Below are 54,357 nucleotides of genomic sequence, written 5' to 3'. Positions count from 1 at the left end.
CAGGTCCCACCCCAACCCGTGCGGACCATCCAGGTTTCTCCAGGCTTCAGTTCACTCAACCAGGGCGTGACCGGCAGCAAGCCCCTGTCCGTGAGCAAGAATACCCAACAGTCCGGGGGGAGCATCGTAAGCACTGGGGCCTGGTGGCAAAACAGCAAGGTTTGGCTGGTCGGCCTGTGCCTGGTGTTCGTGCTTCTCGTGGTGATGTGGTCGCTTCCGAAAGAAGGCGACCGGGGCGCGACGCAGTCGCCCGATCCCGCGACGGTCGCGCGGCAGGCGGACAAGGCCAAGGCGGAGGCCGATGCGGCCGCCAAGGCCAAGGCCGCGATCGAGCAGCAGGCCGCCAAGGCCAAGGCGGAGGCCGATGCGGCCGCCAAGGCCAAAGCGGAAGCCGATGCAGCCGCCAAGGCCAGGGCCGAGGCCGCGAAGGACCCCGGAAAGCCGGACCCAGAGCCCGACACTGTGAACCAGCGTAAGGTACAGGCTTTCCTGGATAAATTCGTGGTCGCCTACAACCGGGCCACCCCGGAGGAGCTGGCCGGCTTCTACGACAGCAGCGTGATTCTTTTCGACAAGGGCGTGCAGACCCGTCAGAACGTTCTGGAGGACCTGCAGCGCTATTTCAAACGCTGGCCCACCCGGCGCAGCAACCTCATCGGAAGGATCGAGGTGTTCGACACGCGGGCCCCCGACGTGAAAAAAGCCGTGTTCTCCATCCGCTACTACCGGGAACGTTCCGGGGATCCCAGCTGCGCCTCGGGCTCGGCGCGCTACACCTGCCTGGTGCGCATCGACGGTTCGACGTGTTACATCCGCGAAATCAGCGAAGACATCGACCGCGACCCCAAGGGGATGTGCGTCAAAATCTGACGCCCCTGTCCGCCACCAACGCGAAACGCCCGCGTCCCCTGGGGGGGCGCGGGCGTTTCTTCATTGCGGCCTGACGGGTCTAGACGACCTTGTTCAGCGAGTATTCGATGATGCCCTCGGCCCCGGCGTCCTTGAGCCTGGGGATGAGGTCTCGCACCACGGCCTCGGAGACCACGATCTCCACGGAGAGCCAGTCCGAGTCCAGCAGGTGGGACACCGTGGGCGAGTTGAGGCTGGGCAGCTGGGAGAGCACGGCGTCCTTGGCGGAGGCCGGCACGTTCATCTTGAGGCCCACCAGCTTCTCGGCCCGCAGCGCGCCCTGGAGCATCATGATGATGTTCTCGATCTTGCGGCGCTTCCAGGGGTCGGCCCAGGCTTCCTTGTTGGCGATGAACTGGGTGTTGGTGACGAGCACCTCGGCGATGATGCGCAGGCCGTGGGCCTTGATGGTGGTGCCCGTCTCCGTGACCTCCACGATGGCGTCGGCCAGGCCTTCCACCACCTTGGCCTCGGTGGCGCCCCAGGAGAACTCCACGTCCACTTTCACGCCGGCCTGCTCGAAGTAGCGCTTGGTGTAGCCCACCAGTTCGGTGGCGATGCGTTTGCCCTGGAGGTCTTCGGGGCGGCGGTAGGGGGCGTCGCCGGCCACGGCCAGCACCCAGCGCGCCGGGCGCGAGCTGACCTTGGAATAGATGAGGTCCGTGACCACCACCACGTCGGACTGGTTCTCCAGAATCCAGTCCTTGCCGGTGAGGCCGCAGTCCATGAGCCCGGATTCCACGTAGCGGCTCATCTCCTGGGCGCGGCACATGGAGCAGGTGATCTCGTCGTCGTCGATCTCGGGGAAGTAGTTGCGGTGATGCTCCTTGATCTTCCAGCCGGACTTTTCGAAAAGCTTGATGGTGGCTTCCTGGAGCGATCCCTTGGGGATGCCCAGTTTCAGTTTGGGTGCGCTCATGGCGGTCTCCTGTCGTGTCCCGGCGTGCCGGATTCTTGGCGTCGAAAGGCGTGGACGGGCTTGGTAGCCCGCTTTGACACGATTGGCAAGCGGCGGTCCGGTGACGGGAACGGGGTCCGTTCAGGCCTCGTGGACGGGCGGGCCGCACACGCGGTTGCGCCCGGCCCGCTTGGCCTCGGAAAGCCTGTGGACGGCCAGTTGGAGCAGGGAGTCCAGGTCGCTCGCGGTCTCGGCGGAACCGGCCACGCCGAAGCTGACGGTGATGCGCAGCGGGGGCGCGCTTCCCGCGTCGAAGGCCGTGCCCTCCACGAGCAGCCTGAGCTTCTCCACGGCCACCAGGGCGCTCTCGGGGGCGGTGTCGGGCAAGAGCGCCACGAAGGCGTCGCCCTCGTAGCGGGCCACGACGTCGGCCTTGCGCAGGTTGGCGGCCAGCAGGGCCGCGAACGCCTGGAGCACGGCGTCTCCCGCGTCGTGGCCCGAGAGCCCGTTGACCTCCATGAAGTTGTCCAGGTCGGCCATCACCAGGGAGAAGTCCCGTCCGGAGCGCCGGGCGCGCTCGACCTCCCGTGCGGCAAGACGCGTGAACTCCCGGCGGTTGGGCAGGCCCGTGAGCCCGTCGGTCACTGCCAGGCGCGCCAGCTCCCCCGCGCGTTCGCCCACGCGTTCCTCCAGCAGGGCGTGGGCCCGGGCCAGTCTGGCCGCCTCCCGGCCGCGCCGGGCCAGGAGCAGGCAGAGGGCGGCGATCAGGGCGGTCTCCAGGGCCACCACGGCAGCGACGATCGCCGTCTCACCGGGGTAGCGCCTGTGGAGGGGCGGTTCATCGAACAGGATGCGCGACCCGGCGGGGAGCGCGCTGGCCGGAATGCCCCAGCGGTCCAGGGCGCGGCGGTCGAAGGTCGGGGGATCGGGCACCGAGGGCAGGGCCGGGGGGGCGCCCCGGGCCGCGGAGAGGGCCTCGTCCACGGCCAGGGAGGCCATCATGCGGGGGCTGACGAGGTAGCCCCCCGCGATGCCCCGGCCCAGGAACGTTTCGCTGAAGGCGAAGACCGGGGCGCTCGATGCCGCCGCCACGCGCTCCAGGGCGTCGCCGGGGCCGTCGGACGGGGGGAGCGCGTAGAGCACGGCCGAATGGGGCGCAAGGCCAGCGACGCGCCCGGCCATCTCCGACTCGGAGAGCCCGGCGGCCACCTCCACCTCCAGGCGCGGCTTGCGGGCCGTCAGGGCCTCTTGGGCCAGGTCGAGCGCCGCGCGTCCCCGGCCCTGGTCGTCCCCCAGGACGAGCACGCGCCCGGTCCGGGGGGCCACGGCCAGGATCAGGCGTGCCGTGGCCTGTATCCAGGGGGCGTCGTCGATGGCGGAGCGGAAGTTGGGCAGGCCGGAGCCCTGCCCCCGGCTGGCGAGGAGCACCACCGGCGCGTCCCCGAAGATGTCCCGGCCGTGCCGCTCCAGGAAACGCAGGGCGTTGTCGGATTCGGCCACGATGGCGTGCGGGGGGGCGGGCGCGTGGCGTGCGGCCAGGAGGTCCCGCAGGGTCTTCTCCTGGGCCGGAGTGGAGAAGCGCGCCGCGTCCAGTGGTTCGATGGAGAGTTCCAGTCCGGCGCCGTGGCGGTTCTGGGCCTCGGCCAGTCCGGCCAGGAGTTCCCGGGACCAGGGGAGCGTCTGTCCGGAGGAAAGGAGCACCGCCACGCGCAGGGTTTCGGCGGCCGGGGCCGGGCCGTGCCCCGCCAGGAGCATGGCCAGGGCCAGCAGCAGCGCCCGCCGCCAAGTGCGCGGCAGCCAGCGCGGCCCGGACGCCTCCCGGTGGGACGGCCCAGGCCGGACAGGGGCCGGCTGGTGCGGCGCGCGGCGGGTCATGGCGGCTCCTTGTCCGGGGTCGGCGGCCCGATCCGTACGCCTAGGATCCCTGCTCCTCGCCCAGTTCGTTCAGGAAGAATTCGTCCTCGGTCCAGCCCTCGCGCACTTTCACGAACAGCTCCAGATGCACGGGGCCGCCCATGAGTTCGATGAGGTCCTGCCTGGCCTTGCTGCCCACGTCCTTGAGCACCTTGCCGCCCTTGCCGATGACCATGCCCTTGTGGCGGTCGCGGGAGACGTAGATCACGGCGTTGACGCGCGCGCCCTTGGGGGTGTCCTGCCAATGTTCTATGGCCACGGCCGTATTGTAGGGCAGTTCCTGGGAGAGGGCCAGGAAAAGCTTTTCGCGGATGATCTCCGAGGCCAGAAAGCGCATGGGGGCGGTGGTCAGCTCGTCTTCGGGGTAGAGGGAGTCGCCCTCCGGGAGGTGCGCGGTCATCACGGACAGGAGCTGGTCGAGCCCCTTTTCCTTGAGCGCGGACACGGGCACGATTTCGGCCCCGGGCCACGCCTCGCCCAGGCGGGCCATCACGGGGAGCATGTTTTTCACGTCGGCAAGGGCGTCTAGCTTGTTGAGGGCCACGATCACGGGCAGGCCGGAGCGCTCCACGGGGCGCGAGAGGAGCTTGATGTCCTTTTCCAGGAGATCGGGTTTCTGCAGGTAGAAGGGGCAGTCCAGCACCAGGACGATGGCCTGGGCCTGGGCCAGGGCCTGCCAGGCGGCCTCCACGATGCGCGAATTGAGGCGCGAACCGCGCGGCACGTGCACGCCGGGGGTGTCGATGAGCACGATCTGGGCGTCTCCCAGCGTGAGAATGCCCGCCAGCTGGTTGCGCGTGGTCTGGGGCTTGGGGCTGACGATGGCCAGCTTCTGGCCCAAAAGGGCGTTGAGCAGGGTGGATTTCCCCGCGTTGGGGGGGCCCAGAAGGGCGATGTGGCCGAAGCGGTGGGGGGAGGTGGACATGCGGTGCGCCTTCAACCGGCCGGAGCCGGAATGGTTGTTTAGGTGACGAGGCCGTAGGTTCTGGCCATGTCTTCGTTGAAAACGAGAAAAAACTGGGATGAAAGTTTGAACGCCTTGTGGATGTGTTTGCAATGCCGTTCCAGCATGGATTTAAGCTGCACCGTCCAATCCGGTTGGTGTCCCTTGACGATGAGAACAAAAACAAATGCGACAGAGGACAGGTCGGCTTCAACAAGAGATTTCGGCAATTCGGTCGCGCTGTTTCCGTGCCTTCCGGCCCGAAGGCTCAGGTAGAACAAGAGAGAATGAACCATCTTCTGGCGGATTTCGTCCAGGAATGAGTGGAAGGCGAGGTCTTTGGGAGAGCTGGACTTGGCTTCAATAAACAACAGGGCCTGCCTGTTGCGTTTGAGTTTTTTGACAAGAAGGAATTCGACGATGCTCGGCGGGTCCTTCAGGCTCTTGTATGCGTGGCCTTTCTCAACCCAATAGACATCATCCTCAGCAAATGGTCCAAAGGTCATCCCGGATTCTTCAATTGTGACGGGACTCATTCAAACGCCATCCCGACTTCTTCTTCGTAGAGCCGCACGGATTCGTCGATAATGGGGTTCTCCGGCATGCCTTCCAGGAGATCGTAGGCATGCCAAGTCCCCTTGCCATCGATGGACTGGACGGGAATGGAGACGCCCCGCTCCCTGGCGATCAGGTGGAGCTTCTTGATGACGAAGTACGAGTGGCTGGCGATGAAGAACTGGATGCCAAGTTTCGCGATCGCTCCGATGATGTCGAGAAATCTGGTAAGGGCTTTGGGGTGGAGAGCGGATTCCGGCTCGTCGATGAAAATGACGGAGTTGACGTCAAGATGCCTGTTGCCCAGCAATGTGTCGAGAATGGCGATCTTTTTGATCCCTTCCGCAGTGGCGTGCATGTTGTATTTGATTCTGCCCTTTGTGAAGAGCCATTCGGTTGAACGCTGGTCGTATTTGACCTTGCCGCCAAGCATTGACTCCAGCCCTTTCCTCGACTTTTCAAACGCGAGGTATTTCCGCCCACGACTTGTCGGAACCTGCAAGGCCTTCACAAGATCGAGGTATGTGTCGTCAAAGCCGAACAGCTTGTCTTGCTCCCTGCTTTTCAGGATGATGCCGAAAAGCGAAAGCACTTCTTTGGCAGGCAAGAAGACAGAATTTGATTCCCTCTGTCCGGATTTGATTTTTGCGGTGAGTTTCGGTTTTCCCTTCTCGCTCGCGAGGGAGAAGGAGAACGGCCTCTCGTCAATGTCCATGGAACACTTCAGAGGGCCGGAGCCATCCCTGGCGACAATGTCTGTGATCTTGTCTGTCTGGAAGGTCCAAAAAAGCTTTTCTTCGATTATTTCATTGATGTCGCGCCTGTCGTCTCCGCGCCTGAAGAGTTCCACGGAGCGCAAGGCGGTATAAAGAGCTTTGAGAAAGAAAGTTTTTCCGCTCCCGTTCTCGCCGATGACGAGATTGATCGGACCAGGGTTCTCCCACTGGAGATTCCGGATCGGGCCGTAGTTGGCGATTTTCAGGTTCGTGATCATGGCGCTCCCGGCAGAGTGCCCCGAAAAAGGGTTGACGGACAAGACGTTGCAGCTCTCCGGGACTAGGCCAAGGTTCCACGCCGGGTCAAGGATCATCGTAAAGCGCCCCTTGCCTTCCCTCTTGACGATGGCTATAGCCGCCCTGTCATGACGAAAGACCTCATCATTGTCGAGTCCCCGGCCAAGGTGAAGACCATCAAGAAGTTCCTGGGCGACAAATATGTCGTGGAGGCCTCCGTGGGCCACGTCCGGGATCTGCCCCAGAAGAAGCTCGGAGTGGACGAGGCCAACGGCTTCGAGCCGCAGTACGGCGTCATCCCGGGCAAACAGAAGGTGGTGGACCAACTGGCCAAGGCAGCCGCCAAGGCCGGCACCATCTATCTGGCCCCCGACCCGGACCGCGAGGGCGAGGCCATCGCTTGGCACGTGGCCCAGATCGTCAAGGAAGCCAACCCACGCATCGAGCGCATCCAGTTCAACGAGATCACCGCGCGCGCCGTGCGCGAGGCCCTCGAGAACCCGCGCCCCATCAACGAGAAGCTCTTCGAGTCCCAGCAGGCGCGGCGCATCCTGGACCGCCTGGTGGGCTACAAGATTTCGCCGCTTCTCTGGAAGAAGGTGCGCAAGGGCATCAGCGCCGGGCGCGTGCAGTCGGTGGCCCTGAAGATCGTGGTGGAACGCGAGAAGGAGCGCCTGGCCTTCAAGCCCGAGGAGTACTGGCCCTTCAAGGCCCGCCTCGAGGCGGACCTGCCCCCGGCCTTCGACGCCGACCTGGTGAAGCTCTCCGGCAAGAAGGCCCACGTGGGCGACGCCGCCACGGCCGAGGCCCTGGACGCCGAACTCAAGGCCCAGCCCTTCGTGGTGAAGGACGTGGCCGAGAAGGAGCGCCAGAAGTCGCCCCCGCCGCCCTTCATCACCTCCACGCTCCAGCAGGCCGCCAACCAGCGCCTGGGCTATCCCGCCAAGAAGACCATGGGCGCGGCCCAGAAGCTCTACGAGGGCGTGGACCTGGGCGAGCGCGGCACCACCGCCCTCATCACCTACATGCGTACCGACTCCACCCGCGTGGCCGCCGAGGCGCGCGAGGCCGCCAAGACCTACATCGTGGAGCAGCTGGGCCAGGAATACTACCCCGAGAAGGCCCGCGTCTTCAAAACCAAGGCCGGCGCCCAGGACGCCCACGAAGCCATCCGCCCCGTGGACGTGAACATCACGCCCAAGGACGTGGCGGGCCTGCTCCCGCGCGACCAGTTCATGGTCTACAAGCTCATCTGGGAGCGCTTCGTGGCCTCCCAGATGGCCGCCGCCCGCTTCTGGGACACCCAGGTCGGCGTCACGGCCGGTCGCGCCGAGTTCAAGGCCAAGGGCGAACGCCTGATCTTCGCGGGCTTCCTCAAGGTGCACGGCCAGGACGCCGCCGAGGAGGAGCCCGACGCCTCCGACGCCACGGGCGCGAAGCTGCTGCCCCCGCTCAAGGCCGGGCAGGAGCTCAAGCTCCTGGAGATCAAAAAAGAGCAGAAGTTCACCCAGCCGCCGCCGCGCTACACCGAAGCCTCGCTGGTGAAGGAGCTGGAGGAGCAGGGCATCGGGCGTCCCTCCACGTACGCGGCCATCATCTCCACGCTCCTGGACCGGGACTACGCCCGCCTGGAGGAGAAGCGCTTCGCCCCCACGGAGCTGGGCGTCACCGTGTCGGACCGACTCTCCGAGCACTTCCAGACCATCATGGACGTGGGCTTCACCGCCGGGATGGAGACGGCCCTGGACCAGGTGGCCGAGGGCAAGAAGGACTGGCGCGAACTTCTGGGCGATTTCACCGGCGACTTCTACGCCGCCCTGGAAAAGGCCTCCAAGGAGATGGGCAACGAGGAGACCGGCCTCGTCTGCCCCGAGTGCGGCAAGCCCCTCAAGGCCAAGTTCGGCAAGTCCGGCCCCTTCGTGGCCTGCTCGGGCTACCCGGAGTGCAAGTTCACCTCCAACTTCGTGCGCGAGGCCGACGGCACATACCGCCTCACGGAGCGCGAGGTGGGGGCCGACTCGGGCCTGGTCTGCCCCGTGTGCGGCAAGCCCATGATCGTGAAGTTCGGCAAGCGCGGGCCGTTCCTGGCCTGTTCGGGCTATCCGGAGTGCAAGTCCACGTCGAACTTCACCCGCAACGAGGACGGCACCTACGCCTTCGCCGCCACCCCGGAGCAGGCCCCGCCCGAGGTGGTGGGCACGTGCCCCGAGTGCTCCAAGGACGTGCTCCTCAAACGCACGCGCTCGGGCTCGCGTTTCTATTCGTGTTCGGGCTATCCCAAGTGCAAGTATTCCAAGCCCTTCACCTCGGGAGTCAAGTGCCCGCGCGAGGGCTGCGACGGCGAGCTGGTGGAGAAGAGTTCCCGCTACGGCAAGCTCTTCTATTCCTGCTCCAACTACCCCAAGTGCGACTTCGCCGTGTGGGACTGGCCCGTGGACGAGAAGTGCCCCGAGTGCGACTCGCCCATCCTGGTGAAGAAGCAGTCCAAGCGCTACGGCGAGCACCTGGCCTGCCCGGTGAAGACCTGCAAGTACCGCAAGCTTCAGCAGTAGCCGGAGGCGCGCCGTGAAGATGGACTCGATCCCCTTCGGGCTGACGGACTGGGCGGGCGTGGAGCCCACCCGCCACGAGGGCGAGACGGGCCACGCCCTGTGGCGCACCCGCAGCTTCGGCCCGGCGGAGAACCCCCTGCGCGTGCGCATGGTGGAATATTCGCCCGGCTACCGGGCCGACCACTGGTGCTCCAAGGGGCACGTGCTGCTCTGCCTGGAGGGACGCCTGGAGACCGAGCTCGAGGACGGGCGGACCTTCACCCTGACCCCCGGCGTGAGCTACCAGGTGGCCGACGGCGCGGAGCCGCACCGCTCCTGGACGGAGGTGGGCGCGAAGCTCTTCATCGTGGACTGACCCCGTCGCCGCCTCCGGGCGCGTCTGGGCGGCCGCGCCCCCGAACGCCATGGGATTCCTGCGCCTGCTGCTGGCCCTGATCGTCTGCGCCGACCACTACCTGGGGGCCCTGCGCCTCCCGCTGCCCCGCTTCCTGGGGCTGGGCGCGGACATGGCCGTGGAGGTGTTCTTCATCATCTCGGGCTTCTACATGGGGCTCATCCTCACGCGGCGCTACGAAGGCCCCGGGCGCGCGGCGGCCTTCTACAAGAGCCGCTTCTTCCGGCTCTTCCCGGTCTACTGGGCCACGCTGGCCTGCTACTTCGCGGCCCTGGGGCTCTTCCGGGTCTGGAGCGGGCGCTGGGCGCACCTGCCGGAGTGGTTCCACGCCGTCTCGGGGCTGGACCTTTTCTCGCAGGCCTGGGCCGTGTTCTCCAACCTGTTCCTCTTCGGCGGCAACCTGCTGTTCTTCTTCTCCATCGCGGAGCCTTCGAGCCTGTTCGGGGCTTTCAGCCCCGCGCTGCCGCCCTCCTGGATCGTGCTGTTCGTCCCGCACGCCTGGTCCATCGAGATGGAGCTGGGGTTCTACCTGCTGGCCCCCTGGCTTGTGGGCGTGCGCGCCCGCTGGCTGGTCCCGGCGGTGCTGGCCTGCCTGGCGGGGAAGCTCTGGCTGGAGAACGTGGGGCTGGTGAACGATTCGTGGTACCTGCGCAACCCCGTGCTGGACCTTGGGCTCTTCGCGCTGGGGGTGCTGGCGCACCGGGTGTACGCGGGGGTGTACGCCCGGGACCTGGACCGGGGCCTGCGCTGGGGCTTCGCGGCGGCGTTCCTGCTGGCGCTGCTGTTCTACCACAAGGATTCGGCCCACTGGATCTTCCCCCTGGGCGTGCACCTCTGCGCGTTCCTGGGCGTGCCCGCGCTGTTCGCCATCACGCGCTCCAGCCGGGCGGACCGCCTGGTGGGCGAGCTTTCCTACCCCATCTACCTGTGCCACCAGATGGTGTTCTACCTGGTGGCCCTCACGGCCGGATTCCGCCACGTGGTCCCGCTGTCGCTGGCCGCCACGCTGGCCTTCTCGGCGCTGATGCACGCCACCCTCGGCCGCGCCGTGGACCGCTACCGGCACGGGAAGTACTAGTCATCCCGCCCCCTCGCCGCTCTGCACGGCCCACAGCCCGGCGTAGACGCCCCGGCGCTCCAGGAGTTCCTCGTGGCGGCCGCGCTCCACGATGAGCCCGTCCACCACCACGATGATCTCGTCGGCCAGGCGCACCGTGGAGAGCCGGTGGGCCACGGCCAGCGTCATGCGGCTGGCCCGGAAGGCGTGCAGGTTCTCCTGGATGAGCCCCTCGGTGCGCGTGTCCACGGCCGAGGTGGCCTCGTCCAGGATGAGGATGTCGGGCTCGCGCAGCACCGCGCGCGCCAGGGAGATGCGCTGGCGCTGGCCGCCCGAGAGCTTCACCCCGCCCTCGCCGATGGGCGTGTCGAACCCCTGGGGCAGCTCCCGGATGAAATCGAGCGCCCCGGCGATGGAGGCCGCGCGCTCCAGGGCCTCCTGCGTGGCCTCCTGCGAGCCCAGCCGGATGTTCTCCGCCGCCGTGCCCGCGAAGAGGAAGGCCTCCTGCGACACGTAGCCCATGCGCCCGCGCAGGCTCTCCAGGGTGAAGCCCGCCATGTCCTCCCCGTCCACCAGGAGGCGGCCGGACTGCGGGTCCAGGTGGCGCAGCGCCAGCTTCACCAGCGTGGACTTGCCCGCCCCCGTGGGGCCCACCACCCCCAGCACCCGGCCGCGCTCCAGGGTGAAGTCCAGCCCGTGCAGCACGGGCTCGCGCCCGGGGTAGGCGAAGCGCACGTTCTCGAAGCGCAGTTGATGCGGGGCGTGGTCCAGGGTCCTGGCCCCGGGGCGGTCCGCGATGGCGGGTTCGAGATCCAGCACGGCGAGGATGCGCGCGGCCGAGGCCTCGGTGCGCTGAAACTGGTTGAGCAGCATCCCGAACACGAAGAGCGGCAGCACCATGCGCGTGGCCAGGAGCACGAAGGTGGTGTAGTCGCCCGCCGTCGGGCCGTCCCCCGTGAGCGTGAGCCAGCCGCCGCCCGCGATGATCAGCGCGAACCCCGCCCCGGCCACGGCGTAGAGCACCGGGATGAACCGGGCGCGCGCCAGGGCCGCGCCCACGGCCTCGTCGCGGTAGCGGGCCGAGGCGGACTCCACGCGTGCGGCCTGGTCCTCCTCGGCGGTGAAGGCCTGGATCACGCCCATGCCGCGCAGGTTGTTGCCGATGAGGGCGGCCACCTGGCCCACGGCCGTGCGCGCCTCGCGGTAGCGGGGGCGGATGCGCGTGGAGAAGGTGCGCACGGCGGCGAAGGCGAAGGGCATGGGGGCCATGAGCAGGAGGGCCAGACGCCAGTCGATCCAGAAAAGCACGGCGAAGCTGCCCGCGAAGGTGATCACCAGCCGGATGGCCGATGTGGAGGCGTCGGCCAGGAAGTTCTCCAGGGTGTCCACGTCGGAGGAGACCACGTTGATCAGGTCGCCGCTTTGCCGCTCCTCGAAGAAGTGCATGTCCTGGCGCTGGAGGTGCCGGTAGAGGGCGTTGCGGAGGTCGTGGCGCACGTTCTGGGCGATGCGGTCCAGGAGGAAATCGCTCAGGGACTGGCACAGGGCCAGGCAGACGAAGGCCCCGAGCACCAGCGCGCCGTAGAGCAGCAGGCGGTCGCGCACGGCCAGGGCGTCGGGTCCGGAGAGCGGCCCGGAGAGGGCGGCGGTGACGGCGTCCACGGTGCGCCCCACCAGGACCATGGGGGCCAGGTCGAAGGCGCGGGCGACGGCGTTGGAGGCCAGCCCCAGGAGGAACTGGCCCCGGTAGGGGGCCACGAAGGGCAGAAGCCGCGTGAGGGACCAGCTTGAAGCGATGCGCATCCCGGGTCTATACTCCAGAGCGGCAAGGAGGAAAACCATGGACAACGCCCGCTACGTCTGCCTGCTCTGCGGCTACACCTACGACCCCAAACGCGGCGACCCCAAGGGGGACATCCCACCGGGAACGCCCGGAGACAAGCTCCCGCCCGACTGGGTCTGCCCCCTGTGCCGCACGGACCAGACGAATTTCGCCAGGAAGGATTAGGAAGTGCGATAACTAAAACAAGAAGCCCGGTGCGAGCCGGGCTTCTTGTTTTGCTCGGGACGCAGCCTGGCGTCCCCAGAGGTCGCCCGCAGGCGTGGCCTCGCGGAGCCGAGCTCCTTGTTGTGACTTGACGTTTCTCCGATACATGCCGCACACGTTGATGTCAAGGCGTGCATCGTAAAAAACGTGCGACACGAAGGAGACCTCCATGGGCGCATCCCCCACTTCCTCCCTGCTTCTCGGCCTGGATCTTGGCACGGCTTCCGTCGGTTGGGCGCTCTTCGCCCTGGGCGAGGGCGACTCTCTCGAACGCCTCGTGGATTGCGGCGTACGCATCTTCGAGGAAGGCACCGAAGGCGACATCGAGGCCGGGCGCGACGCGAGTCGCGCCGTACCACGTCGCGAGGCCCGTTCGCGTCGCCGGATCATCGAGCGCAAGGTCATGCGCAAGCTTCACCTCCAGCGCACCCTTGCGCGCTTCGGACTCCTGCCGGAGATTCCATCCCTTCGGCCCACGGAGCGGGTGACCGCCTTCCAGGCCCTGGACAAGGAGTTGTCCGAAGACTTCTACGCGCGCCATCCCGGATTGATGCTGCCTGAAAACGGCGGGCGTCGTCTTTTCCCCTACCATCTGCGCGCCATGGGGCTGGCCGAGCGGCTGGAGCCCCACGAGTTCGGGCGCGCTCTCTACCACCTCGTGCAGCGCCGGGGCTTCCATTCCAACAGCCGCCGCGCGCCCTCGGACAAGGACGAGGGCAAGGTCAAGGACGCCATCAAGGCCCTGTACAAGGAAATGGGGGACCGCCACCTAGGCCAATACCTGGCCGCCATCGGCGGGAACGCGCCGGCCGCCGACGGAGAGTCTTGCGGCGAGCGCCGGGTGCGGGGCCGCTGGCTGCACCGGGACATGCTCCGGGCGGAGTTCGACGCCCTTTGGGCCGCCCAGGCGGCGCACCGCGCCCCGTGGGCCACGCCCGAGGCCCGGGGGGCCGTGGGCAAGTGCATTTTCTGGCAACGCCCCTTGAAGAGCGCCAAGGAACTCGTGGCCTTCTGCGAACTGGAGAAGCGCGCCCGCCGCGCCCCGCGCTGCACGTTGGAGGCCCAGCGTTTCCGGATGCTCTCCAAGCTCAACAACCTGGAGGCCGTCACGCCCCACGGCGAGGTGGTCAAGCCGGACGCGGCCCAGCGCGCCGTCCTGGTGGAGCGTTTGGAAAGCAAAGGCGACCTGAGCTTCGCCGATCTGCGCAAGCTCCTGAACCTGCCCAAGGGGTCGGAATTCAATCTGGAGCGGGGCGGGGAGAAAAAGATGGAGGGCAACCGCACGGCCGCCAAGCTCCGGGCGGCCCTGGGCGCGGCCTGGGACGCCCTCTCCCCGGAGGACAAGGACGCCCTGGTGCTGCTGGTGTATGCCACCAACAAGCCCGAGGTGCTCTCCCGGGTGGCGGCGAAGCGCTTCGCGCTCGCTCCCGAGGCGGCAGCGAAGCTGCCGGAGGTGCGCCTGGAGGAGGACTACGCCGCGCTTTCCCGGAGGGCCATGCGGCGCATCCTGCCCCACCTGGAAGCGGGGGCGCCCTACATCACGGCCCGGGAGATGGAATACGGCAAGCCCGCGCCGCCTCCCTGCAAGGACCTGCTGCCGCCCGTGGCCGCCGCGCTCAAGGGGCTCAGGAACCCCATGGTGTCGCGCACGCTCACGGAGTTGCGCCGTTTGGTGAATTCCCTTGTTGCGCGCCACGGCAAGCCCGCGCGCATCCGCGTGGAGCTTGCGCGCGATCTCAAGCGGTCGCGCATGGCGCGTCAGCGCATCTCGAAGGACAACCGCGCAAGGCAGGGCAACCGGGACCGGCTCTACGACGAGATCCTGAAGGCCTATCCAGGCCTCGGTCAGCGCAAGGAGACCGTGGCGCTCAAGGCCTTGCTGGCCGAGGAGTGCACCTGGCGCTGTCCCTACTGCGGCGGAGTCTTCGGCAACGACGATCTCTTCGGCCCCCATGCCTCGGTGGACATCGAGCACATCCTGCCGTACTCGCGCAGCCTGGACAACTCGTTCCTGAACAAGACCCTGGCCCATAACGCCTGCAACAAGGCCAAGGGCAACCGCACGCCTTACGAGGTCTGGGGCGAGGCGGCCACGGAGCGTTACGCGGCGATCCTGGACAGGGTGTCGGGGTTCAAGTGCGACGGCTGGACCAGGGAGGCCAAGCTCAAGCGCTTCATGGTGCGCGATATGTCCCAGGAGTTCGCGGAGTTCACCGCGCGCCAGCTTTCGGACACGCGGGTCGCTTCGCGCCTTGCCGTGGAGTATCTGGGATGGCTTTACGGGGCGGAGGCCCTGCAACGGGTGAAGGTCAGTTCGGGCGGGGTCACGGCGCTCGTACGCGACGTGCTGGGGCTCAACCATGTGCTGGGTCGCGGCGAGAAGAGCCGTGCGGACCACCGCCACCATGTGGTGGACGCCGTGGCCGTGGCCTGCACGGACCAGGGCCTTATCCAGCGCATCGCCTCTTCGGCCGAATGGGCCGAGACGCACGCCCAGCGCATTGCGCGCGCACCGCTTTCCCCGCCGTGGTCCGGGTTTCTGGAGGACGTGCGGGCGCGCGTGTTGGGGGTGAACGTGTCGTTGCGGCCCCGGCGCGGCGTGAACGGCGCGCTGCACGACCAGACCTTCTATTCCCTCAAGGGCGGCCGGGTGACGGTGCGCAAGGCGCTGGAAAAGTTGAGCGCCACCGAAGTGGGGCAGATCGTCGATCCGCTCATCCGGTCCCTGGTGCAGGCGAAGCTGGCGGAGCTTGGCATCAAGGAGCCCGTCAAGGCTTTTTCCGACGGCGCGAATCCGGTGTGCGTGGAGCGGCTGGGGGGCACGCCCGTGCGCAGGGTGCGCGTGCTGGTGAAGGGCACGCCGGAGCGGATCGGCCAGGGGGACCGCGCGCGTCTGGCCATGACCGGCGGCAACCACCACATGGCCGTGTTCGAGACCGTGGACAGGAAGGGGCGCCCCGTGTGGGTGGGCGAGGTGGTGACGCGCTTCGAGGCCAAGCGCCGCGCCGGGCGCAAGGAGCCGGTGGTGCGCCGGGAGCGCCCCGATGGGGGGCGGTTCCTGTTCACGCTGACGAGCGGGGATGTGGTGGCTATCATGGAAGGAAGTGTGGAGACGTTGTGGCGTGTGCGAACAGTGACCACCGACGGTGGTCGTCCGCGTATCCGGATGACTCCGCTCCAGGATGCCAGGCCGGAAAAGGAAATTTACATCGATAAGAACGTAAGAAGGCCATTTGTCAGTCAAATGGGTGATGGAAGTTACCGAAAGGTCACGGTGACGCCGCTTGGCGAAGTGCGTCGGGACAACACGTGAACCGCATCCTGGACATCGGGGACCGCCCGGCCCGGCTGAACGTGGAGGACGGTCTTCTCTGCGTGCGGGTGGAGGGCGGTCCCGAGGCGCGGGTGCCTTTGGCGGAGGTGGGCGCGCTTCTGGTGTCCCACGGGCGCGTGGTGTTCACGCACGGCGTGTTGGCCGGGTTGTCCGCCAGCGGCGGGGTCTATGTGGCCTGCGACGAGCGGCACATGCCCGTGGGGATGATGCTGCCGCTTGCGGGCAACAGCGTGCAGACGGAGCGGATAGCGGCCCAGGCGGAGGCTTCCGCGCCCTTGCGCAAGCAGGCCTGGAAGTATGTTGTGCAGATGAAGCTCGTGAACCAGGCCTGGGCGTTGTCCCTTGTGCGGGGGCACGGCCACGGGCTGGAGGGCATGGCCGCGCGCGTGCGCTCCGGCGACCCGGGCAACGTGGAAGGGGAGGCGGCGCGCAAGTATTGGCGGTTTCTCTTCGGAGCGAACGGGTTCACGCGGGACCGCGCTTCCGGGGGCGTGAACGCCTGGCTGAACTACGGCTACGCGGTGGTGCGCGCGGTGATGGGCCGTGCGGTGTGCGCGGCGGGGCTCCATCCGTCGCTGGGGCTGCACCACCACAACCGCTACGACGCCTTCTGCCTGGTGAGCGACCTGATGGAACCCTACCGTCCGCTTGTGGACGTGTGCGCGGCGGGCATGGCGGCGGCGCACGGCACGGAGCGGGAGCTTGGCAAGGAGTTGAAGCGGGAGCTTCTGGAGTTTCTGAACCAGGATTTTCTGGTGGAGGGCGAGCGGCGGGAGCTGTTCAGCCTGTGCGCGCAGACGGCGCGCAGCCTCGGGGAGCTGTACTGCGGCCAGCGCAACCGGATGTTTCTGCCCCGGTTCGAGGGTTTGGGCGGTGTGCCGTGAGCGGGAGGTTCCGTGCCATGTGGGTGTTCGCGCTGTTCGACCTGCCGGTGACGGCCGTGGTGGAGCGCAAGGAGTATACGCGTTTTCGCAAGGAGTTGAAGCGTCTTGGCTTCTCGATGCTTCAATACTCGGTGTACGCGCGGTATTGCCACAGCCGGGAATCCAAAGACGCGTTCCTGAACAAGGTGCAGGCGCTGGTGCCGGACAAGGGCGAGGTGCGGCTGTTGTCCGTGACGGACGCCCAATTCGGAAAAATGCGGGTGTTGGTGGGAAAAAAACGGCGAAAACCAGAGAAGGGGCCGGAGCAGCTCATGCTTTTCTGAGCTGCTCCGGCAGAATTTCTTCAGCAATTTCAGTGTCTTTTTCTTCAAGAGATTGTAGCCGCTGAAGAAATGGGGTCAAGTCACAACCGTAGACCAGCTGCATGAACGCTTCGGAGGAATTGTAGCCGCTGAAGAAATGGGGTCAAGTCACAACAGGTGACGAGGGAGTTGTGGTCCACGCTCGATTGTAGCCGCTGAAGAAATGGGGTCAAGTCACAACTCACCTGGGTGGGGTTCAACATCCGCACCTATTGTAGCCGCTGAAGAAATGGGGTCAAGTCACAACGCAGGAGAGGCTGTACTGATGGAAGCCCCCATTGTAGCCGCTGAAGAAATGGGGTCAAGTCACAACCTGGGCCACGAGCACGCCGTCGATTTCCGAATTGTAGCCGCTGAAGAAATGGGGTCAAGTCACAACACGCCCAGCAGTGGAAGGGGTCTGTGCTTAATTGTAGCCGCTGAAGAAATGGGGTCAAGTCACAACTTTCCGCGTTGTGCTGGAGGTTGTCGTTGGATTGTAGCCGCTGAAGAAATGGGGTCAAGTCACAACACCTCGGGAGGTGGTGGTGATTCCTCCCCTATTGTAGCCGCTGAAGAAATGGGGTCAAGTCACAACTCGCGCCCAGGGTGGCCGGGTAGACCTTAGAATTGTAGCCGCTGAAGAAATGGGGTCAAGTCACAACGAGGAGATGGAACCCCGCACGTGGGGGATGATTGTAGCCGCTGAAGAAATGGGGTCAAGTCACAACCTTGCTGGGCCTGGAAGAGCTTGAGTTTGAATTGTAGCCGCTGAAGAAATGGGGTCAAGTCACAACGCGCACCAGGCCGATGAGCTGCGGGTGCGTATTGTAGCCGCTGAAGAAATGGGGTCAAGTCACAACGAACAAGCGCTGCGGGACGCGCCCGGATGAATTGTAGCCGCTGAAGAAATGGGGTCAAGTCACAACATTGACTAGGGCAGGAATGCGCTACTCTTGATTGTAGCCGCTGAAGAAATGGGGTCAGGCGGCCCCGGCCCCCTCCGCCCGCCCCCCCCTGCTCATCCCACGGCCGCCACGCGATCGTCACCCGGCTGTCCTAGGATGTCTGCGGGTCGGCGGTCCGGTCCTTTTCAGGAGGTGCGGCATGCGCGCGTTCAACGAGTCCGAGCAGGCCATCCTGCGCGTGGTCGAGGCGTTCGACGGGGTGGTGAAATACCTGGGCATCACCCCGGAGGAGCACCTCGTCTCCTACAGCCAGAAGCACCTGGAAAGGCTCCTGGACGAGGAAATCCTCGAACGGGCCAAGCTCCGGTTCTTCAGCGGCAAGATCAAGGGCGTGCGCTTCACGCGCGACGGGCTGGCCATCTGGAGGCTCTTCACCGGCCAGGAAACGCCCGAGGCCAAGCTGCCCGACGCGGGGCTCCTCGTGCGAGACCTCTACCTGCGCAACGGCCTCTCCTCCACCGACGAGGCCACCCCGCGCGACACGCTCCTCAAGCACCACTCCCGCCGCGCCCTGGTGGACGCCTTCCAGGCCGGGCTCGTGGCCAAGGTCAAGATCCGCCACCCCGGCGGCGAAAAGACCAAGGGTTTCGTGGTCACCCACGCGGGCTACGCCTGGCTGCGCGGCAACAGCCTCATCTGAGCCCGGCGCGCCCCTACTTGGGCGAATAGCCCCGGGCGCGCATGCACTTGTCGCGCAAATCCTCCAGGCGCTTGTCGTGGATGCTTGAATCCTGGAGCCCCGCCGCCGCGCGGGAGGCCTCCCAGTCGCACTCGGAGTAGTCGCGCTCCTCCCGGGCCGTGTCGGCGCCGGGGGCCTGGTAGACGGTGCGCCCGCCGCAGGAGGCGCAGGCCAGGGCCGACAGCAGCGCGGCGGCAAACGTGATGCGCCCGATGGTCATGTGTCGCCTCACAGCCAGGTGAAGAGAAGAATGTAGAAGGCGATGCCGCCCAGGGCGGCGTAGGCGTCGGTCTTGGACATGGCGGTCCTCCCTGGTCCGGCTCTCTAGCCCAGCCCAGGGCGCGCGGCAAGACCGCCGAGAGCCTCAGCAAATGATTCCGAACGATTGCACGCGCGGCGTTTCTTGCGTAACAAGAACGCGAAACCCTCGAACGGAACGCCGCCATGACCCGCAAGTTCGTCATCATCACCTCCTCGGCCCTGCTGCTGCTGGGCCTGGTGATGTGGCAGCTGGGCCTGCGCGCCCAGGGCGAGCTCAAGGCCGTGGCCACCGAGCAGTTCAACCGCCAGCAGCTCATCCTGGCCCAGAAGCTGGCCCAGGACCTGGAACAGCACTTCAGCTTCCTGGGCGCGAGCCTTCTGGAACTCTCGGGCATCCTGCACCGCCATCCCGCGCTCATGGGCGAGCCGGAGAAGGCCCTGCCGCCTTTCCAGGAGATCCTGCGCCAGAGCGAGGTGCTGGCCATCGGCTACGTCCCGGCGGGCGGCGGAGCCGTCTCCTTCTTCAACGACAAGGGCCTCATGTCCGGCCCCCTGGTGCTGGACTACGGCGCCTTCCTGGACTGGGCCAGGGGCAGCGAGACCGGCAAGCTCCTGACGGGCCGCGTGGAGAGCCCGCCCCAGGGGCCCTTCGCCGGAAAGACCATCCTGCGCATGGCCACGCGCTACTGGCCCCACGAAGCGCCCGTGAGCGTCGGCGTCGAGGGCCCGGGCGTGCTCTTCTTCGTGGTGGACGCCGTGGCCGTGGCCAGACGCTACGCCCACGACGTGCGCTCCGGACAGACAGGCTACGCCTGGGTGATCGACCAGCGCGGCTACTTCCTGGACCACTACGAGGAGGACTTCATCGCGCGCGACGCCTTCGAGGTGCGCAAGCGCCGCGATCCGGGCATCGACTTCACCCGCATCGACCAGCTCATGCGCGAGAAGATCATGAAAGGCGAGGAGGGCGTGGACTGGTACGTCTCGGGCTGGCACCGGGGCGCCCAGGGCGAAATGCGCAAGCTCATCGCCTACGCCCCGGCCCACATCGCAACGGACCAGCCGGACCCGGTGGTCTGGGGCGTGGCCCTGGCCGCGCCCGTGGACGAGGTGGAGGGCATCATCGGCAAGGTGGCCCTGCGCGAGATGTTCATGGTGGCCGTGTTCCAGGTGGTGGTCTTCACCGGCCTGGCCGTGACCATGTATTTCGCCTTCCGCTGGTCGGCCAACCTCAAGACCGAAGTGGAGGCCCGCACCGCCGAACTGCGCGAGGCCCGCGACCGCATCCGCCAGAACCTCCAGGAACTCCTGGAAACCCAGGAGCGCCTCATCCGCTCCGAACGCTTCGCCGCCGTGGGCGAGGCCGCCGCCCACATCTCCCACGAGATCCGCAACCCCCTCATGCTCATGGGCGGTTTCGCGCGCCAGGTGCGCCGTTCACTGCCCGAAGACGGGCGCGAAGCCGAAAAGCTCCGGCTCATCGAGGAGGAGGCCAAACGCCTGGAAACCATGCTGGAGGAAGTGCGCGACTTCACGCGCCCCGCCGCGCCCAAGCTCGCCCCGCGCGACCTCAACGCCACCGTCTGGGACACCGTGACCCTCCTGGAGCAGGAGCTGGCCTCCCGGGGCGTGACCCTGCGCGCAAACCTGGACAAAACCCTGCCCCCGGCCGTGCACGACCCCGGCCAGGTGCGCCAGGTGGTGCTCAACCTGGTGAAGAACGCCGCCGAAGCCATGACCCAGGGCGGCGCGGTGACCATCGTCAGCCGGGCCAGGGACGGCTTCGCCGAGGTGGTGGTGAAGGACGACGGCCCGGGCATGGCGCCCGAAGAGGCCGCCAAGGCCTTCAACCCCTTCTACACCACCAAGGAGCGCGGCACCGGCCTGGGCCTGGCCGTGTGCGAACGCATCGCCCGCGACCACGGCGGGGCCATCCGCCTGGACACGGAGAAGGGCAAGGGCTGCGCCTTCACCCTGAGCCTGCCCCTGGAGCGGCGTGGGGCCGAACAGAGGGCCTGACGCCGGGCCGGGGAAATTGCGGGAAGATGCGCGCGAATCGCACTCCGTGCTTGACACGCCCTCGATCGCACCGTACACATCCTCTTCCTTTCGACAGCGTAGGACCGTAGCTCAGGGGGAGAGCACTTGCTTGACACGCAAGGGGTCAGGAGTTCAAATCTCCTCGGTCCTACCACGTGACCCCAGGGGAGGCGTAGCCTCCCCTTTTTTGGCATCCTAGGGAGGCGGTGCCTCCCTTTTTTTGGTAATGGGGTCTGGTATAGCCGCCCCGGCACGGGGCAAGCGGGAGAGCGAGCGTGAACGTCCGCGTCGGAGAACAGATCGTCGAGGCAGCGCCCGGCCAGTCGGCCGGTGAGGTCCTTTCCAAGGCCCTCTCGGGCAAGGCCTTCAAGAACACCGTGGCCGCCCGCCTGGGCGAAGCGGTGATCGATCTCTCCGCCCCGCTTGCCGCCGACGTGGCCGAGCTGGCCCCCGTGGCCGCCGACTCCCCCGAAGGCGTGGAGGTCGTGCGCCACAGCGCCGCCCACATCATGGCCGAGGCCGTGAAGAAACTCTTCCCCGCCGCCCAGGTGACCATCGGCCCGGCCATCGAGAACGGCTTCTACTACGATTTCGCCTTCGAGCGCCCCTTCACCAGCGAGGACCTGGAAGCCATCCAGGCCGAGATGGAGAAGATCGCCGCCGCCAACCACCCCTTCGCCTGCCGCGTGGTCTCCAAGCCCGAGGCCGAGGCGCTCTTCAAGGGCATGGGCGAAGGCTACAAGCTCGAAGTGCTGGCCGACATCCCGGCCGAGACCGTCTCGCTCTACACGCAGGGGGCCTTCACCGACCTCTGCCGCGGCCCCCACGTGCCCTCCACCGGGTTTTTGAAGGCCTTCAAGCTCACCCACGTGGCCGGGGCCTACTGGCGCGGCGACGAGAAGCGCCCCATGCTCTCGCGCATCTACGGCGCGGCCTTCGCGGACCCCAAGGAGCTCAAGGCCTACCTCCATCGCATCGAAGAGGCCAAGAAGCGCGACCACCGCCGCCTGGGCGCCCAGCTCGACCTCTTCAGCGTCTCCGAGGAGGCCGGGGCCGGGATGATCATCTGGCATCCCAAGGGCGCGCTCGTGCGCACCATCCTGGAGGATTTCGAGCGCAAGGAGCACCTCAAGCGCGGCTATTCCATCGTGCAGGGCCCGCAGCTTCTGAAGCGCGATCTCTGGGAGCGCTCCGGGCACTACGACAACTACCGCGAGAACATGTATTTCACCGAGATCGACGAGCAGGCCTACGGCGTGAAGCCCATGAACTGCCTGTCGCACATGCTCATCTACAAGTCGCGCCTGCGCTCCTACCGCGACCTGCCCCAGCGCTACTTCGAGCTGGGCGTGGTGCACCGCCACGAGAAGTCCGGCGTGCTGCACGGCCTCTTGCGCGTGCGCCAGTTCACCCAGGACGACGCCCACATCATCTGCCGCCCCGACCAGCTCCAGGAGGAGATCATCGGGGTGATCAACTTCGTCAAGGACGTGGTGGACCTCTTCGGCTTCGAATTCGAGGCCCAGCTCTCCACGCGCCCCGAGAAGTCCATCGGCTCCGACGAGGCCTGGGAGCTGGCCACCACGTCGCTGCGCCAGGCCATGGAGTCCATCGGCCTGCCCTTCACCATCAACGAGGGCGACGGCGCTTTCTACGGCCCCAAGATTGACATCAAACTCAAGGATGCCTTAGACCGCCGTTGGCAGTGCGCCACCATCCAGTGCGATTTCACCCTGCCCGAGCGCTTCGAGCTCTCCTACACGGGGGCCGACGGCGAACGACACAGGCCGGTGATGCTGCACAGGGTGGTGCTGGGCGCGGTGGAGAGGTTCCTGGGCGTGCTCATCGAGCACACGGCCGGGGCCTTTCCCTGTTGGCTTTCGCCCGTGCAGGCCCGCATCCTCACGGTCACCGACGCCCACGACGCCCACGCGGGCGCCGTGCTCGCGCGGCTGCGCGATGCGGGCATCCGGGCCGAGGCCGACCTGCGCAACGAGAAGCTCGGCTACAAGGTGCGCGAGGCGCAACTGGAGAAGATCCCCTACATGCTCGTCATCGGGGATCAGGAACTGGCCGAGGGCGGCGTGAACGTGCGCCTGCGCTCCGGCGAGAACCTTGGACTCAAGGGGGTCGACGCGGTGATCCAGGCCATTCTGGAAGACTGCGAAGCCCCATTCAAACGAGGAGGTATGCGCTATAACTTCTGCCAGTGACACCGCCCGCTGCAATCACCAGATTCGCGTGCGCGAAGTGCGTGTGATCGCCGACGACGGCTCGCAGTTGGGGATCATCCCCACCAGCGAAGCCCTCCGCTTGGCCCAGGAAAAAGGCCTGGACCTCGTGGAGGTTGCCGCCGCCGCCGATCCGCCGGTGTGCCGGATCATGGACTATGGTAAATTCAAGTACCAGCAGCAGAAAAAACAGCAGGAAGCCCGGAAGAAGCAGACGGTCATCCAGGTCAAGGAAATCAAGGTCCGGCCCAAGACCGATGAGCACGACTACCAGACCAAGCTCAGGCACATCCGGAAATTCCTCGAGGAAGGCGACCGCTGCAAGGTCGCGGTGTTCTTCCGGGGGCGCGAGGTGGTCCACAAGGATCGCGGCGCCAGAATCCTGGAGCGCATCGTTGTCGACCTGGGCGAACTGGTCAAAGTGGAACAGGAGCCCCGCTTCGAGGGACGCATCATGAACATGATGCTGGCTCCTTCCGTGAAGAAGAAAGTGTAGCGCTCGAACGTTTCGCGCGGGGACGGCCCTGCGGACCCGTCGGGGTAAAGCCCCGGCGGCCGGTATTTTCCCAGGAGGACAACATGCCCAAGATCAAGACCAACAAGAGCGCCGCCAAGCGCTTCACCACCACCGGCACCGGCAAGTTCCGCCGCCGCCGCCAGAACAAGCGCCACATCCTGACCAAGAAGAGCGCCAAGCGCAAACGCGCCCTGTCGCCTTCGGCCATCGTGGATTCGGCCAACGAAGGCGCCGTTCGCCGCCTGCTGCCTTACGCCTAGGGCCGGGGCGCCGTCCCGGTCCGGCGGGGGGCTTCCCCGCCGCGCGCAGGGACGACAGGATGTAATGCGTGTCCCCGTGAGGGGCATGGGAGCCGCCCGGCGGTTCCCATGCCCCTCACGGGGACGGGCCGCGAGAATCGGCCCGGACCAGGAAACCATGCTTCGACGAGTTGCCGCAACAGCCCGTGAAGCTCATTGAAAGTTTTTGAAGGAGAGCTCTAGAGGAAACTTTTTCCCAAAAGTATCCTCTCGAATCCTCTCCGCGCTTCCCACAGGAGGGACACCATGCGCGTTAAACGCGGACAGGCCGCCCACAAGCGGCACAAGAAGTATCTGAAGCTTGCCAAGGGATTCGTCGGCGCCCGTTCGGTGCTCTACGAGACCGCCCGCGAGAACGTCGAACGCGCCATGGCCTACGCCTACCGCGACCGCAAGGTGAAGAAGCGCGAGTTCCGCAAGCTGTGGATCATGCGCATCAACGCCGCCGCCCGCGAGAACGGCCTGAGCTACGGCAACTTCATGCACGGCCTCACCCTGGCCGGCATCGAACTGGACCGCAAGGTCCTGGCCGACATGGCCGTGCGCGAGAAGGCCGGCTTCGCCGAACTGGCCGCCCTGGCCAAAACCAAGGTGACCGCGTGAGCCAGGGCCAGGCCCTGATCGAGGAATTGACCGCCCTGGCCGGGGAAGCCAAAAACACCCTCGGCCAGGCGGCCTCGTTCGAGGCCCTGGAAGACCTGCGCGTGGCCTACCTGGGCCGCAAGGGACGCCTTGCCCAGGTGATGGCCAAGCTCCCCGCGCTCACGCCCGAGGAGAAGCGCCAGGCCGGGCAGGCGGCGAACCAGCTCAAAGACGAGCTGACCGCCTGGCACACACTGCGCCTGGAGGCCCTCAAGCGCCAGGAGGAAGAGGCCCTGCTGGCCTCCTTCGACCCGGCTCTGCCCGGACGCGCCCCATCCCTGGGCGGGACGCACCCGCTGACCATGGTCAGCGAGGAGATCTGTCGCGCCTTCGCGGGCATGGGTTTCGAGGTGGTCACCGGCCCCGAGATCGAGACGGACTTCTACAACTTCGAGGCCCTGAACTTCCCCCCCGAGCACCCCGCCCGGGACATGCAGGACACCCTCTACATCGGGGACAACATCCTCCTGCGCACGCACACCTCGCCCCTGCAGGTGCGCACGCTGCTCTCGCGCAAGCCCCCCGTGGCGGCCATCGCCCCGGGCAAGGTCTACCGGCGCGACTCAGACATCACCCACTCCCCCATGTTCCACCAGATCGAGGGCTTCCTCGTGGACAAGGGCGTGACCATGGCGGACCTGCGCGGCACCCTCACCTTCTTCGTGCACCGCATCTTCGGGGCCGAGACGCGCGTGCGCTTCCGGCCGAGCTTCTTCCCCTTCACCGAGCCCAGCGCCGAGGTGGACATCTCCTGCGTGCTCTGCGAAGGCACGGGCCGCGCCGGGGACGACACCTGCCGCGTGTGCAAGGGCACGGGCTGGGTGGAGATCCTGGGCTGCGGCATGATCGACCCCAACGTGCTCAAGGCCGTGGACATCGACCCCGAAGTGCACTCCGGCTTCGCCTTCGGCATGGGCGTGGAACGCGTGACCATGCTCAAGTACGGCGTTGGCGACCTGCGCCTCTTCTTCGAGAACGACGTGCGCTTCCTGGGCCAGTTCGCGTAGAGGCCCGCGCGGCCATGCGCCTGACCACCGAAGAACGGGAGGCCATCAAGGCCGCCGTGCGCGCCCAGGACCCCGAGGCCCAGGTGTGGCTCTTCGGCTCGCGCGCGGACGACTCCAAGCGCGGCGGCGACATCGACCTGCTCGTCTTCTCCCAGATCATGGGCTGGTCCGAGAAGGGCGACGTGTGGTGGGAACTCCAGGAACGGCTGGGCGAGCAGAAGATCGACATCGTGGTGGCCAAGGACCGGAGCGACCCGTTCGTGCGGATGGTCATGGAGAAGGCGGTGAGGTTATGAGCGCCCTGTCTGCCAAGGAACTGATCGCCAAGGGCGTCGCGCAACTGGAGCGGTCCGCCGAACGCCTCGGGAAATCGTACGAGATCTGTCTCAAGGCGAATCGCGAATCCCCTGCCGACGAGGACTACGACGCCTTTGAAGCCCTTGCCGGGCGTTTTTCCCGCACCTCGGACATCCTGCTTCAAAAAGTCTTCCGTGCCCTGGACGCCTACGACCTCTACGAAAGCGGAACCCCGTTGGACGTGATCAACAGGGCGGACAAACGGGAACTCTTTGATGATGTCGGATCCATCAAAAGAATCCGCGCACTCCGCAACACGATAGCGCACGAATACGAACTGGAAGACATTGTCCGGCTCATGAACGAGATTTTGCTCCTCACGCCGGACCTGCTTGAAGCGTGCAAGCGTTCCATCGCGTACGCAAGAGAACTCATCGAATCCTGAATGGCGAAGGGCTTCCCGCCATCGGGACGCCACCGCGCCGGAGGCATAGTCCATGCTCCTTTCGCTCAACTGGCTCCGTGAATTCGTGCCCTACGAGGGCCCCGTCGACACCCTGGCCGACCGCCTGACCATGCTGGGACTCGAAGTGGAGGGCGTCTCGCGGCCCTTCGCCGCCTGCGCCGACGTGGTGGTGGGCAAGGTGCTCACCCGCGAGCAGCACCCCGACGCGGACAAGCTCTCCGTCTGCTCGGTGGACGTGGGCCAAGGCGAGCCGCTCCAGATCGTCTGCGGCGCGGCCAACGTGGCCGCCGGGCAGTTCGTGCCCGTGGCGACCATCGGCACGAAGCTCCCCGGCGGGCTCGTCATCAAGAAGAGCAAGCTGCGCGGCGTGGAGTCGTGCGGCATGATCTGCTCCGAATCGGAGCTGGGCCTGGCCGAGAAGTCAGAAGGCATCCTGGCCCTGGAAGGCGCGCCCGTCCCGGGCAAGACCCTGGCCGAGGCCTTCGGCCTGGACGACGTGGTGCTGGAGATCGGCATCACCCCCAACCGCGCCGACTGCCTCTCCATCCTGGGCCTGGCCCGCGAGACGGCCATGGCCTTCGGCCTGCCCCTCTCCATGCCCAAGGTCCGCCTGGAAGAGCACGGCCCCGACGCCTCCTCCCTGGTGCGCGTGGACATCCAGGACCCCTCGGGCTGCCCGGTCTACCGCGCGCGCATCATACAGGGCGTGGAGATCAAGCCCTCCCCGGCCTGGATGCGCTGGCGGCTCGCGGCCATGGGCCAGCGCCCGCTCAACAACATCGTGGACGTGACCAACTACGTGATGCTGGAGCTCGGCCAGCCCTTGCACGCCTTCGACCGCTCCCTCCTGGCCGGGGACGTCATCGAGGTCCGGCGCGCCCGGGACGGCCAGCGCTTCACCACCCTGGACGGCCAGGAGCGCACCCTCACCGCGCGCGACCTGCTCATCTGCGACCAGGCCAAGGCCGTGGCCCTGGCGGGCGTCATGGGCGGCGAGAACTCCGAGATCAACGACCGCTCCACCGACGTGCTTCTGGAGTGCGCCGTGTTCGACCCGGCCACCATCCGCAAAACCGGCCGCCGCCTGGGCCTCTCCAGCGAATCGTCCTACCGCTACGAGCGCGGGGTGGATCAGCCCGCATCGCTCTTCGCCATGAACCGCGCCGCCGCGCTCATGGCCGCCCACTCCGACGGGCGCGTGCTGCCCGGCGTGGCCAGCCATGAGCCCCGGCCCTGGAAGGCCCCCGCGCTGTCCTTCCGCCCGGCCAAGGCCGCAGCGCTCCTGGGCATCGAGCTCACGGGGGAATTCTGCCGCAAGACCCTGCAGGGCCTGGGCTGCGAGGTGGAAGCCCGGTCGTCCGAGGCCTGGAGCGTCGTCCCGCCCCCCGCCCGCCTGGACCTGGAGCGCGAGGTGGACCTCGTGGAAGAGGTGGCCCGCGTCTACGGCATGGACCGCATCCCGGCCGTGATGCCGCGCATGGCCAAGTCCCTGGACGTGCAGGACGCCCTGGGGGCCGAGGTTCCCTTCCTGCGCCGCCTGCGGGACTGGGCCGTGGGCGCTGGGCTGCGCGAGACCGTGAACTACTCCTTCGTGGGCCAGCACGAGCTGGACCTGCTGGGCCTGCCCGGCGAGGGCCGCGTCCCCGTGGCCAACCCCCTCTCGGAAGACCAGAACGTCATGCGCCCCAGCCTGGCCCCGGGCCTGCTCAAGAGCGTGCGCCACAACCTGAACCAGGGCAACGCCGCCCTGCGCCTCTTCGAGATCGCCAAGATCTTCGTGGCCGACAAGGCCTCCGAGACCACGGTGCGCGAGACCGACCACCTGGCCATCGCCCTGCACGGCGCGCGCTTCGGCGGCTTCCCCTGGCCCGAGGAGAAGGCAGACTATTCCGACCTCAAGGGCCTGGTGGAACACCTTCTGGGCTCGCTGGGCCTGCACGGCGCGCGGTTCGCGCGCAAGGCCGACCACTCCTGGCTCTCGCCCTGCGTCGAGGTTTCCCTGGAGGGGCGTACGCTGGGTGTGCTGGGCCGCGTTCTGCCCGACGTGGCCGCCTCCTTCGAGGCCCGGGCGGACCTCTGGCTGGCCGAGCTGGACGCCCAGGCGCTCATGCGCCGCCACCAGCGCCGGGCCGTGCGCCACGCCGCGCTCCCCAAGTTCCCCCCCTCGCGGCGCGACGTGACCCTGGTGACGCCCGCCGGACTCTCGGTGGCGGAGCTGCTCAAGGCGGCCCTGGACGCCCGCCCCGCCATCCTGGAGGACGTGGCCGTCCACGACCTCTTCGAGCCCAAGGGCGCGGTGGAAAAGAACGTGACCCTGCGCGCCACCTACCGCCACGCCGAGCGCACCCTCACGGACAAGGACGTGGACAAGGCCCATCAGGCCCTCTGCGCCGCCCTGGGCAAGGCCCTGCCCGTGCGCCTGCAGCAGTAGACGCTCGGGCGTTTCGCTTCCCCGGGCGGGTCAGGCTTCGGCCTGGCCCGCCCTTTTCCGTATGGAAGGCCGCACGACGCGGGGGAGACCCGGGAAGAGATAAGCCGAAGGGAAGCCGGTCCCTGCCGGTGGGCACGCAGGCGTCTTCCGTGTCCGTCGCGCGCGAGGAAACCAACGGAACGATCACGCCAGCGGCCAGCCCGTGCGCGTCTTGTGCGCCCTTCGCGCGCAAGGGGTAGCCCCCGGCCCCGGATCAGTTCCCTGAGGCCCGCGGATGCGGAGCGAACAGCGGGACGACAACGATGTCCGGGATGGCCATCGCCTCCAGCTCGCGCAGGATCGCATCCTGGTAGCGGACGCTCACCACGGCTACGTGCGCCGGTGCTATTGTGCGTAAAGTCTCGCTGTCTCGCATGCGCACGGGGCGTCCCATGTGGGGGTAGAGCTGCCGTTCGGCGCTGCTGTCGAGGAAACCGCGCAGGTTCTCTTCCGGAATCTGGAGCCCGTGGGAAAGGCGCATGCATTCGATGCTCGCGGGCGTCACCCAGACGTCCCGGTCCGTGCCGCGAAGTCCTGACATGATGGCGCGGAACTCCGCCGTGGCGCGTTCGATGTGAGGCACGACAAAGGGATCGATGTAGACAGGGTATTGGCAATGGGGACAATAGCGCTGGATCTCGAAGGAGAAGCCGGAGATTTCCAGAGGGAAATTCCCGCCGCAAGTCTGGCAGGCGATGGACAGGCCGGAAGTAAAAGGCGTTTCATCCAGAACCTGAACGATGTGGCCGCGTCTGTTGGCCAGTGAATAGGCGTAGTATTCACGCGAAGCCCACTCCTGCAGTTCGAGCAAGTCCTCGTCCGGCATTCTGGTCATGTTGACTCGTAGCTTGCCGAATGTGCTGAGGGACGAAATGAAGTCGGCCTTGTCGGCGATCAATCCTTCGCGCAGACAACGGTCATAGATGGGAGACCCGGGGTAAGGAACAATGAAGCCGATGTCGCCGAAGGGCACCAGTGCGGTCTCCTTGAGGAAATCGACCGTCTGGCGCACGGTTTCGGGGGTTTCTTCGAAATCGCCGAGGATGATGCCCCCGGCGGTGCATATCCCGGCCGCGCGGACGTCGTGGATCGCCTTGCGTGAAATGGCTGAAGTGATCTTTTTTTTCATCGACCTGAGAATGGTGTCGGACCCGCTCTCGAAGCCCATGGTAACGGCCCTGCAGCCGGCCTGGCGCATGCGCCTGAGCAACGCGGGATCCGCATCGGTGGCTCGCATCTGGCAAGACCAATTCGTTATGAAGCTCAAACGCTCGATGGCGTCGCAGAACTGTTGCGTCCAGGTTTTGTCGAGGGCGAACAGTTCGTCGCCGAACCCGAACGCGGTAAAGCCATAGGCGCAGTGCAGAGCGTTGATCTCTTCGATGACACTGGGGACGGAGCGTTTCCGATAGACGCTCCCCGGGGGATGATAGCAGAACGTGCAGTGGAACGGGCAGGATCGGCTCGTGTAAATGGAAACGCCGACCGAGGCGATCTCCTCGGGAGTGAGGAAGATTTCCCTTGCCGGGAAAGGCAATGAGTCGAGATCGCGAATAACGGGGCGCGCGGGCGAGCGCGTGACCTGCCCGTCGCTCATGGACACGACGCCTTGCACCTGGGCCGGGTCTGAACCGGATTCGAGGGCGTTGACCAGTTCGAGCATGGTCAGTTCGCCTTCGCCGAGCACGCCGTGGTCGACCCCGAACTGTTCCATGCAGAATTCCGGTTCTGACGAAAAGAGGTTGCCCCCGGTGATGAGCACGGTTTCGGGCGACAAGGCCTTGACCGTGCGGAAGAACGTTTGCTGGAAACGATATGTCGTGCACAGCCCGCCCATGGCGATGGCCCCGCACCCCGTGCCGTCGGCCAGACGGACGGCGGCCTTGGCGACCTCCTCGGCCGTTCCGGGCATGCTGTTGGCGTTGAGGCCGATCGCCTCGTGCCCTCCCCGGAGGAGCATTGCCGCCACGTAGGCCGGGCCCAGCGGGAGGTACGGCGTGCGGTCGGAGGTGTAGTATCGTGGCTCGGCGAGCAAAATGCGCATGGAAACGACTCCTCATGAGGTGCGCCCGGCCAGACTGAGGGCAGAGGTGCGGTCAGTCGGCGCTGTGCGGGCGCGGCGTGGGACAAGTAAAGCCAGTCGTCAGTGTAAGCAAGATGAATGCCTAAGCTAACGGCTTTTCAGAGAGAAGTCTGCCGAATCCGGCACCCATGGGAAACCCTCTGGGGACGACCCGCATGGCCCAGGCCGCAACGGAACCTGTGTTGGGTGAACCGCGTGAATCATCAAGAATTGTCGTGAGCGCCCTTGAAAGTCAACGGGAGGGCAAGTGTCCTTCAAGGTTCGAAGCAGGCCTCGAACGCGTTTGGCCAGCGGCATCGGCAGGGACGCCATGTCGGCAAAGCGCTGCCGCAGGCCGGTTAGCGGCCCGCCGGTGCTTCTCGGATCGGCCAAGGCGCTTTCCGCGCAAAAAGCCCCGGCGTCCGGAGGACCGCCGGGGCTTGCATCAGCCTGCGCGGGGTGAGCGTTTATTTGGCTTCCACGAACTTGCCGTCCTTCACCTGGACCATCACCAGGGAGCCGGTGTCCAGGCCGTTGTGGTCCTCGGGGGTGACGTTGTAGACGCCCGAGATGGCCACCACGCCCTTGAGCTGTTCCAGGGCGTCGCGCAGGGCGGCGGGGTCGGCCTTTCCGGCCTTTTTCAGGCCCTCCGCCAGCAGGGTCAGGGCGTCGGCGGCGTAGCCGGAGTGAGTGTTCATGGGGAACTTGGCCTGAAGCCCGGCGGCGTCGTAGGCCTTCACGAAGGCGTCGATGACAGGCTTCTGGGGGTCGGCGGCGGTGAGGGTGGCGGCAGTCATCAGCTTGGTGGCGGGCATGAGCACGCCTTCGGCCCCGGCGCCGGCCAGCTTGAGGAAGTTGGGGCCGGCGATGCCGTGGGACTGCACCACCAGGGGCTTGTCGCCCGGCAGGTCCGCGAAGTTCTTGGCGGCGATGGCAGCGGCGGGCCCGATGGTCCAGACGATGACGGCCTGGGGCTTGGCCATGGCCACCTTGAAGGCCTCGGCGGAGAAGTCCGCGCCTTTGGAGTCCATGGTCTCCTCGGCCACGAGGGTGATGCCGTGCTTGGCGGCCAGGGCCTTGAGCGCGTCCAGGCCGTCCTGGCCGAAGGGGTCCTTGGCGGTGAGCAGGGCCACCTTGGTGGCGCCCTTGGCCTTGAGGTGCGCGTAGATCTTGTCCACGGCGGTGTTGGTGCGCTGGGGCACCTTGAAGGTCCAGGCGAAGGGTCCGTACTTGCCGCCCGCCACGATGGCGTCGCCGCCCACGGTCATGATCACGGGGACCTTCTGCTCCTCGGTGTACTTCTTCACGGCCATGCCCTCGCCGGTGGAGGTGGGGCCGATGAGGGCCAGCACCTTGTCGGATTCCACCAGCTGGCGGGCCATGCGCAGGGCCACCTCGGGCGTGGACTGGGTGTCCAGGGCCACCAGCTTGAGGGGGCGGCCCAGGATGCCGCCTGCGTCGTTGATTTCCTTGAGCTTCATCTCGGCGACCAGACGCGTGGCGGTGCCGATTTCGGCCGTGGGGCCGGATTCGGCGAAGATGCCGCCGATCAGGATAGGCTCAGCGGCGGCTGCGTTGCCGACGAAGCAGAAGAGGGCCAGGACCAGGGCGAAGAGGGAGCGCGGCATGATTCCTCCGGAACGTGTAGGGTTGTGCAGGAAGTACACGCGATCGGCTAGCGGGGCAACAGGCGCGCCCGGCCCGATTCCCGCCAGAAGCCCGCCACCAGGGCGATGGCCAGGATGAGCCCGTGGGCCAGCACGGTGGCGTCGCCCAGCTGGTGGAACCAGGCGATGAGCGACTCCAGCGCCACCACGGCGGCCAGGGGCCGGATGAGGCGGCCGGGGCCGCCGATCACCAGGAAGAGCAGCGTCTTGAGGGAGAGGCCCAGGTCGAACTGCCCGGGGCTGATGAAGCCGGTGGAGTTGGCCAGCACCATGCCCGCCATGGCCGAGAGCGCACCGCCGATGCCGAAGGAGAGGGCTCGGGTGGAGAGCCGGTCGATGCCGCAGCTGGAGGCGGCCAGGGCGTCGTCCTTGCAGGCCATGAGGGCGCGTCCCTGGCGGGAGTCGCGCAGGGCCAGGAAGAGGTACCCGCCCAGGGCGATGAGCGCGATGAGCGCGAAGAAGTTGGCGCGGTCGCCCGTGAGCGTCCCCACAAGGGGGAGCGAGGGCGAAACGGGGACCATCATCCCGTTGGAGCCGCCGGTGAGCCCGGAAAAGGTGAGCACGAGGTTGTGGAAGATCAGGCAAAGGCAGAGGGTGGCCATGGCCAGGAAACCCTCGCCCAGCTTCTCCAGGGGCTTGGAGACGGCCGAGGCCAGCACGTAGACCCCCAGGGCCACGCCGGGCACGATGAGCAGGGTGCCCTGTGGCCAGAGCGCGTGGAGGATCACCGAGGCATAGGCCCCCAGGCCGCAGAAGGCCCCGGTGGCCATGGAGGCCTGGCCCCCCAGGCCCAGGCAGAAGTTGAGGGCCAGCACGTTGAGGGCCAGGAAGAGGTGCTGGTTGAGCGTGAGCAGGGCCACGCCGGGCAGGAAAGCGCCCACGGCGCAAAGGCCCAGCAGGAAGATGCCCAGGTGTGCGAGCTGGCGTCGCATGGTCAGACCTTCTCGCGCCTGCCGCGCTCCAGGGGCGAGAACACCAGCAGGGCCACCAGGAGCGAGTAGGTGAGGGTTTCCTTGAGGTCGGCCGAGAAACTGAGGGTCAGGCAGGCCTCGATGACGCCCAGGGCGAGGCCCCCGGCGAAGACGCGCGAGAGCGAGGAGTAGCCGCCCAGGGTGGCGGCCACGAAGCCCTTCAGGCCCAGGCCGAAGCCCATGTCGTAGCGCAGCATGGTCTGGGGGCCGATGGCCATGGCCGCCAGCGCGGCGAGCATGCCCGAGAGAGCGAAGGAGAGGGCCTGGGCGCGCACGGGGTTGACGCCCTGGAGGCGCGCGGCCAGCGCGTTCATGGACACGGCGCGGATGGCGCGCCCGGTGCGCGTGAAGGTGAGGAAGGCCGAGAGGGTGGCCACGCTGGCCAGGGCCAACGCCAGGGAGGTGAGGGTGTTGGCCGAGAGGAACAGCGGACCCATGCGGAAGGCGGGCAGGGCGATGAACTGATCGAGCTTGAGGGGGTTCTTGCCCCAGATGAGGATGGCCGCGCCCTGCCAGATGAGGCTCGCGGCCACGGTGAGCATGAGCTGGCGCAGCGGTTGCGCGCCCAGCAGCACGCCCAGGGTGGAGGCGTAGAGCAGGTGCCCCAGGGCGAAGCCGAAGGCCCCCGCGGCCAGGAGCGCCGTGAGCGGCCCCAGCTGGAAGGCCTGGGAGACGCTGAAAAGGACAAGTCCGCCCAGGAGGAGCAGCTCCCCCTGGGCGAAGTTGATCAGTCGGCTCGAATTGTAGACCAGGGCGAAGCCCAGGGCCATGAGCCCGTAGACGGCCCCCAGCGCCAACCCGGAGTTGACGGCCTGGGCCAGATAGAGACCGAGCACGCCGTGACGCCGGCGGGCTAGTTGCCCACCTCCTCCATGTTGCCGTAGGTGCCGCTCTGCTGCGTGGAGTTGATGTCCAGCGGGTAGGCGAGCACCAGGGTACGGCGGTTCTTCAGGCCCGTGGGGCCGGGGTAGGTGTTCATGCACACGATGAGGTCCAGGGTGCCGTCGTTCTCCAGGTCGGAGACGTCGTAGCCCATGATGGTGCCCTTGATGCGGCGGGTCTTCCACTTCAGGTTCATGCCCACGCCGTCCCAGGCCAGGGCGTGGATTTCGCCCTGGGAGAAGGAGCGGAAGTTCTCGAAGAACTGGGAGGCGATGGAGATGTTGCGGCTCACCAGCAGTTCGGGGGTCTTGCCCAGGATCACGGGGACCAGTGGCAGGGGCACGTAGTAGTAGGACCACATGTAGTTGGCGTTGGGCGACGCGCCGGGGGCCATGAGGGTATCGTGCTCGATGCCCAGGCCGGAACCGGCGTACTGCTCCTCGGTCTTGGCGATCACGTCGTTGCGGCCGGAGGTCACGTTGAGCCGGTCGCCGTCGTCCACGTAGACGAGCTTGTAGCCTGCCTCTTCGGGCAGGTAGGCGAAGTTGAAGGGGTTGACCTTGCTGGGCACGTTGAGCTTGGAGCCCTGCGTGAGCTTGCCGCCGGAGTAGGACATCTCGTAGACGCCTCCGGTGAAGAGATCCTTCTGGTTGCCCTTGCTGCCCACGAGCTGGGGCTGGAAGCGGGGGGGCAGCTTCACGGTGGCCAGGTACCAGGGCAGGCGCTCGGCTTCGAGCACGAGCTTGTTGCCCTCCAGGCGGTAGACGGAGGAGAGCGGCAGGCGCTCGAAGTGGGCGGTGATCACCAGGCGTGCCTGGCGGTCCGAAGGGCTCTTCACGATGGAGGCGCGCACGTTGGTCACCCTGGTGGAGCCTTCGTGCTTGGCCACCTGGGCGAGCTGGCGGTCCTGGTGGCGGTAGACGTAGATTTCGGCGTTGGTGAAGAGCACGATCTCGTTCTTGCCGTCCCCGTCGAGGTCGCCCACGGCCATGCCGTTGGCGGCGAAGGGCAGGCTCTGGCTGCGCCAGGAGCCGGCGGCGTCGGAGTTGCCCGCGTAGCGGAAGTTGGGGTTCAGATAGGTCTGCTGGTTCTCCGCGGTCTGGTTGACCACGAAGGCCGGGTTCATCTGGTTGACCTGCTCCACGGGCTGGCCGGTGCGGGGGTCGCGCTGGGCCTCGGGGCGCTTGAAGATCTGGGTGTTGATCTCCTTGGCCACGCCCTCCATGGCCGGGATGATGGCGTTGAGCTTGGTCTGGGTGGCCTTAGGGGTCACCTGGCCCTTGGAATCCATGACCTTCACGTCGAGGCTGGCGTCGCCCCCGGCGATGGTGACGGAGCCAAAGACCACGTAGTCGGCCTTGAGGGCGGCCAGGGCGGCCTTGGCGTCGGCCTCGGAGCGGGGCGCGGCCTTGGCCTTCTGGTCCACCACGGCGCGGTCCACGGGCTGGAACTTGCCCTGCCAGGTCAGGCGCGAGGCCAGCATGTCCTGCACTCCCTGGGAGAGGTAGGCGTACTGGTCGGGGCCGTTGATCACGAAGGGCAGTACGGCGAAGGATTTCGTCTGGGCCATGGCGGCCGAAGCGGACAGGATGACGGCCAGAAAGGCCAGGAACACCACGCGGACGCGGATCATGCAGGAACCTCCATTGGCTTGGGAGAGCCGCACCGGCTTGGCCGGGCGGGCTTGGGTGTTAGCATTAACCCATGAGCGAGGCAAAAGAAATGTGTCGGGCTTTTTCCTTGCAGGGAGAGGGGTTGGGCGAAACGGCCGGGCATGAACAAAGATTCATGACCGCCCGCGCCTTCCGGCCCTGCAAAGGGGACGCGCAACGAAGCCCGGAGGTTACGCGATACGGGCCTTGCCAAGCGCGTGGGCTTGGGCCATCCTCCGGGCGTGGCACGCTCCTTCCGCCTCGTCTGCGAGGCCTCCGAGATTTCCCGCGTGGAGGACCTCCTGCGCGCCCAGGGGTTCGATTTCGAGCCCGAGCCCTTCCACGGCCTCTGCCGTCGGTTGACGGCCGAGCCCTTCCCCCTGGGGGCCTCCCTGGCCGCGCGCTTCGGCCTGGTCTACATCCAGGACCGCTCCTCCATGCTGCCCCCACTGGCCCTGGCCCCGCCCCCCGGCGCGGCCGTGCTGGACATGTGCGCCAGCCCCGGCGGCAAGACCTCCTTCCTGGCCCAACTCGCGGGGCGCGAAGGCTTCGTGCTGGGCAACGAGCCCGGGGCCGACCGCCTGGCCACGCTGCGCCGCAACCTGGCCTGCATGAACCTGCCCCAGGCCGCCACCACCGGCATGAAGGGCCAGGACCTGCCCCTGCCCGAAGCCGCCTTCGGCCACATCCTTCTGGACCCCCCCTGCAGCGGCTGGGGCACCGCAGAGAAGAACCCCCGCGTGCTCGACCTGTGGACCCCGGACAAGGCTCAGCCCCTGGCCGCGCTCCAGCGCGAGCTCCTGGCCAAGGCGTCCACGCTTCTGGCCCCGGGCGGGAGGCTTCTCTATTCCACCTGCACCACCAACGTGGCCGAAAACGAGGAACAGGCCCTCTGGGCCGTCCGGGAGTTGGGCCTGGAGCTTGCGCCCTTGGCCCCCTTCGCCGGGTTCTCCTTCCACGAGCCCCTGCTGGCGGGCGCGGAGGGGACGCTGCGCGTGGACTCCGAGGGCTCCGAGGCCCAGGGATTCTATCTGGCTCTCCTGGTGAAGCCCGGCGGCGCGGCGACGCCCGTCGGCCCCCCCGGGCCGGACGCCGAAGGTGTGGGCGGCCCGGTTCGGGACGGCGCGTCAGACCATATCCCCGCCCGCTGCGTCGAGGACGAGGGGCGGGTTCAGGACCCTGCCGCGCGCGGCGCGACGCGGCGGGAACCCCGGGAGCGGACGCTCCGCGCCTGTTCCGGGCGGGAGAAGCCCCTGAAAAGAGCCCCCCGCGAGCGCGAGGCGGGTTTCGAGGCCCTGGTCCTGGAGGATGTTGCCGCCCTGGCCCCGGACCTGGCCTGGGACGCGCTGCCCCCGGGCTGGCTGGAGCCCTTCAAGGACGAGTTGTGCTTCCTGCCCGAACGCGGCCGCGGCCTTCTGCCGCCCCGGCGCAAGGGCCAGCGTCTGGGATCGCTTTCGGGGGGTGTCTTCCGGCCGTGGGGTCGCGCCCGGGTGCTCGCCCCGCTGCCTGGGGCCGGTCCCTGCCTGGACGCGGACGATCCGGAGGTGCTTCGCGCGCTCCTGGAGGGCCGCAGCGTGGGGGTTTCCCCCGGAGCGGCGCGCATGGGGCTCGCCTTTCGGGGGCTGCCCCTGGGATTTCTGGCCGTGAAGGGCGCGCGCGCCCTGTGGTCCGACAGATAGAGGTGAAACAATGCGAAACGTGATGCCCAGAACCCGCCTGCGCCAGGCCGCCAGAAGCGCCCCGGTGGAGCCCCGGTTCTTCTCCTTCAACGACCAGCCCAAGGACTTCTCCATGACCGGCATCCGGCGCAGGCTGTCCAGGTTCTTTTCGCCCCGGAGCGGGCGCTCGGTGATCCTCCCCCTGGACCACGGCGTGGGCGAAGGCATGCTCCCCGGCCTGGAAGCCGTGGGGCGTCTCCTGGGCCTGGTGGCCGGGCGCGAGGTGCAGGGCGTGCTCCTGAACAAGGGGCCGGCCCGGGCGCACGGGGCGGCCCTGCCGCCGTGCATGGGGCTGATCGTGCAGCTTTCCGGGGGCACCAAGCACGCCCTGCCGCCCTACGGGCGCACGGTGGTCTGTTCGGTGGGCGAGGCCCTGCGACTGGGCGCGGACGCCGTGAGCCTGCAGATCAACGTGGGCAACGACCTGGAAGACCGCATGCTGGCCGACTTCGGCGCCATGGCCGACGAGGCCCACCAGGCCGGGCTGCCCGTGCTGGCCGTCATCGCGCCCCGGGGAGGGCAGATCGTCAACGAGATGGACCCGAGCCTCATCTCCCACTGCATCCGCCTGGGCGCCGAACTGGGCGCTGACCTCACGGGCGCGCCCTACGGCGGCGACCCGGCCAGCTTCGCCGAGGCCATCGAGTCCTCGGACACGCCGGTGCTCGTCACGGGCGGCCCGGGCCGGGGCGACGCCCAGCGCTTCCTGGCCGCCATGGAGGAGGCCCTTGCCTGCGGCGCGGCGGGCATCTGCGCGGGACGCAACATCTTCCAGCACCAGGACCCCGAGGAGGTGCTGGACGCCATCGTCAACCTCGTGCACGCCCCGCGCGGCGAGGAGCCGGGCGGGCCCGGCGACGTTCCCTCGCCCGGAGGGGACGCCGCGCCGGACGGCGACGCCTCCGCGCCGGACGAACAGGACGCCGGGCCGGACGCAGGGGCCTGAGCGGCCCGCGCTCCGACCCCCGGTACGTCTGTCACGCATGGACGCGGCGCGCCTCTTCGTGGGCCTGCCCCTGCCGCCCGTGCTGCGCGATGGTCTGGCGGCCCTGCGGCGCGTGCTTGAGCCCCTGTCCCCGGTCCCCTGCGCCTGGACCAGGCCCGGGGAGTGGCACCTGACGCTCAAATTCCTTGGCGACACGCCCCTGGAGCGCATTCCGTCCCTGAAGGCGGCGCTGGAAGGCGTCGCCTGGGAGGCCTTCACCCTGCGCCCGGGCGGGGCCGGGACGTTCCCGGAGCGCGGCGCGCCCCGGGTGCTCTGGGCGGGGCTCGCGCTGGGCGGGCCTGAGTGCGCGGCCTTGGCGCGCGCGGTGAAGCAGGCGCTCGCGCCCTTGGGCTTCGCGCCCGAGGCGCGCGCGTTCGCGGCGCACCTCACGGTGGCCAGGGCCAAGGGGGCCGCCCCGTCCGCCGCGTGGCGCCCCGCGCTGGAGGCCCTGGAGGCGGCGCGCTGGGAGGCGGTCCGCATGGAGCGGATGGTGTTGTGGCGGTCTTATGCCGCCGGGCGTGGCGCGGTGAGCGTCGGGCCGGTGCGGCATGGCGCGGTTGGCGGTGGCGGAACGCAGGGCGTCGTGCCGGGAGTCGGCGCGGGGAGCGCGGGGGGAAGTCGTCCCCCGGGGCCCCGCCACGTCCCCCTGTGGGAGGGCGGAGCCCCGGGTTGAAGGACCGGATGCGTCAGGGCCGGGGCGAGCCCGTGCTAGAGGTAGTCGCCCCTGTTGAACTTGATCTGTTCCGTCGCGGCCAGGACATCCAGTTCGTTGACCAGCGAAGAGAGTTCCGGGCTGTGCCCGTCCAGGCCAGGGTGCTCGTCCTTGAGCTTTTTCACGCCGCTCTGGATGGTTTCGAGGGTTCCGTAAGCCTGGCGCAGTTGGGCGGAGCCGCCGCTGGCCAGGGCGTCGGAATATTTTTCCCATTGGTTGAGAATGCTGTCCACGTTTTCCATGACCGCCTGCCTTTCGTTCGCCACCCCGGCGGCCGGCGCGGCGGCCTGGGCCGCCATGGCCTGGGTCAGTCCCGCCATGCCCGAGAGCAGGGGGGGCGGGGCGGTCCGTGCCGCCTGCTGCCCGCTCTCCACCTCCCTGGCCAGGATGTCTCCGAAGTTCCCGGCCTGGGTGGACCTGCTGGACTGAACCTTTCCCGTCTGTTGGATGGGGACGATCTGGTCCGGTTGAATCTTCATCGGCGCATCTCCTCGCCCTGACGTGTTCCTGGGCTCTGCATAGCAAAGGCCTTGCCAATACGTGAATTTTGTCAACCATGCGAAATCATGAACTATGCGAAGCTTCGCACCCGGAAGTTTTTGCCGCCGGGCTTTTTCCCGATCGGCCGAAGCGGGCAAAACTCCAGGCCTGGGCGCAAGTGACCCCGCCGCGAGCCTTTCCCCTCAGTAGTCCAGGGGAAACCCCTTGTCTATCCTCGCCCCGTGCGGCTACACTCAGGGTTCGGACAACGCGAACCATTGGAGGCGGCCATGGCCGATTTCAAGAAGATTCTCTGCGCGGTCGATTTCTCCGACCACAGCCCCAAGCTCGCCGATTACGCCGTGTCGCTGGCGCGGTGCACGGGGGCGAAACTGATCTGCGTCTACGTGGCCCCGTCGCTGTCGCAGTACGTAGGCTTCCACGTGCCGCCCAGCTCCATCGAGGCCTTCGTGGGCGAGATCGTCTCCGGGGCGGACTCCAGCATGCAGGCCTACCTCGACGCCCACTTCAAGGGCGCCGACGCCACCGGCAAGGTGCTCGTGGGCTACCCCGCCGAGGAGATCCTCAACATGGCCGAGGACGAGGACGCCGACCTGATCATCATGGGCACCCACGGCCGCACCGGCATCGACCGCATCCTCTTCGGATCGGTGGCGGAAAAGATCGTGAAAAGCTCCAAATGCCCGGTGCTGACCATCCGCCCGGAACACAAGGACGAGGATTGATGGACCCGCGCGACACGCTGCGCCCCGAAGTGCTGGAGTTCACTCCCTATTCGCCGGGCCTTTCCATCGACGAGATCCGGGAGCGCCACGGGCTGGCCAACGTGATCAAGCTCGCCAGCAACGAGAACCCCCTGGGGGCCTCGCCGCTGGTGCGCCGCGTGCTCGCGCGCCGTTCCGAGAGCGTCTTCCGCTACCCCCAGTCGGGCAACCCCAGGCTCGTGCGCGCCATCGCTGATTTCCACGGCGTCGATCCCGCGCGCATCGTGCCGGGCAACGGCTCCGATGAGATCATCGACCTGATGCTGCGCGTGAAGGCCCGCCCCGGCGTGGACAACGTGGTGGCCTTCCAGCCCTGCTTCAGCATCTACCGCCTCCAGGCCAAGCTCTGCGGCGTGGAGATGCGCCAGGCCCCCCTGCGCCAGGACTTCAGCTTCCCCTTCGAGGAGCTTCTGGCCCTGTGCGACGAGAACACCGCCCTGGTGTTCGTCACCAACCCGGACAACCCCTCGGGGCACGCGGTGAAGGCCGCCGAGCTGGCCTACCTGGCCAAGGCCCTGCCCCCCCGGGCGCTCCTGGTGGTGGACGAGGCCTACGTGGAGTTCGCCGAGCCCGAGGAGGAGCACTCCGTGCTGGGCAGGCTGGACAGCCTGCCCAACGTGGCGGTTCTGCGCACCTTCTCCAAGCTGCACGGACTGGCCGGGCTGCGCCTGGGCTTCGGGGCCATGCCCGTCTGGCTGGCCGACTACCTGCTGCGGGTGCGCCTGCCCTTCAGCGTGAACCTGCTGGCCGAGGCCGCGGGCATGGCCGCCCTGGAAGACAACCACTTCCGCCTCGCCTCCCTGGAGGCGGTGCGCAAGGGGCGCGCCTACCTGCACGCCGAGCTGGAGCGCCTGGGCTGCCGCCCCAGCCCCTCCATGGCCAATTTCATCCTCTTCACGCCGCCGACCGACGCCCAGGGCGTCTTTCAGGCGCTGCTGGCCCGGGGGATCATCATCCGGCCTCTGGCCAGCTACGGCATGCCCGCGTGCCTGCGCGTGTCCATCGGCAGCGATCCGGAGAACCGGGCATTCGTCCAGGCCCTGGAAGAGGTGCTGGGGAACCATGGCTGAGCCGCTAGTCGTCACCATGGACGGGCCGGCCGGGGTGGGCAAGTCCACCCTGGCCCGCATGACGGCCCAGGCCCTGGGCATCGCCTACCTGGATACCGGGGCCATGTTCCGGGCCACGGCCCTGGCCCTGGGCGAGGGCGCGTGGGACCTCTCCGGAGCGGAGCTGGAGGCCAGGCTGCCGGGCATCGTCTTCGGCCTCACGGGCGTGGGCGACTGCTCCACGCTCCTATGCAACGGCGCGGCCGTGGGCGACGAGGTGCGCACCGAGGAGGTGGGGCGCTGGGCTTCGCTCCTGGCCGTGCGGCCCGAGGTGCGCGCGCGCCAGCTCCAGGTGCAGCGCTCCCTGGGGCTGGGGACCTCCCTGGTGGCCGAAGGGCGCGACATGGGCACGGTGGTCTTCCCTGCGGCGCGTCGCAAGTTCTTCCTGGACGCGAGCCCCCGGGTGCGCGCCCTGCGCCGCGTGCGCCAGCTGGAAGCCATGGGCCAGGCCGCCGACGCGGCGGCCATCGAGCAGGCCATCCGCGAGCGCGACCGCCTGGACCGCGAGCGCCCCGTTGCCCCGCTCGTCCCTGCCCCTGACGCCGTGATCGTGGACACCTCGGAGCTCACGCTCCATCAGGTGTTCGAGCGCATCATGGACGCCGTGCGCAGCTCATAGTAGCCCGTTGAAAAAGTCGATTCTTGCAGCCTGTTCAAAAAACTCGCTGGCAAGGCGCGGGGAAAAAGCCAGGCCCGAAGCGTATTTCCCATACGTGAGGGGTTGGCTTTTTCCCTGCAACGCAGCCAGCGAGGATTTTTCAACCGGCTGATAGCCCGTTCAGGGCGAGAAACCGCTCCAGCATGGCGTTGACCTGCCCGGGCACTTCCAGAGTGAGGAAGTGGCCCGAGCCGGCCACCTGCGCCCAGAGCGCCCCGGGGCAGGCCTCGCGCAGGCGCTCCTGGTCCGTGCGCGGGCGCGTGGCCGCCACGTAGAGCAGCGGAACTTCCAGCCCGCGTAGGGCTTCCTCCCCGTCCGCTCCCCTCCAGTGCTCGAAGAGGCTGGCCACCACATGCTGGGGCGTATCCAGCATGCGTTCCAGGATGGCCTCGCGCCGCGCGGGATCGTCGGTGGGCTCGAAGGCCGCTTCAAAGTAGCGCCGGGCGTAGCCCTGCCAGGTCGGGGAGCGCAGCCCCTCCAGGAGCGTGCGGATGCGCGTGGGGCGGCCCAGCGGGGCCAGGAGGGTGGTGTCCAGGCAGGCCACGGCGGCGGTGAGCGCGGGGTGTCGCCGGGCCAGTTCCAGGCAGATCGAGCCGCCGAGGCTGTGGCCCACGGCCACCACGGGCCCGAGACCCAGGGCGTGGACCGTCCGGGCCATGTCGTCGGCCAGTTGGGCGCAGGTGTAGTCCAGCCGGGGCTTGTCCGAGGCCCCGTGGCCGCGCAGGTCCGGTGCGGCCACGCGCCGCGAGTCCCCGAAGTGTTCGATCTGGGGGGCGAAGAAGGTGTGGTCGCAGCTGTTGCCGTGCACGAAGAGCAGCGGCGTGCCGCCCTGGCCGCGCTCGTAAACGTGCAGGACGCAGCCGTCGGGAAGCGTGACGTTCTCGTAACCCATGGGGCTCACGTACCCTTCGGCACGGGGCCAGGGCAAGTCCTGCCCCAGGCATGGCGCGGGCGGGTTCGCGAGGGCGCACCCGAACGGCGGGGACTTCGCCCGTGGACTTCCGGCTACGACCGGGCGCGCGCGGACCTTCCGCCTCAGCGCCTTCCGGGCCGTCTGGTCGGGGCGGAAGCGAAACGCAAGCGTTGACGGAACGTTACGAAAATGTGGCGCGAAGATGCGCCAAAGCATTCACACTTTTACGATGAGTGGCCCAAGCGCGCGCCGCGCCTGGATAAAAAAAACTTGCGCGCGCTGGCGGCGGGAGTACAAAGGAGTCAATGCCGAGGGCGGTCTTCGGCAGGCGTTGCAACCGCGGCGGAGGGTAGCCATCGTTAATCCCGCCTCCCATACCGGGCGACTGAGCGCCCCCTCGGATTCGTCGAACTGCGCGATCCACTCCCAGGCCTAGCCGGGAGAACGCCGGTCACCCGGCAGGGCGCAGAGGGACGAATCTTTTTTTGGAAGCCGGAGTTTCTTCATGGCCAGGAAGAGTTTGCGGCTCACCCAGGCGTCGGTGGCGGCGTAGGTGACCTGCGCGGGGGAGAGGGCCTTGGCCTCCCAGTTGGTCAGGCGGGCCTTCTTGGAAACCCGCACCCCCAGGAGCGCGGCCGCCAGGTTGCGCAACCCCGTCACGGGCCAGCCCACGCGGCGCGCCCATTCCCCTACGTCCTCGAAGGCCTTGGGCGTCACCGGCCCGATCTTGGCCAGTGCGGCCAGGTCGTCGCGCACGGCCACGCCGGCCTTGATCACCTTGCGGTCTCCCAGAATCTCAGCCAGGGCTTCCCAGGCCCCGAAGCCTCCGGCCCGAACGAGCACCACAACGTTCTCGCCGGCCAACTGGATGAGCGAGGGGTTGTAGCACACGCCGCGCTTGAAGGTGGGGCGCGTCTCGGTGTCGAAGCCCAGGACGCGGTCGTTTGCCAACCGCTGGAGGGCGTCGAGGGTTTCCTGGGGCGTTTCGGCGACGAGGATGTCGCCCAGGAAGCTGGCGCGGGGCAGGCAGGCCAACTCTTCCGGGGGCATGGCGCGGGGGGCTTCGAAGGATGGGGTCATGGCGCGGGGGGGAGGGTTTCGAGCGCCGAGGGCGGCGGTGGTTGGGTGAAGTAGCGCTCCACGAATTCGTCGATCACGATGTCGGGTTTTTCGCGCAGGATGGCGTCTCTGTCGAAATCACGGATCTTGTTGGAACTGGTGGGATATGGCCAGACTAGGTGGATGCGCGAGAAGTGCTCGGCCAGGAAGGGCATCATCTCGTGCAGGAAAGAGTCGCGGAAGACCACGGCCTTGGGGAGCGAAGTGTCGGCCTGGGAGTAGGTGGAAAGGGGCTGGAAGTGGTTGAGCTCGGCACGGACGCCGGATTCCTCCCGCGCCTTGAGAGGGCGCTTGGGCGTGACCATCACCTCGTTTTCCCCGTAGATGTCGCCCAGGGCGATCATGTAGGAAAGCCCGCCCTTGAGCCCGGGGCGCTCGGAGAATGCGAAGTCGGTCCCCGGCAGGGGCTCCAGCGACGGGAAGTGGCGTTTGAGCTGGTCCGCTGTGGCACGGTAGGCGAAGAAGGCCCCGAAAGGGGTCCAGTGGCTGTCGGTGCTGTAATAGGCCTTGCCGTTGGTCTTGGCTTCCATAAGCGCGGGCCGCAGATCGAGCACGTCCACGTCCGCGTTGGCCAGAGCGCTGCAGAGCTGGTCGAGTTTGCTCACGTCCCTGGCTTTGTTGAAGCGTTCCGGGATGTGCTCGGGGTAAATGCTGGCCTTGTTGGGGGCCACCACCACCATGTAGCGGATGCCGCGTGCGGCCAGCCAGTCGCGCCGGGACGTGAACACCTTCACCCACACGGCCAGTTGTTCGGGCGTGAGGGGGGCGATGACCCGGTAGTCCGAGATGACGTTGAGCGAGGGATTCTCCTGGGCCAGGTAGAGCCAGCCGTTCTTGCCGGCCAGCACCGGGTCCGAAGGCATGGAGGCCCCGAAGAAGCGCACGTCCAGGAGGGCCTGCCAGCGCACGAGGGTCTTGCGTATGCCGAAGTTGCGGTCCAGCCAGTTGCGACGCAGGCTGTAGACGGTCTGCCCCAGGGTCTGGAGGTCGAAGGAGAGTCCGGGAAGGGGGAGGTTCTCGCCTTCCTGGAGGGGGACCTCCGGATTGTAACCGGCAATCTGCGCCATGCACGGGATGCAGATGGCCAGCACGAAACCCGCGATGGTCAGCCGGTGCACGGCTGTCTCGGTGTGGTGCGCCTTGCTGCGGAGCATGCCCTAGAACTGGAAGTAGATGAAGGGGTTGTGGGTGCCGCTGGCCAGGGCCATGCACGAGAGCAACAGAATCGCCGGCGTGGCTACGAGGCCGACCAGGGCGTCCACTCCCGCGCCCAGGGCCACGCTGGGGGCGCGTTCCAGGCGATGGCGGCGCAGGTCGCGCAGCCAGGGAATCAGGGGCATGGAGCCGACAATGCCCAGGCAGAGCATAATGAGCACCTTGGGATTGAGGAAGAGCCCCACGTGCCACTCCCTGCCCGAGGCCTCGGTGAAGCCCGCCAGGGCCTTGATGTAGGCCATGGCGTGTTCCAGCGAGGTGGCCCGGAAGAACACCCAGCCGATGAGGAACACCAGGATGGTGTAGGCGTGCGGGATGGGCCGCCACGCGCCGTCCAGCCATTTGCCGAAGCGCGAGCGTTCCAGGCCCAGGAAGAAGCCGTGGTAGAGGCCCCACACCACGAAGCACCAACTGGCCCCGTGCCATAGGCCGCACAGGAAGAACACGAGCACGAGGTTGAAGGTGACGCGCGCCTCAGAGCAGCGGTTGCCGCCAAGGGGAATGTAGAGGTAGTCGCGGTACCAGGTGGAGAGCGAAATGTGCCAGCGACGCCAGAATTCGCGGATGCTGCGCGAGATGTAGGGGTAGTTGAAGTTCTCCATGAACTTGAACCCGAACATATGCGCCAGTCCGATGGCCATGTCGGAGTAGCCGGAGAAGTCGAAGTAGATCTGCAGGGCGTAGCAGATCAGCCCCAGCCAGGCCACCGGGGTGGTGAGCTGGTCGGAGGGGATGCCGAAGATCTTGTCTGCGGGCAGGGCCAGCACGTTGGCGATGAGCACCTTTTTGCCCAGGCCCGTCACGAAGCGGTTGATGCCCAAGGCGAAGCGCTCGCTGGTGACGGTGCGCCGGGTGAGCTGGTCGGCGATGTCCTTGTAGCGGATGATGGGACCGGCCACCAGCTGCGGAAAAAGCGAGATGTAGAGCGAGAGCTGCGGCAGGGAGCGGTTGGGCGGCGTCTGCCCCCGGTAGATGTCCATGAGGTAGGAGATGCAGTGGAACGTGTAGAAGGACACGCCGATGGGCAGGTGGATCTTGCCGATCTCCACGGGACGAAGCCCCAGGGGAGCGGCCACGTAGAGATTGAGGTTGTCCACGATGAAGTTGCAGTATTTGAAGATCACCAGGAGGGTGATGTTGAAGGCGATGGCCAGGCCGATCTGGAGCTTGGCGGAAGAGCGGAGGTGGGCCTTGTGCACCCAGAGCCCGAAGAAGTAGTTGGCAATGATGGAGATGGCCATCACCACGGTGTAGATGCCTTCGCCCCAGGCGTAGAAGACGAAGCTGGCCAAAAGCAGCACCAGGTTCCTCAGGCCCAGGGTCGGTGCGGCGACATAATAGAGCAGCAGCACCAGCGGCAGGAAATAGAACAGGAACGATGCGGAGCTGAAAACCATGATGTCCTGCGATCAAGCGGATTGGAAGGGAAGTCCCCCGTGGGACTCGGGCCAATTACCCGATGGCCGTGGTTTTGACAACACCCGTTCCAGGCGGTAGCTCCACGCCCGGAGGATCGCCGTGGACAAGACCCCCGTGACCGCGGGCGTGGCCTACGCCCCGGGCTTCGCCAGACGCTGGCAGGCCCTGATGCTCGACCATCTGGGCGGCGCAGGCCTGGCCGTGGCCCTGCCCGGACGCCAGGAGGAGGCCGTGCCCCTGCCCTGGCTGGCGCTTCTGCCCGTGCAGCGGCTTATCAAGCGCCCGTCCCCGGACCTCTTCGCGCCCTGGACGCCCTCCACGGCTACCGGAGACGCCCGGCCCTCGGTGCTCGTGCTGCCGCCCGGCCTGGACCTCCCGGTCGGGACACATCCCCCGGCCTTGGGCGTGTTGCGCCTGGAGCCCGCGCATCCCTCGCGCATGAAGGACGGAGCCGTGGAGGTGCGCCTGATCTGGGATCGCCCCGGCCGCGCGCCGCGCCTGGCGGCAGGCGCCTCCACCTGCCTGGACGCCCCCGCGCCCCTCAAATGGGCCACGGCCCACATGGCCAAGGCGGCCGCGCTGCCCGCCTGGACGCTCGGGCGATACGCCCGGGAGGGCGAGGCCTTCTGGGACTCCCTGCCCGAGGCGACGGCGTCGGGCCCCTGCCGCCCCGGCCCCGCCGCCTGGGCGGGCTTCGTCGCGCGTCTGGCCGCCTGGGGCCTGGAACGCGCCTGGTTCGACCTGCTCCACCGCCGCCAGTGGTATCTGGCCCTGCGCCCCGGCGACGGCGATCCCATGGCCCCGGACTTCGCCACGCGCCCCTTCACGCCGCTCTTCCCGCCCAAGGGCACGGGCTGGGCCGATCCCTTCCTTTTCGAGCACAACGGCAGGCGCTGGCTCTTCGCCGAGGAGATCCCCGGACAGGGGCGCGGCAGGCTCTGCGTGCTGGAGGAACGGCCCGGCGGAGGCTTCGGCGCCGCCAGGCGCATCCTGGAGGAGCCCTTCCATCTCTCCTATCCCCAGGTGTTCGCCCACGGCGGGCAGGTGTGGATGGTCCCCGAGACCGGGGCGGCCGGGCAGGTGCGGCTCTACCGCTGCACGGATTTCCCCCTGCGCTGGGAGCTGGACCGGGTGCTCCTGGAGGGACCGGCGGCGGACGCCACGTTCCTGGAGCACGGCGGGCGCTGGTGGCTCTTCGCCACGCTCAAGCGTCCCGGCGGCTCCTCCTGGGACGAGTTGCACCTCTTCCACGCCCCGGATCGTTTCGGCCCCTACGAGCCACATCCCTGCAACCCCGTGGTGCGCGACGTGCGCCGCGCGCGTCCGGGGGGGCGGGTGTTCTTGCGCGGGGGGCGGCTCTATCGGCCCGGGCAGGACAGCTCTGGGCACTACGGGCGCGCCCTGGCGATGCTGGAGATCACGCGGCTGGACGCGCAAGGCTACGCCGAACGCCCCGTGGCGCGCCTGGAGGCCGGTCTCGTGCCCGGCAGCTTCTGCCTACATGCCTTTGAAGCCCAGGGGGGCCTTGAGATCGTCGACGGGCAGCGCTTTGTCCCAATCTGGCGGTGAGGCGTTGGGGTCGGCCTCGCGCACGGCCCCGACCTTGACGATCTCCACCAGGTCGCAGGAAACGCCGCGCTTGAGCCCCTTGAACGCGCTGGCCCGCAACTCCACTTCCTGGTTCTCCTGGAGGTCCGGGGAAGGGTGGTCGGTGAGGTAGACTCCGGTGACGCGCACCACGTAGCGGGTGCCGCCCGCGTCCACGGCCAGGGCGCGTACGATGCCGTCCACGCTCTGCACGCCCGCCACCACGCCGGTGAGCAGCACGGGCTTGTCGGTTTCCCGGCCCAGGTAGGTGAGCAGAGCGAAAAGCGCCAGACAAGCGAAAAAGAGTTTGTAGGGTTTTTTCAGGTCGTTGACGCGCATGGTACTCCTCTTGGGCGGCATGTGGCCCGGCTCTTGCTAGGAATTGTTCCAAGCAAGGAGGCTCACATGGCCAATCACATCGAATCATCGCTGCTGGACGCCCTGGCGGCCAGACAGAAGACGGACCCGGCCAACCTTCACGAACTCGACAGCGCGGACGTGGCCATCTCCAGCGAGGCGCTTTCGGCCATCGGCAAGGCGGCGCGCTCGCTGCTTTCGGCGGCGCTGGGCGCTGCCGGGGCGGGCGACATGCCCGTGGGAGAGATCGTGAAGCTGTTCGCCTCGAAACTCTACTGGAACGAGGCCGGGGGCGAGCTGATCATGTGCGCGGCCATCGCCGGGCGCACGGTGTGCCTGCCCGTGCCCGCCGGACACTGGAACGTGCCCGTGCGCGGCAGCGTGCAATGAGCCCGGGGAGGGCTCAGCCCCGCTCGGCGGCCTTCACCTCGTCCCAGAGGCTGTCCCAGTCCGCCAGCTTGAAGCCGGAGGTGTCCTGGTCCCGTTGCCGGGCCAGGGCCTCCATGGCCTCGAAGCGGCGCAGGAAGGCGGCGTTGGCACCTTCCAGGGCGGCGTTGGCCTTCACGCCCAGCCTGCGGCCGTATTCCACCAGCGTGAAGAGATAGTCGCCGAATTCCGCCTCCACGCGCGCCTGGTCGCCCTGGGCGCGCGCCTCCTGAAGTTCCTTCCATTCATCGGCCAGCTTTGCCTCCTGGGCCTGGTCCGACTCCCAGGTGAAATGATGGCGCGCGGCCTTGGCGTTGAGCCGGTAGGCCTTGAGCAGGGCGGGCAGTCCCCGGGGCAGCGAGGCGAAGATGCCGCCCGGGTCCTCCTTTTCGCCGCGCTTGATGCGCTCCCAGTTGCGCAGGAGTTCCTCCTGGTTCTCGACGCTCAGACCCTCGAATACGTGGGGGTGGCGGCGGATCATCTTGGCGGAGGCCGAGTCGATGGCCTGGGCCATGGTGAAGGTCCCGCGCCCTTCGTAGAGGGCGGCCACGAAGCAGAGCAGGAAGAGCACGTCGCCCAGCTCCTCGGCCGCGCCCGCCGCGTCTCCGGAGCGGATGGCCTCCACCAGTTCGTGGGCCTCCTCGATCACGTAGTCGCAGAGGGTCTCGGGGGTCTGGGCCTGATCCCAGGGGCATCCGCCCGGTCCAAGCAGGGAGGCGACCACCTGGCGCAGCTTGGCCAGGGAGTCGCCGGAGGCGTCTTGCATGGGGGTCATCCTTTCTTGGGCTGCTGGCCCTGCTGCCCGGCGGGTTTGGCCGGGGCGTCCTTGGGCTTGGGCGGCTCCGGCACGGGCTTGGTCTGCGGGACCACCGGGCCGGGCGTGAGGTTCTTGAGCTTTTGCTTCCAGTCCGGCGGGATGTACTGGGTGAGGAAGCCGTCCACCTTCTCCAGCACGGGCACCAGACGGGAGGAGGCCATGAAGTCCGGCCTGGGCAGGAGCACGGTCCAGACCCAGAGGATCAGCGCCGTGACGAGGATGCCCTTGGCCAGCCCGAAGAAGCCTCCGAAGAACTTGTTGGCCCAGTCGATGAGCGTGAGCTTCATGAGCGTGGTGAGACCGGACACCAGGAGCGAACACGCGATCATCACGCCGACGAAAAGAATCAGGAAGGCCGCCGGCGCGGCGAAGGCCGGATTGGAGACCAGGGGCGTCAGGTGCGGGGACAGGGCGGGGGAGTAGGCCACGGCCAGTTTGAATCCCAGGATAAGTGCCAGGATGGACGCCGCCTCCTTCACCAGGCCACGGATGTAGCCCCGCACGAAGAAGAAGCCCCAGATGATGAGCAGCGTGAGGTCCGCGATGTTCACGCGGCCTGCCTAGCAGCTTTTTTGCGGGGAAGCAAAGCGGGACATACGGTCCCGCCTGGACGCGCTGAAAGGCCCGTCCGCGTCCGGAGCGGGTTGACAGGCTCCACGGCGATCGCGTGGGGCGCCCCGGCGAGGCCCCGGATGCGCAGGGCGGACAGGACGTGCCGGGCCGCGCGGCCCGATTCCTGGGCTCGCGCTGTTCAGCCGTGCGGCATGCCCGGGGACGCGCGCCCCTGCTCCAGGTCCAGCAGGAAACGCTTGAGGGCCAGCCCGCCGCGGTAGCCCGTGAGGCTGCCGTCCGACCCCACCACGCGGTGGCAGGGGGTCACCAGGGGCAGGGGGTTGCGCCCGTTGGCCGCCCCGGCGGCGCGGGCCGAACCCGGTCGCCCCGCGCGGGCGGCGATGTGGGCGTAGCTGGCCGTGCAGCCGTAGGGGACGCCACGCACAGCCTCCCAGACGGCCAGTTGGAAGGGCGTGCCCGCGGGGGCCAGAGGCAGGTCGAAAAGGCGCAGTCCCCTTTTGAAATAGGCCTGGAGCTGCCGCGCGGCCTCGCGCAGGAGCGGGGTGGGCGCGGGATGGCAGCCCTGGGGCGCGGCCTCGCCGGGCAGGAGGACCATGGCCAGCGCGTCTTCTTGCGCGGCCAGGCCCAGGCGTCCGACGGGTGTGTCCACGTGGAGGAGGTTCACGGAGCGTTCTCCCGGGCGGCGCGGACCTGTCCGGGCGTCTGGCCCGTGAGGTCGCGGAAGCGCCTGTAGAAGGTGGAAAGGCTCTCGAAACCGCTGTCCAGGGCCGCGCGGGCCACGGGCAGGGAGGTCGTGCGCAGGAGTTCCAGGGCCTTGGCCACGCGCAGGGCGTCCAGGCTTTGACGGGAGGTGCGGCCGGTGCGGGCCCTGAGGAGCCGGTCGAGCCGGTCGCGCGTGACGCCCAGGCCGTCCAGCTCCCGGCGCAGGGCGGCGGGGTCGTGGGCGAGGCGTTCCAGAAACGCCAGGGCGCGGCCGGTCAGGTCGCCGACGGGGTCGTGCTCCGCGAGGTCCGGGCGGCAGCGGGCGCAGGGCCGGTATCCGGCGGCCTTGGCCGCGTCCGGGTCGGGATAATAGCGCACGTTGCCGCGCCGGGGCGTGCGGGAGCGGCAGGAGGGACGGCAGAACACGCCCGTGGTGCGCACGGCGTAGACGAACAGCCCGTCGGCGGAGGGAGCGCAGGTTCGCACGGCGTCCCAGCGGGCGTCGTCGGAGAGGGAGAGGGTGAAGGCGTCGGGCGCGTCCATGGCTGGAGGCATAGCCCAAGGCGGGGTCGGCGTCTTCCCGGTTTCCGGCGGGCAATTGGCGTCGGCTTGCCGCTTGTCGTTAAATGATTAACGGTATGCCGTGAACCATGATCAAGGGCTTCAAGGACCGACGGGTGAAGGCGCTGTTCGACGGCGAGAAAGTTCCCCGTTTCGCCGCCATCGAGGGCATTGCCCTGCGCAAGCTGGACATGCTTGATGCGGCCAGGGTGCTTGGCGATCTCCTCTTGCCTCCCGGCAACAGGTTGGAGAGTCTGCGCGGAGACCGCGCCGGGCAATACAGCATCCGTATCAACCGCCAATGGCGCGTCTGTTTCGTCTGGACCGATGATGGTCCAGACGAGGTGGAGATCGTCGACTACCATTGGAAGGAGTGCAGCCGTGAGAATCCGTACCCATCCTGGCGAGGTGCTGCGCGAGGAGTTCATGAAGCCGTTGGAGCTTTCCGCCAACGCTTTGGCCCTGGCCCTGCGCGTTCCCGTCACGCGTGTGAACGACATCGCCCGCGAGCGACGGGGCGTTTCGGCCGACACGGCCCTGCGTCTGGCCCGCTATTTCGGCACCACGCCGGAGTTCTGGTTGAATCTTCAGCAGGCGCACGACCTTTCGAAGGTCGAGCGGGAAATGGGGGCTGAGATCGTGCGGGGGGTGGAACCGAGGATGGCGGGTTGACCTACGGCCTCAGGCCGGAAGCTTCCCCTCCAGCCCCAGCAGCCACCGCTTCATTTCCAGCCCCGGCCCGTACCCGCCGATCCTGCCCCCTGCCGCCAGCACGCGGTGGCAGGGGTACACCAGGGGCCAGGGGTTGCGCGCCATGGCCTGGCCCACCGCGCGGGCCGCGCCCGGGCGGCCGCAGCGCGCGGCCAGCTCGCCGTAGCTCAGGGTCTCCCCGGCCGGGATGCGCGCAAGCTCCGTGAGCACCGCCCGGAAAAAGGGGGGCAGGGCCGCCAGGTCCACGGGCAACTCCGGCCACGTGACCCGCTCGCCCGCCACGTAGCGGGCAAACGCCTCCTGGAGCGCCCTGCCGTGCGCCGTCGCGATCCTGGACGTCTCGCCGTCTTGCGCCCAGCGCGGACGGATGGAGGCGAGCCATCCGGCGTCCCAGGTCAGCTCCAGGGCCAGTGGCCCGTACGCCAGCAGTTCCGAACGCGTCATTACCGGCCCTCCGGGCGGTATTCCAGCTCCGGCGAGAGCACCACGCTCATGGCGGCCTGGTGCAGCTGGGGCTCCCAGGCGCGCAACTGGTCCTCGGGCGCGAACCAGGCCACGCGGATGAAGCCCTGGCTCGTCAGCCACGTGTAGGAGCCCATGGCCACCTTGCGCCCGTGGGCCGCCGAGTAGGCCACATCCTTATAATAGGTCATCCGTTTGAGAGGCTGGTGGTCCTTCTCCAGGAAGCGGTGGCCCTCTCCGGAGGACTGGGACTCGGAGTCGCGCTCGGCCATGACGCTCTCCATGAAGAGGTCCTGCGGGCCGCGCTTGCGGCCCGTCTCCACGGAGACGATCAGATAGGGCAGGGTGAACCACTTTTCGGCCGGGGCCTGGAAACCCATGCGCGTCTTGCGGAACTCGGCCAGGGCCTCGGGGGGCACGGGGCCGGAGAGGCCCCGGTGCTCGAAGAGGTAAAGCTCCAGCGGCGGGATGGTCACGAACCCCGAGGGCAGCGAGATGGTGAAGGACCCCCCGGGCGTGGCCAGGCGTGTCTGGGCCGGGGAGGGGGCCGCCCGGAGAAGGCAGGCCAGCGCGAGCAGGACGACGGCGAAACGGTGCATGGAACGCTCCATGGATGCGGTTGCGGCCGGAAGGCCCCGGAAGGGCGGACCGGCGTGTGTGACTCACCCGGCCCAAGGACGACGCCCTTCGCGCTTCTTGCGTGCCGGGGCAGGGGCGCGTCAGCCCTGGGCGGGCGGCCACAGGTCGCCCTGGCGCAGGCCCGACGCGGCTGCGGCGCGGCGGATGGCCTCGTGCACCCGGCGTTTGTCCCCGGCCCATTCCGGCGCAAGGAGTTCCCCATGGGCGGGGTCCGCCGCCAGGCGGTGCACCACCACCTCCGGCGAGAGCCGGGCCAGGGCGCGCGCCAGCCATGCGGCGTAACGCTCCAGGGCGATAGGCTCGTACCCCCCGATGCGCCAGTGGGTCTCCAGGAGACTGCCCCGGGCCACGTGGAGGTTGTGAAACTTCACCCCGGCCACGGGCAGGGAGGCCACGAAATCCACGGTGGCGTCCCAGTGGCGCTCATCCTCTCCGGGCAGCCCGGCCATGAGGTGCG

Annotated in this window: 52 protein-coding genes, 1 tRNA gene, 1 pseudogene and 1 CRISPR repeat array (2 of these 55 running past the window's edge); of the genes and pseudogenes, 29 read left to right on the top strand and 25 right to left on the bottom strand. The window is 67.8% G+C overall.

Annotation, left to right across the window (positions count from 1 at the left end; all coding sequences use genetic code 11):
• Positions 1 to 870: the 3' portion of a hypothetical protein gene (locus tag NNJEOMEG_RS15750; protein WP_173085973.1), read on the top strand. The gene continues 399 nt to the left of window position 1, outside the view; only the last 870 of its 1,269 coding nucleotides appear in the window; its start codon lies off the left edge, out of view; its stop codon occupies positions 868 to 870.
• A gap of 79 nt (positions 871 to 949) precedes the next feature.
• Here the strand turns inward: NNJEOMEG_RS15750 and hisG are convergent, their stop codons facing one another.
• From hisG to NNJEOMEG_RS15725, 5 genes are all read right to left on the bottom strand, one after another.
• Positions 950 to 1,828, bottom strand: a complete 879-nt coding sequence (hisG, locus tag NNJEOMEG_RS15745; protein ID WP_173086149.1) for an ATP phosphoribosyltransferase — start codon at positions 1,826 to 1,828, stop codon at positions 950 to 952.
• Positions 1,829 to 1,948: 120 nt separating this feature from the next.
• Positions 1,949 to 3,682, bottom strand: a complete 1,734-nt coding sequence (locus NNJEOMEG_RS15740) for a diguanylate cyclase (protein ID WP_173086147.1) — start codon at positions 3,680 to 3,682, stop codon at positions 1,949 to 1,951.
• A gap of 40 nt (positions 3,683 to 3,722) precedes the next feature.
• Positions 3,723 to 4,646 (bottom strand): GTPase Era, encoded by a 924-nt coding sequence (era, locus tag NNJEOMEG_RS15735; RefSeq protein ID WP_173086145.1) that lies wholly within the window; start codon positions 4,644 to 4,646, stop codon positions 3,723 to 3,725.
• Positions 4,647 to 4,684: 38 nt separating this feature from the next.
• On the bottom strand, positions 4,685 to 5,200 hold the full coding sequence (locus NNJEOMEG_RS15730) for a hypothetical protein (RefSeq protein ID WP_173086144.1): 516 nt from the start codon (positions 5,198 to 5,200) through the stop codon (positions 4,685 to 4,687).
• Positions 5,197 to 6,309: an AAA family ATPase gene (locus tag NNJEOMEG_RS15725; protein ID WP_217270582.1), complete on the bottom strand. Its 1,113-nt coding sequence runs from the start codon at positions 6,307 to 6,309 to the stop codon at positions 5,197 to 5,199. The genes NNJEOMEG_RS15730 and NNJEOMEG_RS15725 overlap by 4 nt, the downstream gene beginning before the upstream one ends.
• A gap of 51 nt (positions 6,310 to 6,360) precedes the next feature.
• On the opposite strand from NNJEOMEG_RS15725, the gene topA reads away from it, so the two are divergent.
• Genes topA through NNJEOMEG_RS15710 form a run of 3 tightly spaced genes read left to right on the top strand, consistent with a single transcriptional unit; the run spans position 6,361 to position 10,256 of the window.
• Positions 6,361 to 8,784: a type I DNA topoisomerase gene (gene topA / locus NNJEOMEG_RS15720; protein WP_173086142.1), complete on the top strand. Its 2,424-nt coding sequence runs from the start codon at positions 6,361 to 6,363 to the stop codon at positions 8,782 to 8,784.
• A gap of 19 nt (positions 8,785 to 8,803) precedes the next feature.
• Complete coding sequence (locus tag NNJEOMEG_RS15715; RefSeq protein ID WP_235957005.1) at positions 8,804 to 9,139, top strand: DHCW motif cupin fold protein; 336 nt, start codon at positions 8,804 to 8,806, stop codon at positions 9,137 to 9,139.
• 49 nt (positions 9,140 to 9,188) lie between these two features.
• Positions 9,189 to 10,256, top strand: a complete 1,068-nt coding sequence (locus NNJEOMEG_RS15710; RefSeq protein ID WP_173086138.1) for an acyltransferase family protein — start codon at positions 9,189 to 9,191, stop codon at positions 10,254 to 10,256.
• Here the strand turns inward: NNJEOMEG_RS15710 and NNJEOMEG_RS15705 are convergent, their stop codons facing one another.
• Complete coding sequence (locus tag NNJEOMEG_RS15705) at positions 10,257 to 12,038, bottom strand: ABC transporter ATP-binding protein (RefSeq protein ID WP_173086136.1); 1,782 nt, start codon at positions 12,036 to 12,038, stop codon at positions 10,257 to 10,259.
• Between the two features lie 37 nt (positions 12,039 to 12,075).
• Between NNJEOMEG_RS15705 and NNJEOMEG_RS15700 the strand changes: the two genes are divergently transcribed.
• The 5 genes from NNJEOMEG_RS15700 (at position 12,076) to NNJEOMEG_RS15680 (ending at position 18,449) form a co-directional block, all read left to right on the top strand.
• Entirely contained in the window at positions 12,076 to 12,243 is a 168-nt protein-coding gene (locus tag NNJEOMEG_RS15700; protein ID WP_173086134.1) for a rubredoxin, read from the top strand.
• A gap of 208 nt (positions 12,244 to 12,451) precedes the next feature.
• The gene (gene cas9 / locus NNJEOMEG_RS15695; protein ID WP_173086132.1) at positions 12,452 to 15,595 is read left to right on the top strand and encodes a type II CRISPR RNA-guided endonuclease Cas9; all 3,144 of its coding nucleotides are present in this window, start codon (positions 12,452 to 12,454) and stop codon (positions 15,593 to 15,595) included.
• The gene (gene cas1, locus NNJEOMEG_RS15690) at positions 15,592 to 16,500 is read left to right on the top strand and encodes a type II CRISPR-associated endonuclease Cas1 (protein WP_173086130.1); all 909 of its coding nucleotides are present in this window, start codon (positions 15,592 to 15,594) and stop codon (positions 16,498 to 16,500) included. Before cas9 ends, cas1 begins: the two co-directional genes overlap by 4 nt.
• A 17-nt stretch (positions 16,501 to 16,517) precedes the next feature.
• On the top strand, positions 16,518 to 16,823 hold the full coding sequence (gene cas2 / locus NNJEOMEG_RS15685) for a CRISPR-associated endonuclease Cas2 (RefSeq protein ID WP_173086128.1): 306 nt from the start codon (positions 16,518 to 16,520) through the stop codon (positions 16,821 to 16,823).
• A gap of 51 nt (positions 16,824 to 16,874) precedes the next feature.
• Positions 16,875 to 17,836: a CRISPR direct-repeat array (repeat unit 36 nt; unit sequence ATTGTAGCCGCTGAAGAAATGGGGTCAAGTCACAAC).
• A 112-nt stretch (positions 17,837 to 17,948) separates the two neighbouring features.
• A complete protein-coding gene (locus tag NNJEOMEG_RS15680; RefSeq protein WP_173086126.1) occupies positions 17,949 to 18,449 on the top strand; it encodes a hypothetical protein in 501 nt (166 codons plus the stop codon).
• A gap of 13 nt (positions 18,450 to 18,462) precedes the next feature.
• Here NNJEOMEG_RS15680 and NNJEOMEG_RS15675 read toward each other — a convergent pair whose 3' ends face one another.
• Positions 18,463 to 18,708 carry a hypothetical protein gene (locus NNJEOMEG_RS15675; protein ID WP_173086124.1) on the bottom strand — a complete coding sequence of 82 codons (246 nt, stop codon included), beginning with the start codon at positions 18,706 to 18,708 and terminating at the stop codon, positions 18,463 to 18,465.
• A gap of 224 nt (positions 18,709 to 18,932) precedes the next feature.
• On the opposite strand from NNJEOMEG_RS15675, the gene NNJEOMEG_RS15670 reads away from it, so the two are divergent.
• The 10 genes from NNJEOMEG_RS15670 (at position 18,933) to pheT (ending at position 28,679) form a co-directional block, all read left to right on the top strand.
• Positions 18,933 to 20,768, top strand: coding sequence for an ATP-binding protein (locus NNJEOMEG_RS15670; RefSeq protein WP_173086122.1), 1,836 nt, complete (start codon positions 18,933 to 18,935; stop codon positions 20,766 to 20,768).
• A gap of 100 nt (positions 20,769 to 20,868) precedes the next feature.
• Positions 20,869 to 20,943, top strand: a tRNA-Val gene (locus NNJEOMEG_RS15665).
• A gap of 121 nt (positions 20,944 to 21,064) precedes the next feature.
• A complete protein-coding gene (gene thrS / locus NNJEOMEG_RS15660; protein WP_173086120.1) occupies positions 21,065 to 23,002 on the top strand; it encodes a threonine--tRNA ligase in 1,938 nt (645 codons plus the stop codon).
• Positions 22,986 to 23,516 carry a translation initiation factor IF-3 gene (infC, locus tag NNJEOMEG_RS15655; RefSeq protein ID WP_173086181.1) on the top strand — a complete coding sequence of 177 codons (531 nt, stop codon included), beginning with the start codon at positions 22,986 to 22,988 and terminating at the stop codon, positions 23,514 to 23,516. The genes thrS and infC overlap by 17 nt, the downstream gene beginning before the upstream one ends.
• Positions 23,517 to 23,599: 83 nt before the next feature.
• The gene (gene rpmI / locus NNJEOMEG_RS15650) at positions 23,600 to 23,797 is read left to right on the top strand and encodes a 50S ribosomal protein L35 (RefSeq protein WP_173086118.1); all 198 of its coding nucleotides are present in this window, start codon (positions 23,600 to 23,602) and stop codon (positions 23,795 to 23,797) included.
• Positions 23,798 to 24,082: 285 nt separating this feature from the next.
• Entirely contained in the window at positions 24,083 to 24,439 is a 357-nt protein-coding gene (gene rplT, locus NNJEOMEG_RS15645) for a 50S ribosomal protein L20 (protein WP_173086116.1), read from the top strand.
• Positions 24,436 to 25,485, top strand: a complete 1,050-nt coding sequence (gene pheS / locus NNJEOMEG_RS15640; RefSeq protein WP_173086115.1) for a phenylalanine--tRNA ligase subunit alpha — start codon at positions 24,436 to 24,438, stop codon at positions 25,483 to 25,485. The genes rplT and pheS overlap by 4 nt, the downstream gene beginning before the upstream one ends.
• 14 nt (positions 25,486 to 25,499) lie before the next feature.
• Positions 25,500 to 25,781: a nucleotidyltransferase family protein gene (locus tag NNJEOMEG_RS15635; RefSeq protein WP_173086113.1), complete on the top strand. Its 282-nt coding sequence runs from the start codon at positions 25,500 to 25,502 to the stop codon at positions 25,779 to 25,781.
• Positions 25,778 to 26,227: a hypothetical protein gene (locus tag NNJEOMEG_RS15630; protein WP_173086111.1), complete on the top strand. Its 450-nt coding sequence runs from the start codon at positions 25,778 to 25,780 to the stop codon at positions 26,225 to 26,227. The genes NNJEOMEG_RS15635 and NNJEOMEG_RS15630 overlap by 4 nt, the downstream gene beginning before the upstream one ends.
• A 52-nt stretch (positions 26,228 to 26,279) precedes the next feature.
• A complete protein-coding gene (pheT, locus tag NNJEOMEG_RS15625) occupies positions 26,280 to 28,679 on the top strand; it encodes a phenylalanine--tRNA ligase subunit beta (RefSeq protein ID WP_173086109.1) in 2,400 nt (799 codons plus the stop codon).
• 253 nt (positions 28,680 to 28,932) lie between these two features.
• Here the strand turns inward: pheT and NNJEOMEG_RS15620 are convergent, their stop codons facing one another.
• The 5 genes from NNJEOMEG_RS15620 to NNJEOMEG_RS15600 all read right to left on the bottom strand — a co-directional run bounded on the left by NNJEOMEG_RS15620 (position 28,933) and on the right by NNJEOMEG_RS15600 (position 35,933).
• A complete protein-coding gene (locus tag NNJEOMEG_RS15620; RefSeq protein ID WP_173086107.1) occupies positions 28,933 to 30,762 on the bottom strand; it encodes a B12-binding domain-containing radical SAM protein in 1,830 nt (609 codons plus the stop codon).
• Positions 30,763 to 31,247: 485 nt separating this feature from the next.
• The gene (locus NNJEOMEG_RS15615) at positions 31,248 to 32,408 is read right to left on the bottom strand and encodes an ABC transporter substrate-binding protein (protein ID WP_173086105.1); all 1,161 of its coding nucleotides are present in this window, start codon (positions 32,406 to 32,408) and stop codon (positions 31,248 to 31,250) included.
• Positions 32,409 to 32,455: 47 nt separating this feature from the next.
• A complete protein-coding gene (locus NNJEOMEG_RS15610; protein WP_173086104.1) occupies positions 32,456 to 33,379 on the bottom strand; it encodes a branched-chain amino acid ABC transporter permease in 924 nt (307 codons plus the stop codon).
• A 2-nt stretch (positions 33,380 to 33,381) separates the two neighbouring features.
• A complete protein-coding gene (locus NNJEOMEG_RS15605) occupies positions 33,382 to 34,254 on the bottom strand; it encodes a branched-chain amino acid ABC transporter permease (RefSeq protein ID WP_173086102.1) in 873 nt (290 codons plus the stop codon).
• 17 nt (positions 34,255 to 34,271) lie between these two features.
• Positions 34,272 to 35,933, bottom strand: coding sequence for a CsgG/HfaB family protein (locus tag NNJEOMEG_RS15600; RefSeq protein WP_173086100.1), 1,662 nt, complete (start codon positions 35,931 to 35,933; stop codon positions 34,272 to 34,274).
• Between the two features lie 261 nt (positions 35,934 to 36,194).
• Here NNJEOMEG_RS15600 and NNJEOMEG_RS15595 point away from each other — a divergent pair, with 261 nt between their 5' ends.
• From NNJEOMEG_RS15595 to thpR, 3 genes are read left to right on the top strand one after another with little or no spacing between them, the layout of a single operon-like run.
• Positions 36,195 to 37,631: an NOL1/NOP2/SUN domain family protein gene (locus tag NNJEOMEG_RS15595; RefSeq protein ID WP_235957001.1), complete on the top strand. Its 1,437-nt coding sequence runs from the start codon at positions 36,195 to 36,197 to the stop codon at positions 37,629 to 37,631.
• A 10-nt stretch (positions 37,632 to 37,641) separates the two neighbouring features.
• Positions 37,642 to 38,616: a class I fructose-bisphosphate aldolase gene (locus NNJEOMEG_RS15590; RefSeq protein WP_235957000.1), complete on the top strand. Its 975-nt coding sequence runs from the start codon at positions 37,642 to 37,644 to the stop codon at positions 38,614 to 38,616.
• A gap of 37 nt (positions 38,617 to 38,653) precedes the next feature.
• Positions 38,654 to 39,328: an RNA 2',3'-cyclic phosphodiesterase gene (gene thpR / locus NNJEOMEG_RS15585; protein ID WP_173086096.1), complete on the top strand. Its 675-nt coding sequence runs from the start codon at positions 38,654 to 38,656 to the stop codon at positions 39,326 to 39,328.
• Positions 39,329 to 39,363: 35 nt separating this feature from the next.
• Here thpR and NNJEOMEG_RS15580 read toward each other — a convergent pair whose 3' ends face one another.
• Positions 39,364 to 39,846, bottom strand: coding sequence for a hypothetical protein (locus NNJEOMEG_RS15580; RefSeq protein WP_173086094.1), 483 nt, complete (start codon positions 39,844 to 39,846; stop codon positions 39,364 to 39,366).
• A gap of 291 nt (positions 39,847 to 40,137) precedes the next feature.
• On the opposite strand from NNJEOMEG_RS15580, the gene NNJEOMEG_RS15575 reads away from it, so the two are divergent.
• From NNJEOMEG_RS15575 to cmk, 3 genes are read left to right on the top strand one after another with little or no spacing between them, the layout of a single operon-like run.
• The gene (locus NNJEOMEG_RS15575; protein WP_173086092.1) at positions 40,138 to 40,593 is read left to right on the top strand and encodes a universal stress protein; all 456 of its coding nucleotides are present in this window, start codon (positions 40,138 to 40,140) and stop codon (positions 40,591 to 40,593) included.
• Entirely contained in the window at positions 40,593 to 41,702 is a 1,110-nt protein-coding gene (gene hisC / locus NNJEOMEG_RS15570; RefSeq protein WP_173086090.1) for a histidinol-phosphate transaminase, read from the top strand. Before NNJEOMEG_RS15575 ends, hisC begins: the two co-directional genes overlap by 1 nt.
• Positions 41,695 to 42,360, top strand: a complete 666-nt coding sequence (cmk, locus tag NNJEOMEG_RS15565; RefSeq protein ID WP_173086088.1) for a (d)CMP kinase — start codon at positions 41,695 to 41,697, stop codon at positions 42,358 to 42,360. The genes hisC and cmk overlap by 8 nt, the downstream gene beginning before the upstream one ends.
• Before the next feature lie 139 nt (positions 42,361 to 42,499).
• On the opposite strand, the gene NNJEOMEG_RS15560 is transcribed toward cmk, so the two are convergent.
• The 4 genes from NNJEOMEG_RS15560 to NNJEOMEG_RS15545 form a co-directional block, all read right to left on the bottom strand.
• Complete coding sequence (locus tag NNJEOMEG_RS15560; protein WP_235957003.1) at positions 42,500 to 43,291, bottom strand: alpha/beta fold hydrolase; 792 nt, start codon at positions 43,289 to 43,291, stop codon at positions 42,500 to 42,502.
• Between the two features lie 453 nt (positions 43,292 to 43,744).
• Positions 43,745 to 44,392, bottom strand: coding sequence for a 3'-5' exonuclease (locus tag NNJEOMEG_RS15555; protein ID WP_173086084.1), 648 nt, complete (start codon positions 44,390 to 44,392; stop codon positions 43,745 to 43,747).
• On the bottom strand, positions 44,389 to 45,585 hold the full coding sequence (locus NNJEOMEG_RS15550; RefSeq protein WP_173086082.1) for an alginate O-acetyltransferase AlgX-related protein: 1,197 nt from the start codon (positions 45,583 to 45,585) through the stop codon (positions 44,389 to 44,391). Before NNJEOMEG_RS15550 ends, NNJEOMEG_RS15555 begins: the two co-directional genes overlap by 4 nt.
• Before the next feature lie 3 nt (positions 45,586 to 45,588).
• A complete protein-coding gene (locus NNJEOMEG_RS15545) occupies positions 45,589 to 47,043 on the bottom strand; it encodes an MBOAT family O-acyltransferase (protein WP_173086080.1) in 1,455 nt (484 codons plus the stop codon).
• A gap of 121 nt (positions 47,044 to 47,164) precedes the next feature.
• Between NNJEOMEG_RS15545 and NNJEOMEG_RS15540 the strand changes: the two genes are divergently transcribed.
• The gene (locus tag NNJEOMEG_RS15540; RefSeq protein ID WP_173086078.1) at positions 47,165 to 48,634 is read left to right on the top strand and encodes a glucosamine inositolphosphorylceramide transferase family protein; all 1,470 of its coding nucleotides are present in this window, start codon (positions 47,165 to 47,167) and stop codon (positions 48,632 to 48,634) included.
• Here NNJEOMEG_RS15540 and NNJEOMEG_RS15535 read toward each other — a convergent pair.
• Positions 48,563 to 48,991 carry a hypothetical protein gene (locus NNJEOMEG_RS15535; protein ID WP_173086076.1) on the bottom strand — a complete coding sequence of 143 codons (429 nt, stop codon included), beginning with the start codon at positions 48,989 to 48,991 and terminating at the stop codon, positions 48,563 to 48,565. The two genes, NNJEOMEG_RS15540 and NNJEOMEG_RS15535, sit on opposite strands and share 72 nt — an antisense overlap.
• Positions 48,992 to 49,057: 66 nt before the next feature.
• On the opposite strand from NNJEOMEG_RS15535, the gene NNJEOMEG_RS15530 reads away from it, so the two are divergent.
• Positions 49,058 to 49,399: a hypothetical protein gene (locus tag NNJEOMEG_RS15530; RefSeq protein WP_173086074.1), complete on the top strand. Its 342-nt coding sequence runs from the start codon at positions 49,058 to 49,060 to the stop codon at positions 49,397 to 49,399.
• Between the two features lie 13 nt (positions 49,400 to 49,412).
• Here NNJEOMEG_RS15530 and mazG read toward each other — a convergent pair whose 3' ends face one another.
• From mazG to NNJEOMEG_RS15510, 4 genes are all read right to left on the bottom strand, one after another.
• A complete protein-coding gene (gene mazG / locus NNJEOMEG_RS15525) occupies positions 49,413 to 50,201 on the bottom strand; it encodes a nucleoside triphosphate pyrophosphohydrolase (protein WP_173086072.1) in 789 nt (262 codons plus the stop codon).
• Positions 50,202 to 50,206: 5 nt separating this feature from the next.
• Positions 50,207 to 50,803: a CvpA family protein gene (locus NNJEOMEG_RS15520; RefSeq protein ID WP_173086070.1), complete on the bottom strand. Its 597-nt coding sequence runs from the start codon at positions 50,801 to 50,803 to the stop codon at positions 50,207 to 50,209.
• A gap of 200 nt (positions 50,804 to 51,003) precedes the next feature.
• A complete protein-coding gene (locus tag NNJEOMEG_RS15515) occupies positions 51,004 to 51,489 on the bottom strand; it encodes a methylated-DNA--[protein]-cysteine S-methyltransferase (protein ID WP_235956999.1) in 486 nt (161 codons plus the stop codon).
• Positions 51,486 to 52,070 (bottom strand): Ada metal-binding domain-containing protein, encoded by a 585-nt coding sequence (locus NNJEOMEG_RS15510; protein ID WP_173086068.1) that lies wholly within the window; start codon positions 52,068 to 52,070, stop codon positions 51,486 to 51,488. Before NNJEOMEG_RS15510 ends, NNJEOMEG_RS15515 begins: the two co-directional genes overlap by 4 nt.
• A 107-nt stretch (positions 52,071 to 52,177) precedes the next feature.
• On the opposite strand from NNJEOMEG_RS15510, the pseudogene NNJEOMEG_RS15505 reads away from it, so the two are divergent.
• Both NNJEOMEG_RS15505 and NNJEOMEG_RS15500 read left to right on the top strand, forming a co-directional pair.
• Positions 52,178 to 52,441: pseudogene (locus tag NNJEOMEG_RS15505) on the top strand (type II toxin-antitoxin system RelE/ParE family toxin); the annotation flags it as partial.
• A gap of 28 nt (positions 52,442 to 52,469) precedes the next feature.
• The gene (locus NNJEOMEG_RS15500; RefSeq protein WP_268885699.1) at positions 52,470 to 52,760 is read left to right on the top strand and encodes a HigA family addiction module antitoxin; all 291 of its coding nucleotides are present in this window, start codon (positions 52,470 to 52,472) and stop codon (positions 52,758 to 52,760) included.
• A 9-nt stretch (positions 52,761 to 52,769) separates the two neighbouring features.
• On the opposite strand, the gene NNJEOMEG_RS15495 is transcribed toward NNJEOMEG_RS15500, so the two are convergent.
• The 3 genes from NNJEOMEG_RS15495 to mnmL all read right to left on the bottom strand — a co-directional run.
• Positions 52,770 to 53,243: a methylated-DNA--[protein]-cysteine S-methyltransferase gene (locus NNJEOMEG_RS15495; protein ID WP_173086066.1), complete on the bottom strand. Its 474-nt coding sequence runs from the start codon at positions 53,241 to 53,243 to the stop codon at positions 52,770 to 52,772.
• Complete coding sequence (locus NNJEOMEG_RS15490) at positions 53,243 to 53,860, bottom strand: hypothetical protein (protein WP_173086065.1); 618 nt, start codon at positions 53,858 to 53,860, stop codon at positions 53,243 to 53,245. Before NNJEOMEG_RS15490 ends, NNJEOMEG_RS15495 begins: the two co-directional genes overlap by 1 nt.
• Positions 53,861 to 53,980: 120 nt before the next feature.
• Positions 53,981 to 54,357 carry the final stretch of a tRNA modification radical SAM protein MnmL/YtqA gene (gene mnmL / locus NNJEOMEG_RS15485; protein ID WP_173086063.1) on the bottom strand. 565 nt of this gene lie beyond the right edge of the window, so the window shows 377 of its 942 coding nt (coding positions 566–942); its start codon lies beyond the right edge, outside the window; the stop codon is at positions 53,981 to 53,983.

It is taken from the genome of Fundidesulfovibrio magnetotacticus, assembly GCF_013019105.1.
GTDB lineage: Bacteria > Desulfobacterota > Desulfovibrionia > Desulfovibrionales > Desulfovibrionaceae > Fundidesulfovibrio > Fundidesulfovibrio magnetotacticus.
The sequence above is the reverse complement of the archived record's forward strand: the minus strand, read 5'-3'. Positions and strand labels throughout refer to the sequence as shown.

What these genes read in the sequence shown, in the direction of transcription:
- hisG (WP_173086149.1), bottom strand. Translation starts at nt 1,828, where the DNA reads ATGAGCGCACCCAAACTGAAACTGGGCATCCCCAAGGGATCGCTCCAG.
- NNJEOMEG_RS15740 (WP_173086147.1), bottom strand. Translation starts at nt 3,682, where the DNA reads ATGACCCGCCGCGCGCCGCACCAGCCGGCCCCTGTCCGGCCTGGGCCG.
- era (WP_173086145.1), bottom strand. Translation starts at nt 4,646, where the DNA reads ATGTCCACCTCCCCCCACCGCTTCGGCCACATCGCCCTTCTGGGCCCC.
- NNJEOMEG_RS15730 (WP_173086144.1), bottom strand. Translation starts at nt 5,200, where the DNA reads ATGAGTCCCGTCACAATTGAAGAATCCGGGATGACCTTTGGACCATTT.
- NNJEOMEG_RS15725 (WP_217270582.1), bottom strand. Translation starts at nt 6,309, where the DNA reads ATGATCCTTGACCCGGCGTGGAACCTTGGCCTAGTCCCGGAGAGCTGC.
- topA (WP_173086142.1), top strand. Translation starts at nt 6,361, where the DNA reads ATGACGAAAGACCTCATCATTGTCGAGTCCCCGGCCAAGGTGAAGACC.
- NNJEOMEG_RS15715 (WP_235957005.1), top strand. Translation starts at nt 8,804, where the DNA reads ATGGACTCGATCCCCTTCGGGCTGACGGACTGGGCGGGCGTGGAGCCC.
- NNJEOMEG_RS15710 (WP_173086138.1), top strand. Translation starts at nt 9,189, where the DNA reads ATGGGATTCCTGCGCCTGCTGCTGGCCCTGATCGTCTGCGCCGACCAC.
- NNJEOMEG_RS15705 (WP_173086136.1), bottom strand. Translation starts at nt 12,038, where the DNA reads ATGCGCATCGCTTCAAGCTGGTCCCTCACGCGGCTTCTGCCCTTCGTG.
- NNJEOMEG_RS15700 (WP_173086134.1), top strand. Translation starts at nt 12,076, where the DNA reads ATGGACAACGCCCGCTACGTCTGCCTGCTCTGCGGCTACACCTACGAC.
- cas9 (WP_173086132.1), top strand. Translation starts at nt 12,452, where the DNA reads ATGGGCGCATCCCCCACTTCCTCCCTGCTTCTCGGCCTGGATCTTGGC.
- cas2 (WP_173086128.1), top strand. Translation starts at nt 16,518, where the DNA reads ATGTGGGTGTTCGCGCTGTTCGACCTGCCGGTGACGGCCGTGGTGGAG.
- NNJEOMEG_RS15680 (WP_173086126.1), top strand. Translation starts at nt 17,949, where the DNA reads ATGCGCGCGTTCAACGAGTCCGAGCAGGCCATCCTGCGCGTGGTCGAG.
- NNJEOMEG_RS15675 (WP_173086124.1), bottom strand. Translation starts at nt 18,708, where the DNA reads ATGACCATCGGGCGCATCACGTTTGCCGCCGCGCTGCTGTCGGCCCTG.
- NNJEOMEG_RS15670 (WP_173086122.1), top strand. Translation starts at nt 18,933, where the DNA reads ATGACCCGCAAGTTCGTCATCATCACCTCCTCGGCCCTGCTGCTGCTG.
- rpmI (WP_173086118.1), top strand. Translation starts at nt 23,600, where the DNA reads ATGCCCAAGATCAAGACCAACAAGAGCGCCGCCAAGCGCTTCACCACC.
- rplT (WP_173086116.1), top strand. Translation starts at nt 24,083, where the DNA reads ATGCGCGTTAAACGCGGACAGGCCGCCCACAAGCGGCACAAGAAGTAT.
- NNJEOMEG_RS15635 (WP_173086113.1), top strand. Translation starts at nt 25,500, where the DNA reads ATGCGCCTGACCACCGAAGAACGGGAGGCCATCAAGGCCGCCGTGCGC.
- NNJEOMEG_RS15630 (WP_173086111.1), top strand. Translation starts at nt 25,778, where the DNA reads ATGAGCGCCCTGTCTGCCAAGGAACTGATCGCCAAGGGCGTCGCGCAA.
- pheT (WP_173086109.1), top strand. Translation starts at nt 26,280, where the DNA reads ATGCTCCTTTCGCTCAACTGGCTCCGTGAATTCGTGCCCTACGAGGGC.
- NNJEOMEG_RS15620 (WP_173086107.1), bottom strand. Translation starts at nt 30,762, where the DNA reads ATGCGCATTTTGCTCGCCGAGCCACGATACTACACCTCCGACCGCACG.
- NNJEOMEG_RS15615 (WP_173086105.1), bottom strand. Translation starts at nt 32,408, where the DNA reads ATGCCGCGCTCCCTCTTCGCCCTGGTCCTGGCCCTCTTCTGCTTCGTC.
- NNJEOMEG_RS15610 (WP_173086104.1), bottom strand. Translation starts at nt 33,379, where the DNA reads ATGCGACGCCAGCTCGCACACCTGGGCATCTTCCTGCTGGGCCTTTGC.
- NNJEOMEG_RS15600 (WP_173086100.1), bottom strand. Translation starts at nt 35,933, where the DNA reads ATGATCCGCGTCCGCGTGGTGTTCCTGGCCTTTCTGGCCGTCATCCTG.
- NNJEOMEG_RS15590 (WP_235957000.1), top strand. Translation starts at nt 37,642, where the DNA reads ATGCGAAACGTGATGCCCAGAACCCGCCTGCGCCAGGCCGCCAGAAGC.
- thpR (WP_173086096.1), top strand. Translation starts at nt 38,654, where the DNA reads ATGGACGCGGCGCGCCTCTTCGTGGGCCTGCCCCTGCCGCCCGTGCTG.
- NNJEOMEG_RS15580 (WP_173086094.1), bottom strand. Translation starts at nt 39,846, where the DNA reads ATGAAGATTCAACCGGACCAGATCGTCCCCATCCAACAGACGGGAAAG.
- NNJEOMEG_RS15575 (WP_173086092.1), top strand. Translation starts at nt 40,138, where the DNA reads ATGGCCGATTTCAAGAAGATTCTCTGCGCGGTCGATTTCTCCGACCAC.
- hisC (WP_173086090.1), top strand. Translation starts at nt 40,593, where the DNA reads ATGGACCCGCGCGACACGCTGCGCCCCGAAGTGCTGGAGTTCACTCCC.
- cmk (WP_173086088.1), top strand. Translation starts at nt 41,695, where the DNA reads ATGGCTGAGCCGCTAGTCGTCACCATGGACGGGCCGGCCGGGGTGGGC.
- NNJEOMEG_RS15560 (WP_235957003.1), bottom strand. Translation starts at nt 43,291, where the DNA reads ATGGGTTACGAGAACGTCACGCTTCCCGACGGCTGCGTCCTGCACGTT.
- NNJEOMEG_RS15555 (WP_173086084.1), bottom strand. Translation starts at nt 44,392, where the DNA reads ATGACCCCATCCTTCGAAGCCCCCCGCGCCATGCCCCCGGAAGAGTTG.
- NNJEOMEG_RS15550 (WP_173086082.1), bottom strand. Translation starts at nt 45,585, where the DNA reads ATGCTCCGCAGCAAGGCGCACCACACCGAGACAGCCGTGCACCGGCTG.
- NNJEOMEG_RS15545 (WP_173086080.1), bottom strand. Translation starts at nt 47,043, where the DNA reads ATGGTTTTCAGCTCCGCATCGTTCCTGTTCTATTTCCTGCCGCTGGTG.
- NNJEOMEG_RS15535 (WP_173086076.1), bottom strand. Translation starts at nt 48,991, where the DNA reads ATGCGCGTCAACGACCTGAAAAAACCCTACAAACTCTTTTTCGCTTGT.
- NNJEOMEG_RS15530 (WP_173086074.1), top strand. Translation starts at nt 49,058, where the DNA reads ATGGCCAATCACATCGAATCATCGCTGCTGGACGCCCTGGCGGCCAGA.
- mazG (WP_173086072.1), bottom strand. Translation starts at nt 50,201, where the DNA reads ATGCAAGACGCCTCCGGCGACTCCCTGGCCAAGCTGCGCCAGGTGGTC.
- NNJEOMEG_RS15510 (WP_173086068.1), bottom strand. Translation starts at nt 52,070, where the DNA reads ATGGACGCGCCCGACGCCTTCACCCTCTCCCTCTCCGACGACGCCCGC.
- NNJEOMEG_RS15495 (WP_173086066.1), bottom strand. Translation starts at nt 53,243, where the DNA reads ATGACGCGTTCGGAACTGCTGGCGTACGGGCCACTGGCCCTGGAGCTG.
- NNJEOMEG_RS15490 (WP_173086065.1), bottom strand. Translation starts at nt 53,860, where the DNA reads ATGCACCGTTTCGCCGTCGTCCTGCTCGCGCTGGCCTGCCTTCTCCGG.